69 protein-coding genes and 1 pseudogene (1 of these 70 running past the window's edge) are annotated in these 54,290 nt (G+C 54.2%); 14 read left to right on the plus strand and 56 right to left on the minus strand.

Annotation, left to right across the window (positions count from 1 at the left end; translation table 11 throughout):
• From C7459_RS13990 to C7459_RS24175, 30 genes and pseudogenes are all read right to left on the minus strand, one after another.
• The coding region (locus C7459_RS13990; protein WP_146201005.1) for a hypothetical protein at positions 1 to 371 on the minus strand (371 nt) is incomplete at its 3' end.
• Positions 368 to 742 carry a hypothetical protein gene (locus tag C7459_RS13995; protein WP_109689926.1) on the minus strand — a complete coding sequence of 125 codons (375 nt, stop codon included), beginning with the start codon at positions 740 to 742 and terminating at the stop codon, positions 368 to 370. The genes C7459_RS13990 and C7459_RS13995, both read right to left, overlap by 4 nt.
• A gap of 53 nt (positions 743 to 795) precedes the next feature.
• Positions 796 to 1,818 carry a phosphoadenosine phosphosulfate reductase domain-containing protein gene (locus tag C7459_RS14000; protein ID WP_109689927.1) on the minus strand — a complete coding sequence of 341 codons (1,023 nt, stop codon included), beginning with the start codon at positions 1,816 to 1,818 and terminating at the stop codon, positions 796 to 798.
• Positions 1,819 to 1,841: 23 nt separating this feature from the next.
• Positions 1,842 to 2,285 (minus strand): hypothetical protein, encoded by a 444-nt coding sequence (locus tag C7459_RS14005; protein ID WP_109689928.1) that lies wholly within the window; start codon positions 2,283 to 2,285, stop codon positions 1,842 to 1,844.
• A 16-nt stretch (positions 2,286 to 2,301) separates the two neighbouring features.
• Entirely contained in the window at positions 2,302 to 3,399 is a 1,098-nt protein-coding gene (locus C7459_RS14010; protein WP_109689929.1) for a radical SAM protein, read from the minus strand.
• A gap of 80 nt (positions 3,400 to 3,479) precedes the next feature.
• On the minus strand, positions 3,480 to 4,202 hold the full coding sequence (locus tag C7459_RS14015; protein ID WP_109689930.1) for a BRO family protein: 723 nt from the start codon (positions 4,200 to 4,202) through the stop codon (positions 3,480 to 3,482).
• 33 nt (positions 4,203 to 4,235) lie between these two features.
• Positions 4,236 to 4,685 carry a hypothetical protein gene (locus C7459_RS14020; RefSeq protein WP_109689931.1) on the minus strand — a complete coding sequence of 150 codons (450 nt, stop codon included), beginning with the start codon at positions 4,683 to 4,685 and terminating at the stop codon, positions 4,236 to 4,238.
• Positions 4,682 to 5,074, minus strand: coding sequence for a RusA family crossover junction endodeoxyribonuclease (locus C7459_RS14025; protein WP_109689932.1), 393 nt, complete (start codon positions 5,072 to 5,074; stop codon positions 4,682 to 4,684). The genes C7459_RS14020 and C7459_RS14025 overlap by 4 nt, the downstream gene beginning before the upstream one ends.
• On the minus strand, positions 5,071 to 5,283 hold the full coding sequence (locus C7459_RS14030) for a hypothetical protein (protein WP_109689933.1): 213 nt from the start codon (positions 5,281 to 5,283) through the stop codon (positions 5,071 to 5,073). The genes C7459_RS14025 and C7459_RS14030 overlap by 4 nt, the downstream gene beginning before the upstream one ends.
• Before the next feature lie 171 nt (positions 5,284 to 5,454).
• Positions 5,455 to 5,583, minus strand: coding sequence for a hypothetical protein (locus tag C7459_RS24020; RefSeq protein WP_281272777.1), 129 nt, complete (start codon positions 5,581 to 5,583; stop codon positions 5,455 to 5,457).
• Entirely contained in the window at positions 5,580 to 5,885 is a 306-nt protein-coding gene (locus tag C7459_RS14035; protein WP_109689934.1) for a hypothetical protein, read from the minus strand. The genes C7459_RS24020 and C7459_RS14035 overlap by 4 nt, the downstream gene beginning before the upstream one ends.
• The gene (locus C7459_RS14040; RefSeq protein WP_109689935.1) at positions 5,879 to 6,091 is read right to left on the minus strand and encodes a hypothetical protein; all 213 of its coding nucleotides are present in this window, start codon (positions 6,089 to 6,091) and stop codon (positions 5,879 to 5,881) included. Before C7459_RS14040 ends, C7459_RS14035 begins: the two co-directional genes overlap by 7 nt.
• Before the next feature lie 16 nt (positions 6,092 to 6,107).
• Complete coding sequence (gene dnaB, locus C7459_RS14045) at positions 6,108 to 7,472, minus strand: replicative DNA helicase (protein WP_109689936.1); 1,365 nt, start codon at positions 7,470 to 7,472, stop codon at positions 6,108 to 6,110.
• A gap of 2 nt (positions 7,473 to 7,474) precedes the next feature.
• Positions 7,475 to 8,398, minus strand: coding sequence for an AFG1/ZapE family ATPase (zapE, locus tag C7459_RS14050; RefSeq protein WP_109689937.1), 924 nt, complete (start codon positions 8,396 to 8,398; stop codon positions 7,475 to 7,477).
• A 15-nt stretch (positions 8,399 to 8,413) separates the two neighbouring features.
• Positions 8,414 to 8,782: a DnaD domain-containing protein gene (locus tag C7459_RS23880; RefSeq protein WP_245884552.1), complete on the minus strand. Its 369-nt coding sequence runs from the start codon at positions 8,780 to 8,782 to the stop codon at positions 8,414 to 8,416.
• Positions 8,783 to 9,130: 348 nt separating this feature from the next.
• Positions 9,131 to 9,406: pseudogene (locus C7459_RS24170) on the minus strand (replication protein); the annotation flags it as partial.
• A 315-nt stretch (positions 9,407 to 9,721) separates the two neighbouring features.
• Positions 9,722 to 9,994 carry a hypothetical protein gene (locus C7459_RS14060; RefSeq protein ID WP_109689939.1) on the minus strand — a complete coding sequence of 91 codons (273 nt, stop codon included), beginning with the start codon at positions 9,992 to 9,994 and terminating at the stop codon, positions 9,722 to 9,724.
• Between the two features lie 10 nt (positions 9,995 to 10,004).
• Positions 10,005 to 10,376 carry an HNH endonuclease gene (locus tag C7459_RS14065; RefSeq protein WP_109689940.1) on the minus strand — a complete coding sequence of 124 codons (372 nt, stop codon included), beginning with the start codon at positions 10,374 to 10,376 and terminating at the stop codon, positions 10,005 to 10,007.
• A 13-nt stretch (positions 10,377 to 10,389) separates the two neighbouring features.
• Positions 10,390 to 11,235, minus strand: coding sequence for a hypothetical protein (locus C7459_RS14070; RefSeq protein WP_109689941.1), 846 nt, complete (start codon positions 11,233 to 11,235; stop codon positions 10,390 to 10,392).
• Positions 11,235 to 11,804 carry a host-nuclease inhibitor Gam family protein gene (locus C7459_RS14075; RefSeq protein WP_170119465.1) on the minus strand — a complete coding sequence of 190 codons (570 nt, stop codon included), beginning with the start codon at positions 11,802 to 11,804 and terminating at the stop codon, positions 11,235 to 11,237. The genes C7459_RS14070 and C7459_RS14075 overlap by 1 nt, the downstream gene beginning before the upstream one ends.
• 38 nt (positions 11,805 to 11,842) lie before the next feature.
• Positions 11,843 to 12,073 (minus strand): hypothetical protein, encoded by a 231-nt coding sequence (locus C7459_RS14080; protein WP_109689943.1) that lies wholly within the window; start codon positions 12,071 to 12,073, stop codon positions 11,843 to 11,845.
• A gap of 14 nt (positions 12,074 to 12,087) precedes the next feature.
• Complete coding sequence (locus tag C7459_RS14085) at positions 12,088 to 12,438, minus strand: hypothetical protein (RefSeq protein WP_109689944.1); 351 nt, start codon at positions 12,436 to 12,438, stop codon at positions 12,088 to 12,090.
• Complete coding sequence (locus C7459_RS14090) at positions 12,425 to 12,868, minus strand: hypothetical protein (RefSeq protein ID WP_109689945.1); 444 nt, start codon at positions 12,866 to 12,868, stop codon at positions 12,425 to 12,427. The genes C7459_RS14085 and C7459_RS14090 overlap by 14 nt, the downstream gene beginning before the upstream one ends.
• On the minus strand, positions 12,861 to 13,058 hold the full coding sequence (locus tag C7459_RS14095) for a hypothetical protein (RefSeq protein WP_109689946.1): 198 nt from the start codon (positions 13,056 to 13,058) through the stop codon (positions 12,861 to 12,863). Before C7459_RS14095 ends, C7459_RS14090 begins: the two co-directional genes overlap by 8 nt.
• Positions 13,042 to 13,473 (minus strand): hypothetical protein, encoded by a 432-nt coding sequence (locus C7459_RS14100; protein ID WP_109689947.1) that lies wholly within the window; start codon positions 13,471 to 13,473, stop codon positions 13,042 to 13,044. The genes C7459_RS14095 and C7459_RS14100 overlap by 17 nt, the downstream gene beginning before the upstream one ends.
• 15 nt (positions 13,474 to 13,488) lie before the next feature.
• Positions 13,489 to 13,641: a hypothetical protein gene (locus C7459_RS23685; RefSeq protein ID WP_211320398.1), complete on the minus strand. Its 153-nt coding sequence runs from the start codon at positions 13,639 to 13,641 to the stop codon at positions 13,489 to 13,491.
• Between the two features lie 101 nt (positions 13,642 to 13,742).
• Positions 13,743 to 13,895 (minus strand): hypothetical protein, encoded by a 153-nt coding sequence (locus C7459_RS23375; RefSeq protein WP_170119466.1) that lies wholly within the window; start codon positions 13,893 to 13,895, stop codon positions 13,743 to 13,745.
• A gap of 75 nt (positions 13,896 to 13,970) precedes the next feature.
• Positions 13,971 to 14,231 carry a hypothetical protein gene (locus C7459_RS14105; protein ID WP_109689948.1) on the minus strand — a complete coding sequence of 87 codons (261 nt, stop codon included), beginning with the start codon at positions 14,229 to 14,231 and terminating at the stop codon, positions 13,971 to 13,973.
• On the minus strand, positions 14,228 to 14,359 hold the full coding sequence (locus C7459_RS24025) for a hypothetical protein (protein ID WP_281272778.1): 132 nt from the start codon (positions 14,357 to 14,359) through the stop codon (positions 14,228 to 14,230). The genes C7459_RS14105 and C7459_RS24025 overlap by 4 nt, the downstream gene beginning before the upstream one ends.
• Before the next feature lie 83 nt (positions 14,360 to 14,442).
• Complete coding sequence (locus C7459_RS24175; protein ID WP_425450727.1) at positions 14,443 to 14,676, minus strand: helix-turn-helix transcriptional regulator; 234 nt, start codon at positions 14,674 to 14,676, stop codon at positions 14,443 to 14,445.
• A 128-nt stretch (positions 14,677 to 14,804) separates the two neighbouring features.
• Here C7459_RS24175 and C7459_RS14115 point away from each other — a divergent pair, with 128 nt between their 5' ends.
• Together C7459_RS14115 and C7459_RS14120 are read left to right on the plus strand one after the other, a co-directional pair.
• Entirely contained in the window at positions 14,805 to 15,179 is a 375-nt protein-coding gene (locus tag C7459_RS14115; RefSeq protein ID WP_109689949.1) for a helix-turn-helix domain-containing protein, read from the plus strand.
• A 166-nt stretch (positions 15,180 to 15,345) separates the two neighbouring features.
• Positions 15,346 to 15,633, plus strand: a complete 288-nt coding sequence (locus C7459_RS14120) for a hypothetical protein (protein WP_109689950.1) — start codon at positions 15,346 to 15,348, stop codon at positions 15,631 to 15,633.
• 573 nt (positions 15,634 to 16,206) lie between these two features.
• Here the strand turns inward: C7459_RS14120 and C7459_RS23380 are convergent.
• A complete protein-coding gene (locus C7459_RS23380; protein WP_170119468.1) occupies positions 16,207 to 16,374 on the minus strand; it encodes a hypothetical protein in 168 nt (55 codons plus the stop codon).
• 17 nt (positions 16,375 to 16,391) lie between these two features.
• Entirely contained in the window at positions 16,392 to 17,600 is a 1,209-nt protein-coding gene (locus tag C7459_RS14125; protein ID WP_170119469.1) for a helix-turn-helix domain-containing protein, read from the minus strand.
• A 215-nt stretch (positions 17,601 to 17,815) separates the two neighbouring features.
• Between C7459_RS14125 and C7459_RS14130 the strand changes: the two genes are divergently transcribed.
• On the plus strand, positions 17,816 to 19,300 hold the full coding sequence (locus C7459_RS14130) for a recombinase family protein (protein ID WP_109689952.1): 1,485 nt from the start codon (positions 17,816 to 17,818) through the stop codon (positions 19,298 to 19,300).
• Positions 19,301 to 19,658: 358 nt separating this feature from the next.
• Positions 19,659 to 20,411 carry a tRNA threonylcarbamoyladenosine dehydratase gene (locus C7459_RS14135; protein WP_109689953.1) on the plus strand — a complete coding sequence of 251 codons (753 nt, stop codon included), beginning with the start codon at positions 19,659 to 19,661 and terminating at the stop codon, positions 20,409 to 20,411.
• Between the two features lie 173 nt (positions 20,412 to 20,584).
• Here the strand turns inward: C7459_RS14135 and C7459_RS14140 are convergent, their stop codons facing one another.
• The 9 genes from C7459_RS14140 to C7459_RS14180 all read right to left on the minus strand — a co-directional run bounded on the left by C7459_RS14140 (position 20,585) and on the right by C7459_RS14180 (position 33,722).
• The gene (locus tag C7459_RS14140; protein WP_211320399.1) at positions 20,585 to 21,034 is read right to left on the minus strand and encodes a hypothetical protein; all 450 of its coding nucleotides are present in this window, start codon (positions 21,032 to 21,034) and stop codon (positions 20,585 to 20,587) included.
• Between the two features lie 157 nt (positions 21,035 to 21,191).
• Positions 21,192 to 22,868: an S-layer homology domain-containing protein gene (locus C7459_RS14145; RefSeq protein ID WP_170119470.1), complete on the minus strand. Its 1,677-nt coding sequence runs from the start codon at positions 22,866 to 22,868 to the stop codon at positions 21,192 to 21,194.
• A gap of 24 nt (positions 22,869 to 22,892) precedes the next feature.
• Positions 22,893 to 28,778: an immunoglobulin-like domain-containing protein gene (locus tag C7459_RS14150; protein WP_109689955.1), complete on the minus strand. Its 5,886-nt coding sequence runs from the start codon at positions 28,776 to 28,778 to the stop codon at positions 22,893 to 22,895.
• Between the two features lie 66 nt (positions 28,779 to 28,844).
• Positions 28,845 to 29,165, minus strand: a complete 321-nt coding sequence (locus tag C7459_RS14155) for a hypothetical protein (protein ID WP_146201007.1) — start codon at positions 29,163 to 29,165, stop codon at positions 28,845 to 28,847.
• Between the two features lie 180 nt (positions 29,166 to 29,345).
• On the minus strand, positions 29,346 to 29,621 hold the full coding sequence (locus C7459_RS14160) for a hypothetical protein (RefSeq protein ID WP_109689957.1): 276 nt from the start codon (positions 29,619 to 29,621) through the stop codon (positions 29,346 to 29,348).
• An 86-nt stretch (positions 29,622 to 29,707) separates the two neighbouring features.
• Complete coding sequence (locus C7459_RS14165) at positions 29,708 to 31,024, minus strand: sensor domain-containing diguanylate cyclase (RefSeq protein WP_109689958.1); 1,317 nt, start codon at positions 31,022 to 31,024, stop codon at positions 29,708 to 29,710.
• A gap of 138 nt (positions 31,025 to 31,162) precedes the next feature.
• Positions 31,163 to 32,443, minus strand: a complete 1,281-nt coding sequence (locus C7459_RS14170) for an immunoglobulin-like domain-containing protein (RefSeq protein ID WP_109689959.1) — start codon at positions 32,441 to 32,443, stop codon at positions 31,163 to 31,165.
• Positions 32,444 to 32,451: 8 nt separating this feature from the next.
• A complete protein-coding gene (locus tag C7459_RS14175; RefSeq protein ID WP_109689960.1) occupies positions 32,452 to 32,697 on the minus strand; it encodes a hypothetical protein in 246 nt (81 codons plus the stop codon).
• 152 nt (positions 32,698 to 32,849) lie between these two features.
• Complete coding sequence (locus C7459_RS14180; protein WP_109689961.1) at positions 32,850 to 33,722, minus strand: tyrosine-type recombinase/integrase; 873 nt, start codon at positions 33,720 to 33,722, stop codon at positions 32,850 to 32,852.
• A 144-nt stretch (positions 33,723 to 33,866) separates the two neighbouring features.
• On the opposite strand from C7459_RS14180, the gene C7459_RS14185 reads away from it, so the two are divergent.
• The 4 genes from C7459_RS14185 (at position 33,867) to queC (ending at position 36,521) form a co-directional block, all read left to right on the plus strand.
• Positions 33,867 to 34,646, plus strand: a complete 780-nt coding sequence (locus tag C7459_RS14185; RefSeq protein WP_170119471.1) for a DUF2935 domain-containing protein — start codon at positions 33,867 to 33,869, stop codon at positions 34,644 to 34,646.
• A 97-nt stretch (positions 34,647 to 34,743) separates the two neighbouring features.
• A complete protein-coding gene (gene queD / locus C7459_RS14190) occupies positions 34,744 to 35,163 on the plus strand; it encodes a 6-carboxytetrahydropterin synthase QueD (RefSeq protein WP_109689963.1) in 420 nt (139 codons plus the stop codon).
• Positions 35,150 to 35,806 (plus strand): radical SAM protein, encoded by a 657-nt coding sequence (locus tag C7459_RS14195; protein WP_109689964.1) that lies wholly within the window; start codon positions 35,150 to 35,152, stop codon positions 35,804 to 35,806. Before queD ends, C7459_RS14195 begins: the two co-directional genes overlap by 14 nt.
• A 4-nt stretch (positions 35,807 to 35,810) precedes the next feature.
• Positions 35,811 to 36,521, plus strand: a complete 711-nt coding sequence (gene queC / locus C7459_RS14200) for a 7-cyano-7-deazaguanine synthase QueC (protein WP_109689965.1) — start codon at positions 35,811 to 35,813, stop codon at positions 36,519 to 36,521.
• A gap of 61 nt (positions 36,522 to 36,582) precedes the next feature.
• On the opposite strand, the gene yfmH is transcribed toward queC, so the two are convergent.
• The 8 genes from yfmH to C7459_RS14240 form a co-directional block, all read right to left on the minus strand.
• The gene (gene yfmH, locus C7459_RS14205) at positions 36,583 to 37,869 is read right to left on the minus strand and encodes an EF-P 5-aminopentanol modification-associated protein YfmH (RefSeq protein ID WP_109689966.1); all 1,287 of its coding nucleotides are present in this window, start codon (positions 37,867 to 37,869) and stop codon (positions 36,583 to 36,585) included.
• Entirely contained in the window at positions 37,862 to 39,154 is a 1,293-nt protein-coding gene (yfmF, locus tag C7459_RS14210) for an EF-P 5-aminopentanol modification-associated protein YfmF (protein ID WP_170119472.1), read from the minus strand. The genes yfmH and yfmF overlap by 8 nt, the downstream gene beginning before the upstream one ends.
• A 141-nt stretch (positions 39,155 to 39,295) precedes the next feature.
• The gene (locus C7459_RS14215) at positions 39,296 to 39,529 is read right to left on the minus strand and encodes a hypothetical protein (RefSeq protein WP_109689968.1); all 234 of its coding nucleotides are present in this window, start codon (positions 39,527 to 39,529) and stop codon (positions 39,296 to 39,298) included.
• A 188-nt stretch (positions 39,530 to 39,717) separates the two neighbouring features.
• Entirely contained in the window at positions 39,718 to 39,999 is a 282-nt protein-coding gene (locus C7459_RS14220) for a hypothetical protein (RefSeq protein ID WP_109689969.1), read from the minus strand.
• Between the two features lie 111 nt (positions 40,000 to 40,110).
• Positions 40,111 to 40,347 (minus strand): hypothetical protein, encoded by a 237-nt coding sequence (locus tag C7459_RS14225; protein ID WP_109689970.1) that lies wholly within the window; start codon positions 40,345 to 40,347, stop codon positions 40,111 to 40,113.
• A gap of 71 nt (positions 40,348 to 40,418) precedes the next feature.
• Positions 40,419 to 41,588: an NAD(P)/FAD-dependent oxidoreductase gene (locus C7459_RS14230; RefSeq protein WP_109689971.1), complete on the minus strand. Its 1,170-nt coding sequence runs from the start codon at positions 41,586 to 41,588 to the stop codon at positions 40,419 to 40,421.
• A gap of 271 nt (positions 41,589 to 41,859) precedes the next feature.
• Positions 41,860 to 42,462, minus strand: coding sequence for a CYTH domain-containing protein (locus tag C7459_RS14235; RefSeq protein WP_109689972.1), 603 nt, complete (start codon positions 42,460 to 42,462; stop codon positions 41,860 to 41,862).
• Positions 42,463 to 42,545: 83 nt separating this feature from the next.
• On the minus strand, positions 42,546 to 43,184 hold the full coding sequence (locus tag C7459_RS14240; RefSeq protein ID WP_245884554.1) for a CAP domain-containing protein: 639 nt from the start codon (positions 43,182 to 43,184) through the stop codon (positions 42,546 to 42,548).
• Between the two features lie 120 nt (positions 43,185 to 43,304).
• Between C7459_RS14240 and C7459_RS14245 the strand changes: the two genes are divergently transcribed.
• Together C7459_RS14245 and tatA are read left to right on the plus strand one after the other, a co-directional pair.
• Positions 43,305 to 44,201, plus strand: coding sequence for a LysR family transcriptional regulator (locus tag C7459_RS14245; protein ID WP_170119473.1), 897 nt, complete (start codon positions 43,305 to 43,307; stop codon positions 44,199 to 44,201).
• A gap of 39 nt (positions 44,202 to 44,240) precedes the next feature.
• Positions 44,241 to 44,411, plus strand: coding sequence for a twin-arginine translocase TatA/TatE family subunit (gene tatA, locus C7459_RS14250; protein WP_109689975.1), 171 nt, complete (start codon positions 44,241 to 44,243; stop codon positions 44,409 to 44,411).
• 27 nt (positions 44,412 to 44,438) lie between these two features.
• Here tatA and C7459_RS14255 read toward each other — a convergent pair whose 3' ends face one another.
• From C7459_RS14255 to C7459_RS14270, 4 genes are read right to left on the minus strand one after another with little or no spacing between them, the layout of a single operon-like run.
• Positions 44,439 to 44,669 carry a hypothetical protein gene (locus C7459_RS14255; protein ID WP_109689976.1) on the minus strand — a complete coding sequence of 77 codons (231 nt, stop codon included), beginning with the start codon at positions 44,667 to 44,669 and terminating at the stop codon, positions 44,439 to 44,441.
• Positions 44,666 to 45,829, minus strand: coding sequence for a Ger(x)C family spore germination protein (locus C7459_RS14260; protein ID WP_109689977.1), 1,164 nt, complete (start codon positions 45,827 to 45,829; stop codon positions 44,666 to 44,668). Before C7459_RS14260 ends, C7459_RS14255 begins: the two co-directional genes overlap by 4 nt.
• Positions 45,826 to 47,373, minus strand: a complete 1,548-nt coding sequence (locus C7459_RS14265) for a spore germination protein (protein ID WP_109689978.1) — start codon at positions 47,371 to 47,373, stop codon at positions 45,826 to 45,828. Before C7459_RS14265 ends, C7459_RS14260 begins: the two co-directional genes overlap by 4 nt.
• Complete coding sequence (locus tag C7459_RS14270; protein ID WP_109689979.1) at positions 47,351 to 48,460, minus strand: GerAB/ArcD/ProY family transporter; 1,110 nt, start codon at positions 48,458 to 48,460, stop codon at positions 47,351 to 47,353. The genes C7459_RS14265 and C7459_RS14270 overlap by 23 nt, the downstream gene beginning before the upstream one ends.
• Before the next feature lie 109 nt (positions 48,461 to 48,569).
• On the opposite strand from C7459_RS14270, the gene C7459_RS14275 reads away from it, so the two are divergent.
• Both C7459_RS14275 and C7459_RS14280 read left to right on the plus strand, forming a co-directional pair.
• Positions 48,570 to 49,721: a GerAB/ArcD/ProY family transporter gene (locus C7459_RS14275; RefSeq protein ID WP_109689980.1), complete on the plus strand. Its 1,152-nt coding sequence runs from the start codon at positions 48,570 to 48,572 to the stop codon at positions 49,719 to 49,721.
• Positions 49,708 to 49,902 carry a hypothetical protein gene (locus tag C7459_RS14280; protein WP_109689981.1) on the plus strand — a complete coding sequence of 65 codons (195 nt, stop codon included), beginning with the start codon at positions 49,708 to 49,710 and terminating at the stop codon, positions 49,900 to 49,902. Before C7459_RS14275 ends, C7459_RS14280 begins: the two co-directional genes overlap by 14 nt.
• A 45-nt stretch (positions 49,903 to 49,947) precedes the next feature.
• Here C7459_RS14280 and C7459_RS14285 read toward each other — a convergent pair whose 3' ends face one another.
• Both C7459_RS14285 and bcaP read right to left on the minus strand, forming a co-directional pair.
• Positions 49,948 to 50,655 (minus strand): YhcN/YlaJ family sporulation lipoprotein, encoded by a 708-nt coding sequence (locus tag C7459_RS14285; RefSeq protein WP_109689982.1) that lies wholly within the window; start codon positions 50,653 to 50,655, stop codon positions 49,948 to 49,950.
• Positions 50,656 to 50,731: 76 nt separating this feature from the next.
• Entirely contained in the window at positions 50,732 to 52,141 is a 1,410-nt protein-coding gene (gene bcaP / locus C7459_RS14290; protein ID WP_170119474.1) for a branched-chain amino acid transporter BcaP, read from the minus strand.
• Positions 52,142 to 52,563: 422 nt separating this feature from the next.
• Here bcaP and C7459_RS14295 point away from each other — a divergent pair, with 422 nt between their 5' ends.
• A complete protein-coding gene (locus tag C7459_RS14295) occupies positions 52,564 to 53,028 on the plus strand; it encodes a hypothetical protein (protein WP_109689984.1) in 465 nt (154 codons plus the stop codon).
• Here the strand turns inward: C7459_RS14295 and C7459_RS14300 are convergent.
• Positions 53,023 to 54,108 carry an HD-GYP domain-containing protein gene (locus tag C7459_RS14300; protein WP_109689985.1) on the minus strand — a complete coding sequence of 362 codons (1,086 nt, stop codon included), beginning with the start codon at positions 54,106 to 54,108 and terminating at the stop codon, positions 53,023 to 53,025. The genes C7459_RS14295 and C7459_RS14300 overlap by 6 nt on opposite strands.
• Before the next feature lie 132 nt (positions 54,109 to 54,240).
• Here C7459_RS14300 and C7459_RS14305 point away from each other — a divergent pair, with 132 nt between their 5' ends.
• Positions 54,241 to 54,290, plus strand: partial view of an ornithine cyclodeaminase, nickel-pincer nucleotide-dependent gene (locus tag C7459_RS14305; protein ID WP_170119475.1) — the beginning only. 1,138 nt of this gene lie beyond the right edge of the window; the window shows 50 of its 1,188 coding nt (coding positions 1-50); the start codon lies at positions 54,241 to 54,243; its stop codon lies off the right edge, out of view.

Genomic DNA, 54,290 nt, shown 5'->3' on the forward strand with positions numbered 1-54,290 from the left:
TCCCCGAAGATTTCGCCAACATCGCACCCCAGCAGACCTTGGATATTCCGATCTTCAAACACGTTGAACAGGTCATACGCGTCCAACCGCTTCGCTTCATAGAGCTCGATGTGAAGTGCGACGATCTGTTTCCCTGCGACGGACAGGACTTCTGACATTTGATGGAGGATCTTGTAGTGCGCCTGTTCTGCCTCAACCTGTCGGGCTTCCAGCTCAGATGCTAAGACGTTGAGGTCTGCTGCTACTCCCCCAAGTACCACGCCGTTGTCGTAGGTGAGTTCCTTGGCGACGCTGGTGGTGATCCGGGCGAGTTCTTGCAACTTCTCTGGCGACAGCTTTGCCACCGGGATCTTGATGGTCGGTTCGTTCATGCGGTCTCACCCTCTCTTTTCATGAGTTCGCCGTACAAGAATTCAGCTTCAGCTTGTGATTTCGGTTTGTTAGAGAGCGTCATTGCCAGAATCAGACCAATCCGCATCGTGTCCGCCCGATCGCTCCACCCGACTTTCTCCCGAATGCTCTGAACGATCTTCTTAACTTGGTAGACCGATACGCCAAACTCGGCTGCTATTTTTTTCTGACCGACAAAAGTTGCTACGCGGACGATAACCGATGTCTGCGTTTCGTCCAGTCCCTTTTCAGCCGCCCATGCCCGGACATCTTTCAGGTACTGCTCTTTCGTGCGCTCTGATTGCGGTTCGTGCTTCGGTTCTTCGAACATCGTCGTTTGTTCAAAGAGCATCGGGCGATTCTCCTCTCTCTACCGGACGGCCATCAGCCGCCGGCTACCAAATCTCAGGGCGAACCTCCGTCTGCGCCGCGCATCGCACCAGCGGGCCATACGAACCCGCTCAGGTCTTCGAGTTGCAGCGCATCTTCGGACAGTGCCCAATGTTTCCACTTTTCGAAATCTGGATGGTCGAGCGGGAGGCGGTGGAGTCTGCCCTTGTTCGCTTTCTCTTCCAGTGTCAACTTGTTGTCGATGGTGAACTGAATCTTTCGTTCGATGTATGCTAGGCGAGCGAAGCGTTCCGGCGCGATCTCTCGCATCATCGCCCATAGGTCGGCGGTGTTGAAAATGCAACCGAAGCACGAGCACCGGGAGAAGCCAAGCAGGTAGGCCGGATGCGGCAGGAGATTGAACCGTTCGAAGATCGCCCACACCTCGCGTTCTGTCCAGTCGATGACCATTCTCCACTGGTCGACGCGACGGCGCTGGCTGTTGGACTTGTGAGGAAGGACCTCATCGTACTTCGCACGAGCCGACGACTCCTCACGTCGTTCGCCTGTCACTAAGAGGATTTCGAGACCGGGCCGGGCAAGTTCGGGGTGGTTGTTCAGCACGCGGGTGGAGACATCGATCTTCAACGACGAGCTGCACCACCGCGTCTGGAGGCTTGCGGACATTGCTGGCCAGCGTCTTCGGGTTGCGACTTTCGCGCCCTGCCCAGCTGCAAGAGCGACCACCGCGCCATTGTGTTCGAACATGATAGGCGCTGACACCGCGTTCGTCTTCATGAGCTCAGACAGGAAGCCGCCTTTTCGCCACTGGAACTCCAACTTCAACCCGAACTTCTGTGCGAACAGTTCGAGGTACCGCCGCGTACACGGCCAGTCCATGAATTGCCTGTCTCGTCCGTCAACTTCTTGATGCCAGAGCCTGATTTTCTCAGGCGAGATGCCTCGTTCTAGGAGGTGAAGCACGCATGCCACACTGTCCTTGCCGCCAGAGATTTGGACGATGATGACGTCGTATTCTGACAGCGTGAGCAGTTCGTGCTCTTTATCTTCGAATCGCTCTGCTTGAACAGCCTGCATAGGTGCTTCTCTCCCTTCCCTTCTTACACAGCGCCTTTCGGATTGCGGATAGATACCTTGATCTCATTTACCGCTTCTCTGAGTTTTCTAACACTCTCTTTTGAAACATGCCGCAACTCCGGTAGATATATCGAATTAAGATCGTTTATAGCAACTCGTATCGCCTGTTGCATATCTAGCACGTCTTTGTTGGTCATGACATAGGAATTCACAAACTCTATTGCGATCTGGTTATAGTCGGTAACATCCGTTTTACGAACGACTCTCTCTTCGATCTCGGGGTGCATCATTTGTACCCTGCAGCTGTTCGTGGTGACCTGGATGTTGAGTAATACAGATCCAGCCCACATATCAAACATTTGGTTATCCGGGAAGTCCCACTCCAATTTGAATTGGCACCCAAGTTCGTTCCAGTTCGAGATGGCAGCTTGCCACTCTTGAGGGAAAATACTCAATTTTTCAATCACGTTTTTATCTCCTCTTCTATACCGCGAACAGGTCGAGTGCCGTCTGCGCTGCCTGTTCGCGCTGGTCTTTTTCCCGCCGTTCAATCTCATCCATGTACGGGCGGAACTCCTCGAACGAACAGGCTTTGAATCCGCGCCCGTTTACCCACTTTTTCAGGTGACGAACGTGCGGGAGTTGCGGGTTCCCTTTGCCGTCGACGCCGTTCTTACCGTTCAGATCCCGGAACTGCATCGCGTAGACCTCGCACCCCAACTCACGGAGTGTGCGGAAGCGGTGCATGTCCTCCTCCAGCGTCGTGTCGAACCCGATCAGCATGTAGAACGTCAGGTGGTGAGGAGGAATGCCGTGAGCTTTCAGTCGGGCGATCTGTTCCGGGACGGTCTTGCTCATGACATACTCGACACGCTGGCCGGTCGCGGGGTCGATCTTCCGTTTGATCATCTGGTCCCATGAAAAGTGGAGCATGCGGCTGGTCTTGGCGAAGTTGTAATATTTCACCGATGCCAGCGCCTCTGCGTGGCGGTCAGTGACGAGCGTGATGTCGTTCGCCTGGTTCCAGTTCACCGTCAGGCCGCGCTCGCGGATCTCCTCCACGTCCTCGAAGAATCCGATGTCCGCGAGGCTGTTGTTGTTTAGCAGCACAAGGTGGTTACTTCGCGGGTTCACCAGCTCGCCGACAGTGGCGACTCGGTACTCCCGAAGACCTTCCTTACGCGGGACCACACAGAACGAGCAACCGACGTGGCAACCGCGAATCGTGAAGCCAATCCCGTAGTCGATGTCGTACAGGTCGTATGTCCATTGATGCCCGATATTTTCCATTTCGGGGGGGAGTTTACTTCTCCAATCCGCGCCCGTCCCGCCGACCACTACCTCGTCTGCTCGGCTCTTGAAGTAGGGCATCTGCCGTTCCAGCGCCTGCCTTGACCAAGAGAAGATCGTCGAGATGTAGAGCTTGTCCACCCGCTCACCTTTCCACGGATACACGATCTCGTCGCCGCGCTCCATGTGGTATCCGAAGATTTTCCCGCAAGCGAGGTTTGGGAACTTCTCGTGCTTGCCGTGGCCCATTTTCTCTTTTTTCGTGTCGATGTCGAGGATGCCGATACGCATCGTCTTCCCCCTCCCTCCACCGAAATCGGCGGTCGTTTATCGGCGGTAGTAGACTATCCAGTCTCCCTCACCGTCAGGTGCTATGCATTGAGCGGCACAGCCGGGCTCCAAGCGCGGATGAACTCCACGGCCACCTCGAAGTCCTTGGGCTTGATGTCTCGGTAGGACTCCACTCCGAAGTGTTGGTAGATGTCGGCGTAGATTTGTGTGAAGAGTGGCTTGCGCCTCGGGTTCCGCTTTTTCTTACCGTCGTCCCCGATGATGTCCGGCTCCAGTGTTCCGATCCGCTTGTCGATTGCGTGTTTCACCTTGGTCTGCGCGTGATTGTTGATCGTGAGCGCATTGTCCAGCTCGTAGGATAGTCGGTCGAACTTCACTTCGCTTGCTTGCAGAGCTTCTTGCGTTGTCGCGGCCAGTCGAGATACTGCTGCGAGGATTTCGGTGGCCTGCACGACCAGCGCGTCTGTTGCACCCGCCGTCGTATAACTTCCCGTCCGACGGATTGTCGGCAGAACCTCCTCCACGACCCAATCGCTGAATCGCTCGGCTTCGGCCTTGCGACTTGTGAAGATGAGTTTGTAGAGCCCGGCTTCATTCACGACAGACATCAGTTGGTTGCCGCCAAGGGTACCCACGGAATGGGACCCCTTTTGTTTTCCGCTAAGGCGAGCGAGCGCGGTGTCATGCTTAGCCAACCCAAGCACTTCACAAACGTCCTTCGCCACAAACCAAGGGGCCCCATTGATGATAACGGTCCGCACTTCTCGCCCCTCGTACTTGAACACGTTCTGTAACTCTTGCATCGTGCTTGCTCCTTCCGTTATGAGGTACCCTTGCTACTCGCTTTTCTTCTTGCGAGGCTTCGACTTCCGCTTGGACAGGCGCACCTTCACGACCGTCTCGGTCTGCGTGTGCTTGGAGATCATGTCCGGGGTGAGCTTGCCTTGCGAGGTGAGGATCGAATAGTCGAACGGTGTTTTCAGCTCGTCTTTGGCGACCAGCATCTCGTTGGCCAGAGAGTCCTTGTCGAACACGTCCTTCACGTAGGCTTTCTTGGCCAGCACCGCGTACTCGCCGTTCGGCAGCGGCAGTACCAGGTCGTCCTCGACATCCTCCAAGCCTTCGAAGAACGCTTCGATCTCCTCGAACAGGAGTTTGTTTTCTTCCTTGCGCTCTTTCTCGATTTCTTTGTTCTGGAAGTAGCGCAGGATCTTGTCCTCCAGTTCCAGCTTCTTACGCTCGTTGGCCTCGACGGCCGGCGCGGTGGTTTCAGTTGCGGTGGTCATGCGGGTTGCTCCTCTCTCTGCTCCAGCGGGTAGAACACGATCTCGATACGCGGGTTGTTCTTGTCGTGGTGGAAGTCCATGTAGCGCGGCAGGAGCCATTGGTCATCGTCGAACACGATGCCTTCGAGCGAATCCCAGAGGAGCTTGCCGATGTTCTCTACATCGCGCTTGCGCTTGCTCGGCCAGTACACCGTGACCTCTGCGACGACTTTCTCATCCTTGGTCATTTTCCAACCGGCTTTTTGCATAGCGGAGCAGGCAAAGATCTGAACAGCGTCCTTCCACATCTTTCCGTCCGGCGTGACGACTCGGCGGCTGATCGAGACGTTGCGGTACACGTGGTTCATGGACGGCGGGTTGCCGGGGATCGTCAGGTTCAACTTTCTCATCGCGCCAACCTCACAATGCTGGTCGGGATGACAAGTTTCGGTTTGATCAATCCGGGCATGTTCTGGATGATTTCGCAGACTGTCTCGTCGTCGGAGCAGATCAACTTCAAGCTACGAACCTCCGCTTCGCCACTGCGCTTTGCGAGTGCTGCACGAATGGCTTTCTCGTTACGAGCGTCGATTGACGGGCGCTTGCCTCGTTTCCCCATAGATCCCCTCTCCCTTCTCAGGCTCTTGCTCTGTACAGCACAACCCAACCGTCAGGTGTCTCCTTGGGCTCCTGTGTTTCGTACCCAAGGTTTTGAAGGTCGTTTCGATACCGATCCGCCAGCTCTGGCTTCGGTAACGGGATGGTTCGATTCCAGCCCCGTGAACTGAAATTAATCGCGGTCTGTATCATCGCTCCACATCCCAGCGGCAACGTGCAACTTCCCGGTGCGTTGCAGGGTTCCAATCCCTGCGAGCGCCATCACCAGCGCGGTCAGGCCGATCCAGTCGAGCGGGTTCATGCAGCACCTTCCTTGTAGCCCTCGGCCTCGTTCAGCCAGCGGCGGATGGTGGCGATGGCTTCGGAGTCAGTTTTGCAAATCATCGGTTCATATTTGCTCTTCACACCACAAATCACGATTCCCCACACGCCGCCATTGGTTGCCATTGCAATGTTAGCTTCGAGAGTGTCGAATTCCAGAAACCCTCCGTAATACGGATCAGGCGCTCGACGCCATCTCACTCGCCACCCCAAATCTTCCGCCGCGTCGATCAGCGACCGCCACTTACTTGAAAACGTGGCGCGTTGTTCAGGTGTCAGCATGCTGTTGGCTCCTCTCCAAGACGGTACGCCAGCACCTTACGTGCCTCGTCCGCCGTCAACTTCATGATCGGTTTCACTTCACCGATCGCTTGGCAGATATCCCACTCGATCTCTGCATACGTCAGTCCCTTCATGGCCGCGATGACTCTGATGTGCAAATCACCAAGCTCGCCGCGAGTGGATCGAACGATGCTGTAAGGCTTCATGTTGGGTGGCCTCCTCTTATGCGCCCGGAGCGCGCTCCAAGCTGACAAACTTGTTGAAATTTTTGATGTAGATCAGTTCCACCGTCCCGGTCGCGCCGCCGCGCTGCTTGCCGATGATGAACTCGACGATGTTTTTCCGCTCGGTCTCCGGGTTGTAGTAATCATCTCGGTACAGGAAGCTCACGATGTCCGCGTCTTGCTCGATACTTCCGGACTCTCGCAAGTCGGAAAGCATCGGGCGTTTGTCCTGTCTCTGCTCTACAGAGCGCGAAAGCTGGGACAGCGCGATCACCGTGATGTCGAGTTCGCGGGCGATCAGCTTCAACGTCCGCGAGATTTCCGCGACCTCTTGTTGGCGGTTGTCTGACCGTCTCCCGCGAGGACCTGCGATGAGCTGAAGATAGTCGATGAGGACGACATCCAGACCGTGCTTCTCCTTGAGCTTCTGGCACTTCGTGCGGATTTCTTGGACTGTGATACCTGGGGTGTCGTCGATGAAGATTTTAGCTTCCGACATGGCCCCGACCGCCATTGTCATCTTCGGCCAGTCATCTTCGATGAACATTCCGGTCCGGTACCGCCCTGCATCGATGTTGCCCTCCGCGCAGATCATACGGCCGACCAGTTGTTCCTTGGCCATCTCCAGCGAGAAAATTCCGACCGTGCCGTCTTCACGCACCGCCACGTTCGTCGCAAGGTTCAGGGCAAATGCTGTTTTGCCGACCGCCGGACGCGCCGCGAGTATGATCAAATCAGATCGGCGAAGACCTGCTAGCATCTTGTCGGCATCCGGGTAACCGGTAGAGATTCCTCCGCTTGGCACGTTCGACTGCGCTTGGTTGAATGCGAACTCTGATCGGTCGAACTCCGACATGAGGATGTCTTTGATCGGCGTCATAGCACCCTTCTGACGTCCCTCTCGTGCCTTCTGCGTCCGGCGCTCGACCTCGATCATGACCTCCTCGATATCCTCACCAGACTGAAGCGCTGCTGCCGATTCCCGTTGTGCGGCGATCAGTTCGCGGGCCCGCCACTTCTCGAACACGGTGTTGGCGTAGAAGTCCACGTTCGCGGCAGTTGGTACACTGTTGCTCAACTGAGCGAGGTACGCGACTCCGCCAATCGATTCGATCTTTCCGGCGTCTGCAAGGTGCTTGGAGAGCGTCACGATGTCAACGGGATCTCCTGCGTCGATCATTTCCAACATCGATCCGTAGATCGTGCGGTGCTTCGGCTCATGGAACATATCCGCCGTCGGGAGGATTTCTATCACGTCTCCGGACACTTGCAGCTCGATCAGGATCGCACCCAGCGTCGCCTGCTCGGATTCAAGGTGGTGAGGTAGCTCTTGCTTCGATGTCACTTCGTGCTGTTCGCTCATCCCTACACCTCCTCGTCCGGGCCCATCATCAGGTCGTAGCTGTTTAGTCGCCAATCCTCACCGGCCATGCGCGCCGGAATCGCGAGTAGTGCTACACGCGACCGAAGTGCGTCGATCTGTTCGGGGTACTTCTCGTAGCTCCGCTCGTAGGCCATGTCCGGTCGGAAGTTGCTCGTGAACCATGTTGGCAGTCCAGTTGCGGCACGGGCGTTAAGGATCTTGATCATGGACTCCAAACCGTAGTCGGTGAGCCTCTCTTGTGCAAACTCGTCTATACCTAGCACCGGTGCTGTCATGTAACGCTCCTGCACCGCGTCTACATCGCCATTGAAGCGGATCGCGTCGCGTAGCTGATCGATCATCCGATCGGCTCGCACGTAGACCGCGAGGGTGCCGCGCTCATTCAGACGATTCATTACCGCGAGCATGAGGTGCGTTTTGGCGATCCCCGGCGGACCCCAGAGGTACAGGCCGCTTTTGCTTTGACCGTTCAGGAAGCCTTCTGCATGTTGCAGGATGTCGCCGTGGCGCTTGCGTTGTTGCTCGGGGAAGTTCTCAAAAGTGAATCCACGCTCTTTTGCTGTCATGCCCGATGCGATAAGCATCCGTTCTTGGGACTCTCGGTTCAGTTGCTCTCGGTAAGGTTTGCAATGAACACCACGCTGAAGTTTGATCTCGCCATCCTTGACGGTGAGAATCGTCACATGCCCTTTAGCTTCGTCGTCACGCCAGCACCCCGCGAAGTCCGTGCACCTTCTGCAATTCTCGCGGCAGTTCGCTGCATCAAGAATGTCGCCACCACGCTTTCGAATCACTCCGTCATCGATATCCGCCAGCTCCGGCAAGAGTTCGCGGAGGATTTGGATTGTTCGAGCGAGGGCGAAGTTACCGCTCGTCGGCATCGCAATTTCGCCGATGTGTTCCATTCGTTGTCACTCCGTTCACTTCAGGTTTCGCTCAAACTTGCTGTGCGCTCCAGTGCTGTAAGTTTGAGCGCCTGGCATCTGTAGAACTTTTGCGCGTTCTCTTTGCTGTTGGTACGGACGATCCGTTCGTTTTAGATGCTCCTGTGCTTTGCCGGCTTCGACAGCCTCAGGGGTTGTCCACTTCTTGTCCCACCACGCGACGAGGATGTTGTTTACATACTTCATGTGCCGCGCTTGGTTCAGGACCGCTTCACGCAAAGCCCTCACGATGAGTTCACGCGGGTACACAGGCAACCAATAGTCCCGAATTTCCTCGAACTCCATCGGTGAGAGCGGACGACCAAATTCTTTCTCGAAGGCGTTGTATACATCACCGTCCGACAACTCCTGCGCAGGCGCTTGTGGGAGGGGGTGAGGAAGAAGAGGAAGAGATATAAAAGATCTTCTTTTTATGGACACCCTGCGAGGCGTTGGTACGTCTACGTTTTCGGGTTGTTGAGTTCCCCTCTGAGGGGAAGAGTTCCCTTCCCGTTGGAGGGGATGTTCTCCCTTCGGAGGGGAAGAGTTCCCGCCAGAGGGGATGTTCTCCCTTCGGAGGGGAAGAGTTCCCGCCAGAGGGGAACTTTCTGTTTGTCTCAAATCAGGTGTCGAGAGGCGGATATTCTCCGAAACCAGCTCATCGAATCTCTTGGAATCCCAGCCTTTATTGGGAGAAACTTGCCAGAGATCGAAGTCTTTTTGTATCTGGTAGAAAGGGTCATCTGCGATCAGAACCTTCGCCTCGACTAGCTGCCTGATGTAGGTTGATACGTGTCCTTGGGCGACTCCGCATAGCGTGAAGTCCTTGCTTTGGGGAATGTGGGCCGATGGGCTACCGCAACCCCACGAGAGGCGGAGGATAAGGTTCAAGATGTTCTGGTGCGGCTTGCTAAAATCTCTGCGAATGATCTCTCGCATGATTTGATGCGAGATTCGTAAATGTGCGTCTGTCGGTTGCGGGTTTGCCACCGAAGCCCCTCCTTCCCGCCTACTTGCCCGCTGGTGCCGCGTTTGCGACCTTGGGGTATATCTGTGTCGTTACGAAGGATGCGCGCTTCCATACGCCACCAATGCGGACGGCTGCGGCTATCACTCGCATGGTGCCTCTTGGCGGTTGATGCCCAATTCGTCGGCATCGTTACCTTGAATGCTATGTCCGCAGGATTTGCATTCAACTTTGATCTCTTCGCTTGGTACGACAACGTGAATTTGGACCTCTTGAGAGCCACAGGAACAAGTGAGGGTGAAACCCTTCATATTCGGTCACTCCTTTCGTAGATTGTTTTAAAACGGGCCGTCTACAGCGTCGCCGTCGTAGTAGATCGGCTCCAGTGTGTCTGGGTTAACGAATCTTGCACCCTCGTTGACACAGGCGATGTGCTCGAATGCATCGAAGGGCTTCATACCATCTGGAAGGGTATATTCCGGCTCCGGGAACTGCGTCGGGAACGCCTCGTGGGTCACGTCCCAGTTCGGTAGATCGGCGCGATCAGGGACGTAGACGAACACTCTGTCCCCGATCATCACCGCCTGGTGGGTCTTTTCATCCTGCAGCATGGCTTCCTCCTTACTCCGGCCAGTCTGCCGGATCGTATTTGGCTTTGAGCTTTGCGATCAACTTCTCAACCTCATCCCGGTATGTCTTGCGCCGGGAGTCGATCTTCCAGTGACAAGTTCCGCTGTTGGTGCTGGGGCCGCAGAGGGCGGCGATGTTCCAAGGTTGGTCGCCGCGCCCGCATTGCCCTTTCTGGTCGAGGTGCGCGAGTTCACCTCTGTAGGCGTAGTTTGAAGGGCGATCGCGTCCGCACATCTCACACCGCCCATCGGCGCGCTCGATGACTTCTTTGGCGACCTCCGGGGTAATGGCCCCCCTATCCTTCGCTTTGGGCTTGTTGCGCCCGTGGCGAGGCTTCGGGGCGGGTCTCGGTGCTGAGAGCATCGTGTGCCTCCTCCTAGAACGGGAGATCGTCGTCGTCGATGTTGATCGGCTTGCCGTCGCCGTCCGACTGTTGTTCGCCATCGCCTTTGATGCGGTTCATATAGTCGAGGACCGTTTTCCACTCGTCATCTTTCACATCAGTGACTACTTTTTTGATCTCGCGACCAAGTGCTGCAGATGCGATCCCTGAAAGGTCATTCCAGTTGAGGCCCATCGGTTTCATGTTGTTGATGACTTGTTGCTTTTCCCCGGGCGCTTTGTTGCCGCTGTTGTTGGAGTTATTTCCGTTGCCACTGTAGTTCCCGCGAGATCCGCCGCCATTTGACTGCCCGCCGCTTTGGAAGTTACTCGGGTCCATGTCTTCGATATCCTGTGTGAAGAGGCCAGAGGCACCGGTCGCTTGCAAGGTAGCGCCGACCAGTGCGCGCTTAATCGCCATCTTCTGAAATGTGTTGACCTGCTCGTATGGATCGCGAAGGTCACCGTTTTTCTTTTTGTAGTACTTCGGCTCGCGAGAGTTCGCGGAGCCGACGCACTCAGATAGCGTGATCTTCGTACCGTCAGGGAACTGTTTGTGAACAGTCACTTTGTACTCGAAGTAGAAGAATCCGTTTTCCCAATCCTCTGTGGAGGAGACTTTTTCAACTGTATGACCTAGCGAGTAAAAGCGGAGAAGGTTCTCGGCTCCCGGCTTGTAGAGAGACGGCTTCGGAGTACCTGGGATGATGCCGTAATCGGTGCCTTCAACCAATACTTGCTTGGTGATCTGGCGGAGCGCCTGATACGCATGGAGTGCCTGCTCGGGTGAGATGGCCACTTGCGATACATAATTTTGCGTGGAGACGAGTTCCAGCGTCACTATTCAGCCACCTCCACTTTGAAGGCGATAGTTCCGGGCTCGACGCCGACACCGGAGACGGGAACTCCGTTTTGGTCGATGACGAGCATGTCACCCGCCACCTCCTCCACCCGCAGCGTTTTTTTGTAGTCGCCCCACTTCGCGGATTCCTTGACCTCGATGAACTCGTTGTCGCCGCTCTCCTTTAAGTGCTGGAGCAGGGCCAAGTCGTCGATCTTCTTTGGCGTTGCCTTTGTCGCGCGAGACACGAGCTTGCCGTATGGCGTGGAGATCGTCTTTGCTTTCGGATCGGCGTTGAGTTGGTCCGCATGGAACTTGTTCAGGTGGTAGGTGCAGAAGTTCGTAGATGCGGCGAGGTCTGCCATCTCTTTGTCGCGCCACTCCGTAATGCGCGCCAACTCGGCGGTTGCGACAGCGTTGATTTCAGCTTGCTTGGCGTTGATCGCTTGAAGCTTGCGCAGACACCAGTTCGCGGAGTTGAGGTCCGTGACAGCGAAGCCGACACGTTGCTCCTCGGTCATTTCTTGCAACTCGGTCAGGTCGTTCACTTGCAGGGCATTGAGATTCATGTTCACACGCTCCATTTGCTCGTTTTTTTCGTTCCGTGTTACAATTGCTGTAGACATATTTCCAACTGCTCCACCAGCGGGCTCGACGTTACAGCGTCGGGTCCGTTTTCTTTTGCCACGATGCCGCGGCGCGGGTCGTAGGGGCTCATCAACGCTCGTCTTGCGCGGCGGTTCAGGCGTTCCCTGTGGAGGATGCCGTTCAGCAAATCTCCGACCGCTTGGCCCGTCTCGTCGTGATGTTCCAACACCGCTCGGTAGCGTTCCGTCATATCAGATCACCTCCTTAAGGGTTAGGTGGATGATCATCGGTTGGTGCAGACAGCAGTAGAACAACTTGTCCCTGATCGTCATCTGCATCTTCGTCCACCTCCCAAGGGATCGGGATGTCGTTCAGGATCGCTTGGCAATTTTCGAGGTTCCCAGCGGCCTTCGCATCTTCAATCCGGCGGTACAGGCCATGGAGTTCATGTGCCATGTGCTCAGCTTGATCCCTGAGCCAATCGCGAGATAAACGTGCGCTATCGAGTGCTACAGAAGCTTCGAACAGGTGCTCGGCGGTCTGTTGGTGAGTGTATGCCCCGTTCCACCAGTTGCCAGAGACGACGCGAAGGACTGTGGTGTTAACGTTTTTCATCTGATAGACCTCCTTGAAGGTGTGCTCGGCATTGCTCGCGGTATTTCGCGAAGGATTTTGCCATTTCGAAGGGATCACATGTCTCGTCGTTGGCTATTTTCGAAATCAGTGCCAGCGCTCGCAAGGTCATATTGGTTCTCCCCGCCACATCCTTGTTGTAGGCGTTCATCCAATAGGTCACCCGCTCGCCTTCTTTGCGAAGGTCTTCGTGGAGGCGTTTGTTCTCAGCATCCAACCAGCGGTTCCGCTCGGCGCGGATGCGGATGTCCTCGCGGTCGCATTGCGCGATTTTGTCGCTGAGGTTGATGTCGGCGCGGAGGCGGTCGAGTTCGTCAGCGGCGCTGATAACCTTCCTGCATGCATCGTTGGTGTGGGTGTTCAACAGGTATGCGCCCAGTTCACGCAAGACGTTCGTGTCGATCTTAGGCATTCGTCTCACCTCCAGCGCGGTTGATCCGCTTGGTCTCGTCCAGCTTTGTAGCTTGGCGGTACGCCTCGGTCGGGCACGTTACGCAAGCTCGGCGACCTTCTTCGTCCTCGTACTTGCGACAGGCGTTGCAGTCCGCTTCGTACTGAGCGAGTGCCCAATCGGTCGGGCTCGGGTTAGCGGCGGTGGTCATGGCGAGTGCCTCCAGGGTTGAACATGATGACGTTGCCACCGTTCTTCGCGAGAAGGTCGAAGGTGTGACCCATCGCGATCTGTGCGGCCTGCGTTTGGAGGTGCGGATTCCCTCGGAGCGTTTCAGCTACGCCTTGCTCATAGCCGCCAGCAAATCCAGTTTCATTACCCGCGCCAAACCCGCGGGCGTGGTGCTTGTCTGCCGTTACCTTGCGGTCGAGCAGCAGGAGTGCATGGTCGAGATTGCTCAGCATCGTAAGCAAGAGGCCCTTGGTTGCGTAGAGACCGTCATCGATACCTTCGCGGGTGAACTCTGCCACGTAGCGGTTGATCGTCAGGCTGCCGCCTGCGAGACCTTCCAGCGCCCGTTCGAACGAGATCTTGTCTTCCGGTAGGACTTGCGTAAGGTGTTTCATGGGTTAGACCACCTTCTATTCGATTTCAAAAACTTCGCCGGTGTATTTCATCTCTTCTTTGCTTCCGCACTCAGAGCAGCACGGCATCGTTTCGGGAGACTTCGAATTCCATTCCACGTAGGTGGCACCACCTCCGCACTCGCAAAGGTATTTGTAGATAGTCTTCATTTTTCTCACCACCTTTCAATCGAGATCGGCGTAGGCCGTTACTTTTGAGTTACGCCACTCACAGGTGGCTCTAAAGTTCTTTGCGCTAGTTGTGACACACCTTACTTAGCGGAACTTGCTTCGCTAATTTTTTGAACAAAGCGATCATGGATTCGTTTTGCTCCCGCGGCTTTCTCGTCATTGCCCATTTTCAATTGCCGATGATGCAATTCACTTGCCTTTGCGGCGACCTTGCGATAAAGTCCGATATTCATATATCTCTCACCACCTTTCAATCGAGATCGGCGCATGCCGTTACTTTGTCCGGGAGCGACTTTACGGGCTCTTGCTCATGCCCTGCGCATTCTTGCTCTCGCCTCACACCTTGCGTGATTGGCGGCTATGATCTTGTCGACGTCACCCTTCGGGATGGCCCTGTTGGTCGGCGTCAGCTTCTTGAACTTCTCCTCGTCCGGCTCTTTATAGAAGATGTACAGCGCCCCACTCTCATCGATGCACCAGATCTTGTCTGGTGTGTCTTTGTGGTAGGCTGCGACGATCAACTCCAGCTCAACAACAGAGAGGTACGTGCGGACGATGCGGCCGATCATGCGACCTGCCCTTGCTGAGAGGGTACGTTGCTGATCTGCGCGAACTGTTCTTCGGTCATACGTGGCAACGCGACGTTCATGAAGAACTTGCACAAGTTTCGTAGGGCTTCTTGACTCGGTTGTTTCATGTTTTCACCTCCGGGTTGTTCACAAAATCTATCAAATTCTGATAGAATAAAAGTTGGAACAAGGTTCCAAGTTTATGCCCCATCTAACTGTTGGGTTGTTGGCCAAAAAAAATTTCTCTTGCGTCCACGCTAAAGAGTTCCGCTATCGATATACCTAGCTGAAGGTTCGGAGTACGAACACCTTGCTCTATCATTCCATAATAACTTTCGCTGATCTCCAACCCGAATTGTTGCTTGAGTTCATCGACAACATCGCCTTGCTTCCAACTTCTTTGCTGTCTTTTGTTGATGAGAGCCTCACGTCTCAAATCCACCACCCCCAACTACTTGTTGTTTTCATAATACCCAACCACTTGTTGTTTGTCAACAATGAAAACAACAATCAGTAGTTTGTGTTCGCAAATCCAACTCTTAGTTGTATAATGACCCTTGGAGGTGATCTGCCTTGAATCTTTGTGATAAATTACGAAATGAACGGAAGAAACACAAACTAACCCAACAGCAAGTGGCTGATCTTATAGGGATAACTGAAAGCGGCTACGGATTCTACGAACAAGGGAAACGAAAACCACCATATGACCACCTTCAAGCGCTCGCACAACACTATGGAGTAACAACTGATTATTTATTGGGCGTTTCAGATGTACCGCACATGACCGAAGCTCAATCTCGCAGTTTGCGTTCGATCATACAAATCAGAGAAGATTTAGCCAATGACCTAATTCTTGACGTTGATGACAAACCATTTACTCCTGATGGCAAGGAAGAGGCGCTACAGGAATTGGATAGACTTATCAAACTCCGTCAGTTGCAGAAATAATACATCGCCGCTTGCCGGCATAACATAAGCCCCGTCGCCGGGGCTTATTTCATGACCTGGTTTTCATCAGATTGGAGAGTACGTAGAAAAAAGACCCCCTCGTCACAGGGAGTCTTGGGGCCACCACGTCAGGCAGCATGATCCCCCACTGAAGGGGGTGAGAAAAATGAGGAAATTAAGCGCTTGGGAGTTCAACATAATCACTGATTCCATCGCTTCGCAATCAAAAGGCGAGTTCCTAGAAAAAATCAGCGAGGCGATTGCTAAGGTTGAAAACGGAGAAGTGTCAAACAAAGATGAAGTCCTCTTCAAAACTTTGCCGCTGGAGTTGTTGAATCACGCGGATAGAGTTACTAAAGAGACAATCCGCAAGGTCCTTGAGAACCTTGACTTAGTTGAGTACGACGAAGATCAATGGACACTCGTATCTCATCGAGCAAAGACTTCAGAGTGATAATCGAGTTATGCGAAACCGCCGCGTCACCGGCGGTTTTTTCTTTTGCCTCCCCGGATCGCACGGGGATTGTCGGCTCATTCAACGACGGGCAAATTGCCGCTCGCATCGGCGGAGGCGGGCACTGGTCCTTCAAGGCGCATGTCATCTGTGCCAGTGACATGCAGACCACGGCGAAGTTCGGATCGGTCAAATCGACGTCATGGGCCTGCTCCGCGATACGGGAGGCAAGAGCTTCTACTGCGTGTTGGATGATCATGCGGTTTGGATCTCCTTGAACTTGCGCGTATAGAAAATGCGTTCCAATTCCACCTTGTCATCTGAGGTTAGGTTATCATCTTCGATTCGTTCAAGGATATTTATCTGTATGTTAGCGGAGAAATTTTGAAACATCTTTTATAACCTCGCCATCTATACTGAAATTAGTACTCTCATAGTACACCACAGACGACCACCAATAAATAGAAAATAATAAACTAGATACAAGATTCCAAATTACCAACTTAATGGTTTGGGATAAAAAATAAAGACCCCGTAAATCGAGGTCTTTTTGATAGTATTTCGGAATCGTGATTAAGCTGTTTGGTTCGTTGTCATCCGGAAAGGTCCCGGTGGTACTTCGTAAGCGATGCTACTTTTAGTAACTTGCGGTCCCGGCGGTACTTCATACGCGATCTTTTCAACAACCGATCCACCCGCAAGCAGTGTTACAATCCCCAATAATACAAGTAACTTTTTCATATTCCCCTTAATCCCCCTCATCTGTCCTTCAATAGCAAATTTACTCTCATAAGATATTCGATGGCATCATCGAAAAACCCTAGTTTTCTCGCTAAATTTGAAGCTTTCTCGTATTGGTCCACTAAGTGGTGGGGTGGTGCATCGTTTTCTAACTCTAAAAGTAATGTTTCTTTGAGATCATCGTAATTATTCTCATGGTAATTCAAGAAGAAACGAATCATCAATCGCTCATAGTTTCTCCCGAATTTATTCGCCTCTGAAAGTGCTTCAGTTAGGGCTGCTACCCCATTTTTCGCATCGCCTCCAGCGAAAAAGACTTCCCCCAATACCTTTAGTCCGTAAATAAGTGAAAGTTTGTCCTGTGCTCCTTTGGCTAAATCGATCGCTTTGAGAGTGGTTTCTATTGATTCCTCAAATTTTTCTAATCTAGAAAGTACGGACCCAAGGCTTTGCAAACACTGCGCCTTTATTACATTGTACTGCGGTCCATCTGGTATTATTTCCAATGCCTCATTCAGTTTCTTTTCGGCTCGATCTAGTCGGTTGCGCTTTGCATACAAAGAACCCAACATCAACAAAGACCTAGCTTTATTTTCTTCACTTATAGCCTCTTTGTATGTTTGGAGCATAAATATTTCAGCTCTCTCATACCTACCACCAGCCATCAACGCTGTTGATAGATTGTAACGTACCTTTTGAATTAAGACCTCATCCGATGATTTTGTAGCGTAGTCGTAAGCGTCCTCGAAAAAATCAAGCGATCTTGATACTCTCCATTTCGAGTACTCAATTAATCCTCGTGATAAATTTGCGATGGCTCTCTCTCTCGGTCCTCTATTTTCTACCATACCCAAAAGTTCATTCGCCTCTATAATTGCCTCTTCTGGAATTGGCCATTTTTTGACCGCACTTTCGAGGGAATCGAGTCTTTTCTGCAAGTCAAAATCACTTTCCGTCAGTGCATCAGGTGCAACTTTCAGAGCTTGAGCCAGCATTCTAATAAAGTCTGCATTAAACTTCTTCTCGTAGCTACTGTGAGCCATCGTGCAATTTTCGATACGAGATATATTACTTTTGGCGATTCCGCTAAGCGCTTCTAGATCATCCTGACTTAGCTTTCTTTCGTTTCGGAAGAAAATCAAATTTGTCGCCAAAGTTGCATTGAATTTTGTAATTTCCAATTTCTGTTCAGCTGTTTTGCCTTTTCGCACCTTGGGCTCAGACATCAACATCCTCCTCCGAACAAACTTTCTCTATTTATTATACACGATTAGCAAATTTCTGAGAAATAGCCCAACAAAAGAAAAAGACCGCCGTCACCGGCGACCCTCTGCTCTTCTTACCAATCTCCATCAGAAGACTCAACTCTATTCTATCACAAGAGACTCCATGCTAGAATTGGTTTACCAATCAAATCATCTAATGGAGGCCACTGCAAAATATGAGTACATCAGTCAATGTCGCCATCTACATTCGAGTCTCAACTGAGGAGCAGGCCAAAGAGGGCTTTTCATTAGCGGCACAGAAGGAACGTCTATCCCAGTTCGCCAACGGTCTTGGTTGGACAATCTTTGACTTCTACCTTGATGAAGGGATCTCAGCTAAAGATACGAATCGCCCTGAGCTACAAAGGATGCTCAAAGACATGAAGGGTTTCCGTAAGCAGAACCCCGAAAGTGAATTTGTAGTCCTGGTATTCAGACTTGATCGACTTACTCGCTCGATCCTTGACCTCTTCAAGTTACTCGAGTTGTTCGAGCAACACAAGGTTGGTTTCAAATCCGCTACCGAAATATTCGACACAACAACTGCAATTGGACGACTATTCATCACGATCATCGGTGCCCTTGCACAATGGGAGCGCGAAAATCTAGCGGAGCGTGTGCGCGTTGGAATGGAGCAAATGGTTATAGAAGGGAAGTTTCACGGCGGGGTAGCTCCCTTTGGGTATGGCATGGGAAAGGACGGGAAACTGGAGATTAAAGAAGAAGAGGCCTCTACGGTCAAAATCATATTCGATAGATACCTGAAGGGGATGGGTGACGATAATCTCTGTAGGTGGCTTAACCAGATGGGCTATAAGACAAAGAAGTCGGGGTCCATTTGGCACGGATCGACTGTTCGTCAAATCCTACAAAACCCGATCTACATTGGGTCTTTGCGTTGGAATATGACAACAAACGCCCAATACTTCGAAGTAGAAAATGCAGCACCAGCGATTATCTCTACAGAAATCTTTGAGCAAGCTCAAGAACTTCGCAGTTCCCGTACTGGGGATCACCCCCGAACAGTAAATAGTGATTACCTCTTTACAGGTCGACTGATTTGCAACAGGTGCGGATCGCCGTTGTCAGGGACGTCCTCGTCCTTCAAAGGAAAGAAATTCAAATATTATAAGTGTCGAGGTAGCTTGAACGGCACCTGCGACCTGCCTACCCTAAATGAAGACATTATGGAAAATTGCTTCTTGGAATACGTGAGGAGTCTCGACATAACCAGTGCTGCTTCTGAGGTTGCGGCAAGCAAAGATGCAGTCGAGATTGATAAGAATCAAGAGGAACTTCAAAAATTGAAGTCTGAGTTGGAGAAAGTCAAATCGAGGAAACGAAAGTGGCAAGAGTTGTATATGGATGAACTGATTACAAAAGACGATCTCAGAAAGAACACACAACAGGAACTCGATAAGGAACAGGAACTCCTCCGACAAATATCTGACCTAGAAGGCGTTACAAATCAATCAAGAAAATCACCTGAAGAGATCGCGGTGGCATTACAGAACTTCGAAATGATGTGGCATTTGCTTGCTCCCGCTGAAAAGAAGTCCGCTCTTGGGTTACTCATTGACAAGATGCACGTCGATACCCCAATCACACAACATAAGAAGATGCGTAGACAAATCGACATTCTCAATGTGTCTTTCCGCTAAATTTGCGTGTATTGGACATATGGCGTTGCCCATAAACGGCCCGAGGATCAGTTGCTCGTCACGGTATAGATAGAAGCCCGACCAATTGATGCTCTCCATCTGCATGTACAGCAAACTCGCCGCGTTGGCGAGGTTGGCGATCCAGTCCGTTTCGCCTTCGAGCAAGTGGTGCAGTTGGGTGTTTACTTCTTGGTAAAAGGCGGCTTTGTCGCCTTGGATTTTCGTCATTTCAAACACAAGAAATCGGCTCCTCTCAGCTGGCTTTTAACTGCCACCCATTTTAGCACAAGTACTATGAATTATGTTATGATGACTGGAGAATCTAGAGATATTATGAACTAAAGGGGTTTCGAACCATATGGCTTTGCATCGGTATTCTCGAACGGAATTGGTCATCGGGCCGGAGGGCTTGGAGAAGTTGAAAGGCAGTACCGTCGTCGTGCTCGGCATGGGCGGCGTGGGCTCCTACACCGTGGAATCATTGGCGCGTTGTGGTGTCGGTCGTCTCGTGCTCGTGGACAAGGATGACGTCGACATCACCAACATCAACCGCCAGATTCCGGCTCTGACACACACTGTCGGCATGGACAAGGTCGAACTGATGGCCGAGCGCGTCAAGCAGATCAACCCGGAGATCGACGTCGTCCCGTTGAAGATCTTCTATCTGCCGGAGACGAAGGATTCGATTTTTGCATACAACCCGGACTATGTCGTCGACGCGATCGACACGATCTCCGCGAAGATCCTCGCCGTCGTCGAATGTCACAAGCGCGGCATCCCCGTCGTCTCCTCGATGGGCGCCGCCAACAAGATCGACCCGACGATGTTCCGCGTCATGGACATCTCCAAGACCAGCATCGACCCGATCGCCAAGATCATGCGTCGCAAACTGAAGGACTACGGCATCTACAAGGGTGTCAAAGTCGTCTGCTCGCTGGAAAACCCGCGCAAACCGCGTGAGGACATCACCGAACAGATCGTCCCGCAAGCGGTGAAAGAAGGCGAAGCTCCGCGCAAAGCGAAGAACCCGCCCGCTTCCATCGCGTTCGTTCCTTCTGTTGCAGGCTTGATCCTCTCCAGCGTGGTCGTTCGCGACTTGGTTGGCATCTAACATCCTAACGATTAGAAAAGGAACACACCCGCACGCGGTGGCGTTCCTTTTTTGTGTTTCCTTTACCTGTGAATAACAATGTTTATGCACAGGGTTTATCCACATTATCCACAGCGGTTACCCACAATATCCACAAAAAAGGGAGCAGACTCACGTCGCTCCCTTGAACTTCCTTATTCATAGCGTTTGCCGTGATACAGCACATAGCCCACCGGATGATGCGTGAAGTGCAACACCGCGTCCCCTGGGTTGTCGGGGCTGGGATAGGCATGGTTTTTGTCGATGTACTCACCTTGCAGTTCGATCGGTTGCCCTGGTTCGAGACCTTCGATATGCTTTTTGAGACCCAGCTTGTCCCCAAATCGCACGGCGCAGAAAGCTTCTGGCAGTACCAGCGACTTGTCCGCCCCTTTGATGGTGAGCACTTCGATGTGATCAATCACGAAATGCATGTGACCAACCCCTTTTTCTAGCTTGTCCGGGTCGACGTGCTTGACTACCGCTCTAACGTGTACGAGAGGCCCTTTCAACGAAAGCGCGTACTGATGGTGCGGCAATTCGCAATTCGCAAGCGTGTGTCCAAAGATCGGGTGGCGCAGTACCTGCTCTTGCTCTTGGGACATCGGGAACACCTCCAGGGAAATGGTCACGGCTACATCTCTAGTATAAAACAGAACAACATAAATAGTAATAGTTTTCAGATAAATCAGATATAATACTTTCCGACATGATTTGTCAAAAAAAACGCCCCCTCCTCTCGGAACGGGGCGTTTTTACCGTTTACTCGTTGATAAAATGCAGGGATTGCATCATCTTGTCCAAAACGACGGCGCTCTGGGCACGATCTGCTGTGCCTTGGGGGGCGAAAGTTTGGTCTTCCATCCCATGCACGATGCCAGCGCGAACCGCGATGGCTACCGCTTCTGCAGCCCAGCCTTCGATCGAGCTTGCATCCGGGAACAGACGCAGGGTTGTGTCGACTTCAGCCGCGCTGAGCTTTTGCTTCGGGTCGACGCTGCGCAGACCATTCACCATCATCTGAACCATTTCTTGGCGCGAGATTTCGAGGTTCGGCCGGAAGGTTTTGTCCTCGAAGCCTTTGACAAGCCCGGCTTGTACGGCCGCTTGGATCGAACCCGCGTACCATTCGTCTGCCGAGACGTCGCGGAATTGCGCATTGCCCGTCAGCTCAGAAGCAGGCAGGATGCCCAGCGAGCGTACCAACAAGGTCACGAACTCGGCGCGGGTGACGTGGCCCGCAGGACGGAAGGAACTGTCCTCATAGCCGTTGATCACCAGTTTGTTCGCGAGGCGTTCGATGCTGGTCTTCGCATAGTGATCAGAAGTCACATCTGCAAAGGATTTGTGATTGGTCGCCAATGCGTAGACCGAGTTCCCTTTGCGCAGGATGCTTCCTTGCTTTTGACCCCCAGCGACGGTGAACAGCGTCGGCATCGGGTAGACGAAGTTACGGCTGGCGTCGACATACAGACCTGCGAGGTTGTTGTTGTCAACTTGTCCCACTGCTGCTGACAGGTTCAGCGTATGGGAGACATACGCAGCCAGATCCTGCACATCGACTGTTTGGCCGTCTGCAAGCACGGCTTGAACGAGGAAGTCGACCGGAGTGCTCGCTTGCTCGCCACCGTGGTTGTGGATCGTCTGCTTGACAAGATCTTCCTCGCTTGGCAGAACTTTTGTCAGCGTGACCTGCACCTTGTTCTCAACGGGAAGTTGCAATCCGTCGAGCGCTTTTCTGAGCGCATTGGTCGGCAGGCTGATCGTACCGAGCGATGTCGTCACTTGGAACGTGGACTCCGGCGCTTTGTTGTCCAGCTTGTGGACCGCGTCGACCGTCAAATTCATGTGTACGACGTCCCCAGCTTCTGCAACTTTGATATTGATGACTTTTTTCCCAGAACCATCAGCATCAATCAAATCAGATAGCTTGCTATCGACCAGCGTGATATCGAGGACTTTCTGCTTGTCGCTGTTGGTCGTGGTCTTGACCTGCATCATGTCGGTCGGAATGTCCAGGATGTCGGAAGGTGGCTTGTTGCCACCGCCACCACCTGGAATTCCACCGCCTCCGCCTCCACCGCCACCTTGGGTGGGGTCAGGCGTGACCTCGAAGTCGTCAACCGCTACATCGTTGTTTTGACCCGTCACGATGTGGTAAACACCTGTTGCTGCATCCACAGGGAGTGCAAACGTAAGGGAGTAGTTGCCACCCGTTGGTTTCGTTTGGTCAAAGTAGAGGAGCGTCCCATCCGGTTTCACGACTTTCATCAGCAAGACCGAGTAACTGCTCGTTCCCGTAATCGTAATGTTTTCACCCGGATGTTTCACCAGCACATCGTGTAAGGTGACATGCGTACCGTTCGTCGCCGCGTACACGCCGCCCGCAGGTGCGAGCAGCGCGATAGCAGAGAGGATCGCTAGCCATTTCGTTTTCATTGTCAATCCCATCTCCCTCTCCCGTTATGGCTGGATAGCCGGAGCCACTGTGAGAGTGACCGCGTCCGCCAAACTGTTCCCGATATTCGTGAAGGTGCCGTCCATGCTGTCGACGATGTAGACTTTGACGGTGTAGTCAGAGCCGGTGACGCTGAACAGCATCGACATGTCGACTGCACTCTGACCGTTGTAGAGCACGGTGGAGATGCTGACCGGTGTGATCCCCTTCATCAGTTCAAACAGGACATATTTGGAGCCCCCAACCGGGAGCGCACCTAGCGTCGGAGCGACTGTAACGGTTGCTTTCAATCCACCGCTCACCTTCATCAGTGTCCCGTTGGTAATCATGTACGGGCTCGCGATATCGGATGCGTAGACTTTGGCGACGCGGTTGCTCTCCAGCAGGCCGGAGCTGGTAATGGTTACATAGACAGTCCCTGCCGCCGATCCCAGTTCCGCGATCGTGACGACCGCTGTGGAACCCGTTGCTGTCGTTTGACCCAGCAACACACCACCAGTCGCAGCCGAGTAGACTTTGATCACATCGCCCGCTTGGACATTGGTGACCTGTACGGAGTCAGGAGTACCGTTCGGGTGGTTGAAGACGCTGATCTGCGACGGATTGAGCGCCGTTTGTTGTTGTTGGAGGACGATGACCGTGAACGTCTTGGTGTCGGTCGTGCCGTTCTTGGTAATGGTCGCAGTTAGCGTGATCGTCGCATCGCCAGCGCCTGGCAACGGACGAGTGACAACGCCCATCGAACTGACGACCGCCGGGTTGCTGGAGGACCAAGCCACATCGGTTCCATCGACACCTACAGCCGACAGGGTGATATTTTGCGTAACCATCGTTGCCGAATCGTTCATCGCAAAGCCCGGCTCGAGCACCGCTTTTGCACTTGCGACAGCCTGAGCATCTGTCTCAATGTTCTTCAGAACTTTCAGGACAAACTGCTTGGTCACGGAATTCCCGCCGCGTTGAATCGTCGCGGTCAGAACGACCACCTCGTCCTCTGCATTGTACGCCGGGCGAGTGACCGCTCCAGTCGTTGCGTCGATCACCGCAGGCTTGTCAGACGACCAACTGATGTTGGTGGTGTCAAGTCCTGTGCTCGGGAGCGTCAGCATCTGCGTAACCCCAACGGCTGTGTCGCCTGCTGTGTATCCGAGGTCCAGCGCCATCTTCGCGTTCAGGACAGCTTCTCCATCCGTTTCTGCCAGTCGAACCACGCGCATCAGGAAGGTCTTGGTCACCGTAGTGCCATTTTTGTCGATCGTCGCGGTCAGTTCAACCAGTTGATCTCCCGAGAGATACGCGGGTCGATGGACCAGACCAGCCGCATCGACAAGTGCTGCGTCAGAGGAAGACCAAGTGACCGTGGTGCCATGTGCACCTGTAGTCGGCAACGTCAAGCTCTGTGTCACACCCATCGCACTGTCGCCTGATGCATAGTTCACATCCAGCAAGCCTTGTGCATCGGCAAGTGCGTCGCTCTCCGTGATCGCTTCCACAGTAACCGCGAACGTTTGGGTATCCGTGACCCCATTTTTGCTGATCGTCGCGGTCAAGACCACGTTGGCATTGCCAGAACTCCAATCCGGGCGGTTGATCGTGCCGTTCGCCATGACGACGACCGGATCAGAAGACATCCATGAAACCATCGTGCCGTCGACGCTGGTCGTCGGCAGGGTGAGATCATACATCACGCTACCGGCTGTGTCACCACGGTGATAGCCGACTGCGAGCACTGCTTTGGCAGATGCGACAGCTTCCGCATCCGTCTCCGCTTGTTTGACGACGGTGACGGTGAATGACTGTGTGTCGGTGGCTCCACCGCGTGAAATCGTTGCGGTCAGCGTGACCGTTTGGTCACCGGTCAGGTAGACTGGGCGAGTGACGGTACCATCTGCTGCCACAACCGCAGGGTTGGAACTCGACCATGCGACAGTCGTGCCATCCAAGCCACTGGTGTTGAGGGTCACGTTCTGCGTAATTGCCGCGGAGGTATCAGCCCCCGAGTAGCCCACTGCCACAGCCGCTTTGGCGACAGAAACGGCTTCCGCATCTGTTTCAGCCAATTTGGTGACGGTGACGGTAAATGTTTTGGTGTCGGTGACACCGTTTTTGTCGATCGTCGCCGTGAGGGTGACGGTCACATCGCCCGTCAAGTAGGCCGGGCTGTTTACCGTACCATCGGCAGCCACAACGGCCGGGTTGGAGGACGACCAGCTGACGGTTGTTCCATCAAGACCCGATGTCGGGAGTCCCAGAGCTTGGGTGACACCTGTGGCAGAATCTGCGCCCGTGTACACAACGTTCAGTGCTGCCTTCGCGAGCGAAACGGCTTCTGCATCCGTTTCTGTGTTGGCTGGCAGGGTGAGGGTGTACACTTGCGTATCGCTCGCTCCACCGCGCGTAATCGTCGCGGTCAATGTGACGACTTGGGGTCCTTGCACATAGGTCGGGTTGGTCACTGTACCATCATTGGCAACAAACATCGTGTCCGAAGACGACCAGGAGATGCTCGTGCCGTCTGAGCCAGTGGTTGGCAGCGTGAGACCTTGGGTTACGTTTGCTGCTGAATCCCCTGCTCCGTACCCGACGGTCAGGGCTGCTTTGGCGACGGATACGGCTTCAGCATCCGTCTCCCCGAGTGCGGTGATCGTGACCGTGAAGGTCTTGGTGTCGGTACTACCGCCTTTTGTGATGGTCGCAGTCAGCGTAATGGTCTGATCCCCAACCAGATAGGCCGGTCGAGTAACATCACCATTCGTTGCGAGATAGGTTAGGTCAGAACTGCTCCACGTCACAGTCGTACCGTCCGCACCTGTAGAAATCAGGGACAGGTTTTGCGTGACGGACGAGGACGAATCGCTACCTGCATAGCCAACGGCCAGGGCGGTCTTCGCCACGGATACGGCTTCGGTGTCTGTCTCCGTCTGTGTTTTGACGGTCAGCGTGAACGATTTGGTGTCGGAGGTTCCGTTTTTGCTGATTGTAGCTGTCAGCGTGACGGTTTTGTCACCGCTCAGATAAGCCGGGCGGATCACGGTCCCGTCTGTTGCGATAACGCCCGGCATATCAGATGCCCAGGTGACGGTGGTACCGTCAGCACCGGTTGGTGACAGGGTGACATTTTGCGTAACACCCGTTGCCGAGTCGCCACCGCCATACGTAACGTCCAGCGCAGCCTTCGCCACACTTACCGCTTCCGCATCTGTTTCCGCCGATTTCATCACGGTCACCGTGAATGTTTTGGTATCGGACGCGCCGTTTTTGACGATCGTTGCCGTCAAGGTCACCGTTTGATCGCCCGTCAGGTAGGCCGGAGGCGTTACGGTCCCATCAACTGCAACAACAGCGAGGTTATTCGAAGACCATGTGATGGTCGTACCATCTGTACCCGTCGTGTCCAGCGTAAGGCTACTGGTGACGCTTGCAGAAGTATCAGCGCCTGCATAGCCAATGGCCAAGGCCGCTTTGGCAGATGCCACTGCCTCAGCATCGGTCTGTGCCAGAGCCGGCAGGGTCAAGTTGAAGGTCTGGGTATCCGTTGCACCCCCACGCGTGATCGTCGCTGTGAGCGTGATCGATTGGGGCCCTTGTACATACGTTGGGCGGGTTACCGTACCATCAGTAGCGACATAAGCCGTGTCAGTGGAAGACCAGGAAACCGTCGTGCCATCGGCACCAGTCGTAGCCAACGTGAGGTTTTGGGTAACGCTGGCGTTCGTGTCCACGCCACCGTAGCCAACTGTCAGGGCAGCTTTTGCAACAGAAACCGCTTCTGCGTCCGTTTCTGGAAGCTTGGTTACGACCAGATTGTAGGTTTGAGTATCGATTGCAACACCGCGTGTGATCGTAGCGGTCAACGTGACAGGTTGGTCGCCCGCCAGGTAAGGCGGTCGGATGACGACACCTGTAGTGGCATTCACGGACAGGTCAGTAGATGCCCAACTGATCGTCGTCCCGTCTACACCGCTCGTCGGAAGCGTCAGATTCGCTGTAACCGAGGAAGAATTGTCACCGCCTGCATAGCCGACTTGTAGCGCTGCTTTCGCATTGGCAACCGCCTCGGTGTCTTGCTCATGCAGGACTTTGACGACAAACGTTTTGGTCGCGCTGCCGGCATTGTAAGTGACCGTCGCGGTCAACGTGACAAATACATCGGACATGGAATCGCCCGGTCGAGTTACATTGCCGTTGTTAGCCACCGTCGCTGGAGTGTCGGACGACCAAGTGACCGTCGAACCATTCGGACCGGTGGTAGGAAGAATCAACCCGTTGCGCACGGTTGCGGCAGAATCGCCTGGGGAGTAGGTAAGCGAGAGTGCGTTCGCATCAGCGGTTGCCGTGTCCGCATCCGTTGCCGTCTGCTTTAACACTTGGACGAGGAACGACTTCGTTGTCGAAGAGCCGCCCTTGGAGATCGTCGCCGTCAGCGTGACGATCGCATCCCCTGAAGCAAATGCCGGTCGGTTTACCGCACCATTCGACGCGACCAGTCCCGGATTGGAGGACGACCACGAAACGGCAGTCCCATCGGCACCCGTCGTGCTGAGCGTAAGGTTCTGGGTGACAGCGGTCTGCGAATCAGCCCCTTGGTAGCCGATGTCCAGCGCTGTTTTGGCATTGTTGACCGCCTCTGCTGCGGTTTGCGGAGCCTTGAGGACATCGATCACGAACACCTTGGTGTCGGTGCTGCCGTTCTTCGTGATCGTCGCGGTCAAGTGAATCGGTTTGTCACCGTCTGAAAAAGCAGGTCGGTTGACAGTGCCGTCCGCTGCAACGATTGCGAGATCGGAGGATGTCCACGAGACGGTCGTGCCATCGGCTCCACTGGTTGCCAGCATCAGATTGCTGGTTACCCCCGTCGCAGATTCTCCACCTGCATACGTGATCTCAAGCAACTGCTTCGCGTTGGTGACAGCTTCGGCGTCGGTCTCCGGCATTTTCGTGACCACCACCACAAATTGTTTGGTTTCGGTCGCGCCGTTCTTGGTGATCGTCGCCGTCAGTGTTACCGTCTGGTTACCGGACAGGTACGCCGGACGAGCCACTGTCCCGTCTGCTGCGAGCACGGCCGGGTTCGAGGAAGACCAAGAGACGGTCGTGCTGTCCAAGCCCGTACCTGGCAACGTCAGATTCGAGATGATCCCCGATGCCGAATCCCCTGCTGCAAAGCCGAGGCTCAGGTTGCTTTTCGCGTTGCTGACCGCTTCTGCATCGGTCTCCGCTTGCTTGATGACTTTGACCAAAAACGTTTTGCTCGAAGTCACTGGGCTGTCGGTCACGGTCGCCGTCAATTGCACCGTCACATCACCCGTGAGGTACGCCGGGCGGTTCACGTTGCCCATCGCATCGAGGATGCCCGGTTGATCGGAACTCCAAGAGACCGTCGAACCATTCGGGCCGGTGACAGGGAGGCTGACATTTGTTGTAACGCTAGTCAGCGAGTCGCTACCCGCGTAGCCGATCGTCAGTGCTGCCAGGTCGTTCAGCACCGCATGAGCTTTCGTGACGGCAGTATCAAGCGCTGCTTGTACATCGCCTGCGGTTGCGTAGCCACCACCTGGGCGCGCGCTCAACACAGAGGATGCGACTTGCGTTTTGTAGCTGTCTGCCAGGCCACTATAGAGCGTCAGGTCCAGACCAAGACTTACATTTTCAAGCGCTGCACGCAGGTCGGCAGCAGTGGCTGCTGCGTTTACAGCATCCAATTCCGGTGTAGAGGCTGCTTGAACGCTCTGCGCCTCCACGTTAGGTGCCAGCGTCGCGCTCGTTTCTGGCGAGTTCGACGGTGTTGTGGTTTCTGCGGATACAACCGGCACCATGCCGACCGTCGTGGTGACAGCTAAAGTGGCGGAAAGCACTTGCGCCAGGCCCTTGCGATGTCTCTTCTTCCCCATTTCGCAATCCCTCACATTCACTTATTTAGATTCAAATACCGGTTGCACAGGGTTTCTGCTCAAGCCTTATACGCGCAAGGTCTGAAACACTTGCCAAGCTTCATCACCGACGCGCACCATGCTGATGCGGTACGCTTCCATGCGCTCACCTGTCTCTACAACTTGCAAGAAGGCATCGACATTCGCCTGACGCACGACCTGTTCGCTCTCGTTCACGACGATTTCACTGTGTACCTGAAACCCTCGCGACCACGTGGACGGATACGTGCGGTGGCTCCATAGATGCTCCTCCAGATAGCGGTCCACTGTGGCGATCATCTGCAGCTGTTCCACTCGTGAAAGCCGTTCGGCGGGGAGCCAATCCTCAGACGGAATATTCGTAGACAAACTATCACCTTCTTCACAATTTAACACAATACATTTTATGAATTTCGTAGTATTAACCCAGTTCTACAATCAGATTTTATGTTATCATAAACTTCGCTAGATTCACAAGCTTTACTCCATAAAAAAACGCCCCGCTACCTTACGGCGCGGGGCGTATTTCACACATCTTTTGCTCATACTCTATTGAACTTTAACTTTCACACGTTTGGAGAGAGCGAGTGTCCAGACGGTTAATCCGAGGAACAGAATCGTCTGGACCTCGTGCAGTTCCTCACGGTAGACGAGGTTTGAAGTAAGGTCAGTGATCGCTAGCGAGAGAAACAGAACTCCTCCCCAAAAGTAGGCGGACCGCATCCCGTCCTCCCGTCGTTTGTAAAATGCGAATTTGACTAACACCATCAATGCAGAGAATACAAATACGCCAATCATTACCCCGTTAAACAGGTTCATGGACATCGGTTCTCACACCTCTTTCAAGAGACTTGTACTAGATTAGACGAATGAAACGCCAAATGGTTTCACAGTCTTCCTCTATTTCTAAACTATTTCGAATAGATTGAGAGTTTTATGTCCGTTTTATGAACTTCTACCGTGTTGCGCCCATTGGCTTTTGCTTGGTACAGCGCAGCGTCTGCTTTTTCAAACAGTTGGGCGGCGCTGTCACCTGGTTCGTAGACTGCGACTCCCAGCGAGGCGGTGATGTGATAGGGCTCGAGAATCTCCCGTTCGATCATCGCCCGCAAGCGTTCAGCGTCATGGTAACAAGTTGGCGCTTCGACATCTAGCAACAGGATCGCAAATTCCTCACCGCCATAGCGAGCCAACACGTCGCGTGGACCGATGTGACCCGTGAGCACAGCGGCAACATGGCGAAGGACCGCATCTCCCTCGAGATGACCATACGTATCATTGAAGCGTTTGAAATGATCGATGTCGAGCAGAATCAATGAAAATGAGCCACACCCGTGCGCAGCGGTGGCCACCCACTCCTCCACCGCCCGGTCATACGCCCGGCGATTGGGTACCCCGGTCAGCCCGTCAAGCTCGGCGAGTCGTTGCGTCTGTAAAAAGCGCTCCTTGAGCTCCTGACGCATCCGGTCCACACCCTTGATCAATTGGCTGAGTTCGTCGGCGCGGTCTCTGTGTGGCACCGCCACATCAAAGTCGCGGTTGGCATAGTTGCGCACACACTGCTCCAATTCGGTGATCGGTGTGACGATGTGGCGAAACTTGCGATTCATCATCCACATCGTCGCAAGTACGATCACGATCGATAACATCGAGATCGCCAGCAAGACAAAGTCCACCGCACGCTCCAGCGCCGAGCTGACGGATGTTTTCAAGGCATTGATGTCATCGACGGCAACTTGCGCCGCCTCGCGAAAGGTATCAAACGCTTGCTTCCCTTCCTTGAATCGCTCGATGGTCACAGCTTGCTTGTGCTTTTTGGACCAAACTTCTGGCTCACCGTAGCTGTCGTGCCAGAGTTGTCCGGCTTTGATCATTCGATCGATCGGTGCTCGCAGAGCTGGAAAGTCTTGCAAGGATTGCTGCAAGTCGATTGTCCGGTAGTTGAACTGCACGGTCCCCTTGTCGTAAGGCTCAAGAAACGATACGTCATCGGTCAGCGCATATCCACGCTGACCGGTCTCTTGGTCGATCATCGCTTCCTTGATCAGTTCGACATCTTCATTTAGACGATCCAGATCTTGCACGGTTTTGTAGGAGGCGATAAAATGCTGCTCGACAAACAGATAACAACTGGTGGTGAAGACAGCGAACACGATCCCGATGATGATCAAGTTGTATGTCAGTTCGCTGCCTAGTCGATGTTGTCGCTTGAAAAATCTTCGGATCATGCCACACCTCCGCTTTGTATTGATTGGATTAAATTTTATTCGACAAATACATCTAAACCCCTTCAAGAAGAAAAAAGAACCATACGCATGTGGGCGTATGGTTCTTTTTTGATGAAGTGTCCGCTCGGAAGCGGTGACTTAGTTGTTGTCGTCTATGTCTTGCTTGTCATCAGCCTTCTGCTCGTGGTACTTGCCGTTATCAGCTGGGAAGCGCTTCGCGACGCTGTGTTCAACGTAGCCAGCACGGGTGTTGGACACGTAGATCGTACCGCCTTTGTGACCGAGTTCTGCCAATGAAATCGTCGTGATCGAACCGGTGGAGGTCACTTGTGCCAACAGTGTTGCGCCGTCTGTTGCATAGACGTTGATCAAGTCACCCGCTTGGGTGTTTTGCACAGTCACGCTGTCTTGTGCTTGCTTTTTGTTGTTGACGACCGTGATCCAAGCCTCGTCGAGCGGCGTGTACTCCAGCGCTTTGACGGTGAGCGTGAACGCACGGTCTACGCTGACACTGTTGCGTGTAACGTGAGCGGTCAGCGTGATCGTTTGGTCGCCAATGGTCGGATGCTGGCGGTGGACCATGCCGTCGGTGCTGATGACGTCTGCGTTCGAGGAACTCCACGTCACGGTGCTACCATAGAGACCTTGGGTCGGGAGCGTCAGGTTTTGCTTGACCTGCTGCTCGCTGTCACCCGTAGCGTATAGCAACTCCAGTTTGCTCGATGTAGTAGCCACCGCTTGTTGGTCAGTCGCTTCCAATGGCAAAATGGTGAGCTCGTAGGTCTTCGCATACGTGGTGAAACCGAAATCCAAGGTCGCCGTCAGCTGGATCGTTGCAGGGCTCTGGTCGAACGCCGGGCGGTGCAGAACGCGCTCCGAGGTGTCGAAGATTTCCGGATGATCAGAGGACCATTGCACGAATCCGGTCCCGCGCTGGGTGAAGGAGCTGATGTCGAGGCTCATAACCTGCGTCAGGTCACCTCCATAGGAGAGGTTGATCGAATTGATGCTCTGGATGTAATTGACGCACTTCGTCAAGAAACTTTGGATCTCTTGCGTCGACACAAACCCTGTAGCGGGGCGGAACTTCAGGAGCGTCACCGTCGCATCCGTTTTCTCCTGATCGCTCAGGCCGTTAAATCCGACCAAGTTCAGGCCAAGCGCGGTATCCACCAGCGCATTGCGCATCTCCACAGCAGTCGTCGCTTTGTTGACCGTCTGCACCGGGATCGGAAGTTCTTGTGCGATGACGGTGACTTCGAACGTTTTGGTGCGGCCGTCCGTGAGCGTAGCCGTCAGGGTCACTTTGACATCCGGGCTCCCCGCTGCCGGGCGCGTCACGGTCGCTGAATAGTTGCCGTTGAGTTTGAGAATCTCCGGGTGATTGGTCGTCCAGGTGACAGAGCCTGCATAGGGCACATAGCTCGTCAGCCAAATGTTTTTTCCCCAAGGTCGATCGGAAGCTGATCAAATCCCGCACGGAATTCAGCAGCCGTCTGCGCCGCGTTGCAGAGATCCAGTGGGCTTTGCAAGCCGTCTTCAAAATTCGGATCAGAAGCTGTAATCACCGTAGTCGCCCCCGCGACTGTAGGCACTGCGGACATCCCCGAGGTGACCGCCAGTGTAGCTGCCATCACCAAACTCAATCCCTTGTGTAAACGTGCTTTCCCCATGTTCAGTAACCCCTTTCCACATTCGTATAAAAAACGGAAAATTTTCCATATAAAGTACATCTTGTATATTATCATAAGGAAACTTGAATAATCAATATGTATAAATAAAAGGAACGACCTGCCGCGGCGGGTCGTTCCTTTTTCTCAATACCTTACAAATCCAATGCCGAGATAAATTTCTGGTACTCGTTCTGCCGGACACCGCCAGCCGGAACCAAGACCTCCAGCGAGGTGGTGTTTTTCAACCCGAGCATCTGGGCAACATGCCCGATGTCGATGCCCTGCTCGATCATATGCGCGGCCAGAGAGCGGCGCAACGAGGAGAGCGCGATATGTCCTTCAATTTTGGCATCCTTGGCCGTTTCGATGAACAGGACTTGCAAGCGACCCACGCGCATCGCGGTCGTCTTGTCTTCCACAAAGACATTCGGGAGCTTGCTTTTGTGCGAACGAATGTATTTTTTCAAGAGATCCTTGAGTTTGCGTGAGAAAAAGACCAGTCTGTCACGTTCTCCCTCTTTGTTTTTGACTACCATGAACAGGTCATCCCAGGAGATGTCCTCCTGCATGAGGCGGCTCAGTTCGTCCGGACGCAGCCCAGCTTCGTACATCGTGGTGAAAATCGCCCGCCGCTTCACATCGCCACAAGCGATGACAAACCGCTTCATCTCGTCAATCGTCAGCGGCCGCGGCAGTGACATTATGTAGGAGCGGCTCTCGCTGATCACTTCATCCAGATCGGCCGATTCCCCAAGTTCGGCCAACCGTTTGTAGAACGATTTGATCGCTTTGTACTTCCGGTGGATCAACTTCTCCGACTTGCCGCCTTCACGCAGCTCTTTGCCGAACTCGTTGACATCCACTTCCGTCAGCTCATTGAAGGGCTTGTCGCGTCGAGCCAGAAAGTCGGCGAACTGCCCGAGATCGAGCAGCACTCCTTGTACCGTGCCCGGCGACTTTTTTCTCTCCTCAAGGTACGTTCCGAACGCCTGGATCTGAGCTTCGTGTTCAGTTTTACCTGTCATTGGTTCCCCTCCACTTTCATCTTCACACCGTAGTATTGTGAACCAAATCAGCCAGAGAATGCAAGCCCCGCACGCAAAAGCCTATGGCGTCATATGGTGGGTGGGAACCCACTCCCACTCTCTAAATATAAGGAGCGATCCCCGTTGGCAGAACAAGATTTGGCTTCGGAGCACCAGTTTTGGTTGACTGTACTCCGTGATCACACGGAATTTATCAAGCTCGGATTGGCGGCGACAGAGCCGTCTGACATCAAGCAAACCGTAGCCTTGCAGCAGGAAGTTTTGCAGTTGCTCGGGCAGTTGGAGCACATCAAAAACCACCACGATCAACTGCGCCTCTTCACACGGCAAGCGGCCGATTTCACGAAGCGCCTCCTCGTGTTCAAGCAATCGATCCTCGACCGCCAACTCGCTTGCAAGATCGACATCAACCTGCCGCCTTCCCTGATCGACCACATGATCCGCGAGGGCGAGGAGTACGTAAAAGTCATGGCGTTGCTCCTGCAAGGTCGCTTTTTGGAAGGCGCGATGCTGGCGATACACGAAGCGAGTCTCTGGTTGCCAGATTCCTCCGGGCACGCGGCGGTGATTCGCAGCAACATCGACCCGCAGGAGAACGACATTTTCGAATCGGCGCACGATTGGAAACTGCAATTCGACAAATTGACCCTCTCGCTGGAGGAGATGAAAACCAAAGTGCGCAGCGAGGTGCGCTGGGTGCCCTCCCTCGAGCGCTTGATGGCGATGACCGCCGAGCACATCTCCGTGTTCCACACCTATCTGCTGCACTTGCGCGAGACGTTGGAGGAATGTCGAGCGCTTGGCACGCTCAAACCGCTGTTGATGGACCATATGTCGCGCGAAGCCGCGTACTTCCTCGACAAGCTCGAACAGGCACAGGCACACGAGCAGAACAAGCGGTAAAAAAAGGAGTCGGACCGTTTTTGCGGTCGACTCTTTTTTTCTGCGCGGAACTTTGCTATATTGGAGTTTAGACTACAACGGGAAAGAGGCGACCAAGATGACCCAAGTCCCTTACCATACTAAGGAAGTCGCAGTGACGAAGATTTTCACTTTTGACTCTGCACATCGTTTGGATGATTACATCGGCAAGTGCGCGAACTTGCACGGCCATACCTATAAGCTGGAAGTCACAATCAAAGGCCTGACCGACCATCGCGGGATCGTCGTCGATTTTGGCGATATCAAGTCGATTGTCAATGATCAGATTATCGGCAAGTATGACCACCGTTTTTTGAACGACCTCATGGATTTCAACACGACGGCGGAGAATATGGTCGTACACTTTTTTGAAATCATCGATTCCTACTTGCAACAGCTCGACAACGCCACCCCGGTGCGCCTGATGAAGTGCCGTCTGTGGGAGACGCCATCCTGCTACGCGGAGATCAACCGGGAGGACTTCTATGCGGCTCAATGAATTGTTCCTCTCCATCCAAGGTGAGACCGCATCGGCGGGCTTGCCGACGATTTTCGTCCGCTTTACCGGCTGCAACTTGCGTTGCACCTACTGTGATACCAAGTACTCCTACTTCGAGGGCGACACGATCACGCCTGCTGACGTGATGGACAAGATTCGCGAGTTGAAGGTCAAGCGCGTCTGTCTGACCGGTGGCGAACCGTTGATTCAACCGCGCCAAGAGATGCAACTGCTGTTGGATCTGTTGGGGGCAGAAGGCTATGAAGTCTCGATTGAGACGGATGGTTCGATCGACATCTCGAAATTCGCGCTGCACGACAAGCAACGCTTCATCGTGGATATGAAAGTTCCGTCCTCTGGCATGAGTGAAAACATGCACTTGGAAAACCTGCGTCACATCCGCCCAACGCGCGACGAAGTGAAATTCGTCGTCGGCAACCGGGCGGACTACGAGTGGTGTGTAGACTTGATCCGCGAACATGACATCCATCCGTCCAAAGGCTACCAGTTGTTGTTCTCGCCTGTGTTCCGCGAGATCGACTTGGAAGAGATGGTGAATTGGATTCTGGCGGACGAGCTCGATGCTCGCTTCCAAGTCCAACTGCACAAGATCGTCTGGGACCCGGACAAACGAGGAGTGTAACCCCATGACCACAGCGAAAAAGGCCGTCATCATCCTCTCGGGCGGACTGGACTCCACCACCTGTATGGCGGTGGCGAAACAGGAAGGCTATGACCTCTACCCGCTCTCGTTCTTCTACGGGCAGAAGGCTGCAATTGAACTGGACTCGGCCAAAAAGGTCAGCGACTTCTATGGCGTCGCTGACCGTCACTTCATCGCCGACCTCAACGGCATGATCCGTGGTTCGGCGCTGACCGATGCGGACAAAGCGATCCCGACGAATCGCGATGAGGCGACGATGGAGCAGGAGATTCCGGCGACCTATGTCCCGGCGCGCAACATCATCTTCCTCTCCATCGCGCTGTCCTACGCCGAATCGATCGGCGCGGAGGCGATGTACATCGGCGTCAACGCGCTCGATTACTCCGGCTACCCGGATTGTCGTCACGAGTTCATCGAAGCTTTCCAACAGGTGATCAACGTCGGCACTGCGGCAGGAGCACACGGTGCAGGCATCCAGATCAAGACCCCGTTACAGTTTCTGAGCAAGGCCGGCATCGTCCAACTCGGCTCCGAACTCGGCGCTCCGCTACAGTTCAGCCACTCCTGTTACTTCGGCACCGACCCGTCCTGCGGCGTCTGTGACTCTTGCCTCCTGCGCATCAAGGGCTTCCAAGAGGCGGGCGTGCCAGACCCGATTCCGTATGCGGTTCCGATCGACTGGAACGTCAAGTAAGCCATGAGTTAGAGAAAAAAGCCCTTCGACTGAGGTCGAGGGCTTTTTCTCATGAGTAGGCTTACTTCGGCAACACCAGCGAGACGGCGAGGGTATCCGGCACCAGATGTTCGCGCAGTCGTTGGTTCACATCCTCGAGCGTGATCGCTTCCAGCACAGGCAACACGTCGAAGTAATCGGCGTCCTTGAATTGGTAGCCGCAGAAGTTGCGGCAGATTCCGCGCGGGGAGTCGAGTTCCGCCACACTGCGTCCGATCAATTTGGCTTGCGCACGCTTGAAGTCTGCTTCGGGGATGCCGTTTTGCAACACTTCGGCGAACCCTTGTTGGATCTCGTGCAAGAGCCGCTCTGGGTCCTTGCTGTCCCCGCCAAAAATCGAGTGTGCAAAATTCAGACCGACGTCATACGACCATCCAAAGTTCTTGTCGATCAACACCGCTTCATACAGACGGTTGAACAGCGGAGAACTTTTGCCGATCACCGCTTCCAACCCCACCGCTGTCGTATACTCGTTGACCAACAACTCACGCCCGCTCAAGCCCGTGCTCTGGTCCTTGTACCCGAACTGCACCTTCGGAATCGAGACGGTCATGTGTTGCTCGAAACGCTTCCGAGCGACTTGCGCCGACTCCTCGGGGAAAATCCGCTCGATCTTCGGCTGGCGGGTGAAGTCCTTCGCCGCTTGGTTGTCGCGCACGAGGGCCATCATCTGCTCGGTGTCGACATCCCCGACAAGCACGAGGTTCATGTTGCTCGGGTGATAGAACGTGTTGTAGCAGGTGTACAGGGAGTCCTTGGTGATGTGTGCGATCGTCTCCACCGTTCCTGCGATGTCGATGTTGATCGGGTGCTTCTCGTACATCGAGGCCAGTAGGTTGAAGTACACACGCCAGCCTGGATCGTCATCATACATGCGAATCTCTTGGCCGATGATCCCCTTTTCCTTCTCAACGGTCTGCTCCGTGAAGTACGGCGCTTGGACGAAGTCGAGCAGGGTGTTCAGATTCTCCGAGACGTTGTCGGTACACGAGAACAGGTACGCCGTCATATCAAATGAGGTGAAGGCATTCGCCGATGCTCCGTAGCGAGCAAACGTGTTGAACACATCCTCACCGTCCTCTTGCTCAAACATCTTGTGCTCAAGGAAGTGGGCGATCCCGTCTGGCACGACTGTCGACCGCTCATCGCCTGGCACGATGAACTCGCGGTCGATCGAGCCGTACTGGGTCGAGAACATCGCATACGTCTGCTGGAAGCCGACGCGCGGAATCACATACACATTCAAACCGTTCGCCAACTGCTCGTGATAGACGCTGATCTCAAGTTGTTCATGGCGCATCTCACGCATGGGAATCTCCCTCCTTGTCTCTCAGCATATACACCGTATCGAGTTTTACAGCTTGTGCGACGCGCACGACGTCCTCGACGGTGACTTTATGCAACAGTTCAATCATCTCCTCCGTGCTGCGAACCTTGCCTCCGATCAGCCCGTTCAGGTGGATGTCAGCGAGCGTCGTCGGCTGGTCGAGCGAAGTCTTGTAGGAGTTGACATACCCGTTGATCGTAAACTCCATCTCCTGCTCGGTGATGTTCCCGCGCTTCATCTCCTCCAACTGCTCCTCGATAATCGCCAACGCTTTCTCAAAGTTCTCAAACTCCACGCCAGCTTGGACGTAGATCAGCCCCTTGAGCGAATCATTGCGCGAAGAAGCGTAGTAGGCGAGCGAGTTTTTCTCCCGAACGTTGATGAACAGCTTGGAGTGCGGGAACGCGCCAAAAATCCCGTTGAACACGCTCAGTGCGGCGTAATCATCTGACGCGTAGCTGACATTGCTCCAATACCCAACGTTTAACTTGCCCTGGTTGACATCCAGGCGGTCAACGATGCGCTTGACTTCACGCGGCGTATGTTCCACCTGCACCGGCTGGAAATCCTCGCGCACAGCACGCGCTGCACCCTCTGAGCGGAACACGCGGAACAACTGCTCGGCGGTCTGTTCTGCATCGACGTCACCGATCACATAGACATGCATCGGAGCGGTTCTCAGCACCTCTTGGTAGAGGTTGTAGAGTTCCTGTGGCGTGATCGTCGCCAACTGCTCCTCTCGCCCGAGGCGCGGAATGGCAAATGGCTCGCCCTGCGTCATCTCCTCCAGACATCTCTCGCGCGCATACGAGGTCTTGTCGTCGAGAATCGCCGCCATGCGCTTTCTCTGCTGTTCCTTCTCCGCATCAACATACCCTGGCAGGAAGCCGCCATTTTCGGTAAGCGGGGCGGTCATCACACCTGCGAGGATGTCCAACGCATTTTGAAACAGGTTGACCTCCGTAGACAGGAACTTTTCATTGGGAACGCTCATCGTGAAATCGAGCACGTGGCGCTCGCCTTTTTTAACGATCGTGCTGTGCAACGAAGCTCCATAGAGATCGTCGAGCGCGAGTTGCAACTTCTCGGTCGTCGGGTAGTGTTGCGAACCACGCATCAGGATGTACGGGATCAGCGCCAGGCCGGTCGCCGTCTCCTCCTTCAACTCTTGGATCAGGTTTACAACGATGTTGGTCATCTTGTATTTCTTGGTCGGGAGGACATGGACGTACAGACCTTGCTCCTCGCGAGTGATAAATTGACTCATCGCGTTCATCCTTTCTGGACTGTGCCATTTCCGAGGCTCTGGCATAGTATATTCCTAATTCATAGCATAACCACCTGTAATATGCAAAAAACCCCCTGCTTACGGCGACAGAGGGATCACAATTCTGAACTTGTGTTGAGTCTAGCTGCGCTTGACCAACGTGCGGGCAGCAGCCTGAGCTACATCAAAGTCTACCTTCGAGATGATCGAGGACTCCTTGATCCACTTCTGGACATCTCGGCTCATCGTCGGAGAAACGTACTTCGGAGCACCATAGTGGTTGATTAGTTCCTTTTTTGTCATCCCGTGATGAGACAGACAGTGAAAGTTCGTGAGGATCTCCATGAGCTCTCCACAACCTGGGCACTGAAACATGGATACCAACCTCCTGTAGTCAGGATTCGATCATTCGCAGACCGGAAGTACTTCCTACCACGCCGTTTTCAGAAAAGATATTCTATTTTACTTTCAAGTTTACATGGCTTGGCTCAATTTCTCATGGGTCTTCAGTCCCATTCTTTGTAAAAAAACGCCCCCTCCAGTTGGAGAGAGCGTTTTCAGGGTTAGAACATCTTCTTTTTCAGCGAGCAGAGGTTGTGCAGAACGAGGCCGAGGCCCGCCAGGTAGTAGGCGATCAGCACAATCCAGCCCGTCGGGTCCAGCGCCATCAGGTACGCCAGAATCAGCATCGGCAGTACCGTGGTCATCATGGAACCGAGCACGTCTGTCAACGTGGACCACGTGAAGGTCTTGCCGACCAACGCGCGGTACATGTCAACCAGCCAGTTCAACCCGATCAGTCCGAGAACTCCCCACATGGTGTACAACATCCAACCGGTAAGCATAATAGCTTCCCCTCCATACAGGATTGGTGAAATCATCTTGTACAGTACAATATGTGGGGAATGCTGTCTCCGGGAATGGGCATGCGCGGATTTGTCGGGAGAATCCGGAATTTAGGCTTTTTTGAAGATGTCGAGCAATTCCTTGATGTCCTCGCGGCCTTTGAAGCGATGTTCCGCCCAGCGGACCATCTCTTGACGAGAGGTGAAGTCATAGGTGTGCTCGCCTTCGGTCGAGGAGATTTCTGAGACGACGAAGCGGCGACCGTGTGCATGAATGTTCATCTGGTTCCAGTTGTCTTCCTTGTACACGTTCACGCGTTTGCCATCGTTGTTGTTGTTATGGGCCATCGTATGTACACCTCCTGTAGTTGGAAAAAAAGTCCTTCCACGCACGCGGGGAAGGACTTTTTGAGTTGTGCTTACTTCTTGAACAGAGCACCGATCGAGGACAGGTAACGCATCTTGGATGCATCCTTGATGCGGTACGCGACCCAACCCTTCGGCTTGAACTTCGGGCTGAGGTTGGCGACTGCTTCCTTGCGCCCCAGCGAAGCGACTGCACCGTAGAGATGCGGTTCGAATTTCTCGAGTTTCATGTGCTTGATCGTCGAGTAGATGTTGACCGCAGCGTTTTCGCCCATCTGCGTGGAGATCTGACCGGTCGGCGGGTACGGACGGCCTTCCGGAGAGAGCACGAAGCATGCGTCACCGATGATCCAAACATCGTGGTGACCCAGTGCGCGCATGTGCTCGTCAACTTTTGCGCGACCGCGCGGTTCGGTTTCGAACCCAGCGTCGATGACTTGTTGTACGCCGCGAACACCACCGGTCCAGATCATGGTGTCGGTTTCGATCACATCACCCGACTTGAGGTGAACTTTGCCCGGCTCGACTTGCACGACCGGGGTGCCGATCGAGAACTTGACGCCGCGATCTTCGAGCGACTTTTTCGCGAACTCGACCAGTTCTGGATCGAAGCCCGGCATGATCGACGGAGCAGCCTCGACCGAGTAGATCTTGACCTTGTCCTTCGGCACGTTGTACTTGGCGGTGAGCTCCGGCAGTTTGTCTGCCAGTTCGCCGACGAGTTCAACACCGGAGAAGCCTGCGCCACCCACGACAAAGGTCAGCATCGAATCGCGCTTTTCCTTCGCGTAGTTCTCGAAGCACTTCTCGATGTGCTCGCGGATGCGGGTCGCTTGGTTGACCGACTTCATCGTGAAGGAGTACTCCTTCAGACCTGGGATGCCAAAAAACTCCGTCTCCGAACCCAGCGCTACGACGAGGTAGTCGTAGGAAAGCGTGGTGTTGCCAAGTTCCACAGTCTTCGCTTCCTTGTTGATGGAGACGACGATGTCCTTGACGAACTTGATCGGCTTGGCCCCGAGGACCGCATTCAGCGAAACCGTGATGTCCTCCGGGTTCTTCGCACCGACAGCCGGTTCGTGCAATTGGGTGATCAGTTGGTGATAGTCATGTTTATTAACAAGGATAATTTCAGCGTCTTGCGAGGTGGCAAGCTTATTCAGTTCCAACGCGCAATACAAGCCAGCATAGCCGGCGCCTAGAATCACAACTTTTTTCGCCATAATTCCCCACCCTAATTGTGTCGAATTTCACATACTCCCCTAATTCTATCAAAAAAGTGACGAACGTCAATCAAAAATGTTACTTTTTTATGAATCTATTGTCTGAAAACTTGCTGACAGACTTTCCGGTGTGCTAAAATAGTCGAGGCTCATTGACGCGGATTTTTAGTTGTCAAACATTGTCGAAGGATACGATGAGGACGGATGCTGGTTACCAGCTCCGTCTTTTTTTGTGCCTCAGTACCTGTATCTTTTGCAGATTGGGCCTTGATTAGTCGCAGTTTACGAGGTTCAGGGCATAGACAAGTTTTGGGATGGAACTCTCCTCGACAGACGTCCCATAGCGGTTTTTGAAGGCGTGAACGAGGTGGTAGAGTCGCTCCTCACTGCCGGAGAGCAATTCGAATTCAATTTCGTAGAGTTTGTGCTCCCGACACCTGCCGACGATGGAAACATCATCGAAACAGACTTCCGCCCGCACCCCCTGCTCCTCGATTTCGAAGATGAAACGCTCGGTGCGCAACATCACCAGCGGCGCGATGTCGTCATAGGCGATGCCCACTTCCTGCATCAGCGCTTGCAGAGCCGGGCTGTCCGGCGGCAAGGAGTCTGGCCCATCTGCGTAGGTCTCCTCGATCTCCACGCGCTTGTGCGCTTGCTCTGTGGAGCGTTTGATCGCGAGGATCGAGCGATCCTCCAACACGCGCAAGCGCAGCCCGACCTCCAACGCGCCGAGGCGACGGTCTGAGGTGTCGTAGTATTGGTTGGTCTGACGCTCTACGTGGTGCAGAGTCTGCTCGCGGTCGTAATCGGCCTTGATCGCAGCCCAAACGTCCGCATCCATGCGAAATTTCACTTCCATCTCGATCGCCATCGTGCTCTAACTCCTTTTTTACACCCTTATTAACACCTATTGTACCAAAAAAGCCGCCGAATGCATCCGGCGGCTTTCCTGTCCTATTGGCGGATGAACTCCTGTGTCCAGTAGTAGCCGTATTGACCGCCAACCGCCACCCCACAGCCGATCTGCGTATACTGTGCCTTCAAGATGTTCGCACGATGGCCAGGTGACTTCATCCACGACGCGACGACCGATTCAGGCGTCTGCTGCCCGGCTGCGATGTTTTCACCCGCATAGGAGTAGTTGATGCCAAACGACTTCATCATGTCGAACGGCGAGCCGTAGGACGGACTCTGGTGGTCGAAGTAGTTGCGGTTGCGCATGTCCTCAGACTTCACGCGAGCCATGCGTTGCAACTCCCAGTTCATCTTCAGCGGGGCGAGGCCGTTTTTGGCACGCTCGGCGTTGGTCAGTTGGACGACGCGATTTTGGAAACTGGTCACTTTCGGATCGAGTTGCGGGATGATCAGTTTCTGCCCTGGATAGATCATGCTCGGGTTTTTGAGGTTGTTCGCTTGCACGATCTCGCTGACGCCGATCTGGTACTTCGTGGCGATTTTCCAGACGCTATCTCCGCGCTGTACGGTGTAGGAAGTGGCTGACTCCGCATGGGCCGGGGTCGAGGTGACAGATGGAAGCAGGACGGTCGTCGCGAGCACCAAGGTGGCGAGGCTTTTCATCAAACGTGTGCGCATAGTGGAATCCCCTTTCTTCAAACATCGTTCGTAGTTTGTCTCCTCCGCAGAACTCTACTGCAAGGAAGTTCTGGTACAATAGGGGTACGACTGCCAACAGACACAGGAGGTGCTGTGCTCGTGATCACCGCTCATCTGCTCGTGTTCGTTACTGTCGCGGAGAAAAAAAACTTCTCTCGCGCAGCAGAGGCACTGTCCCTGACCCAACCGGCGATCTCCCAACAGATCCAATCGCTCGAAGACTACTACAGCACCAAACTGTTTGAGCGCACCAGCAAACGCGTCGAATTAACCCGCGCTGGCGAATTGCTGCTCCCTTATGCCAAGGAAATCCTCAACCTCTCTGCTGTCGCCAAAGGCGCTCTCGATGACCTCGTCGGCAAAGTGACCGGAAAACTTACGATCGGTGCGACGTTCACAATCGGAGAATACATCCTGCCGCTGGTGCTCGCCCAGTACACCAGAACCTACCCGGACGTCGAAGTCAGCGTGCTGATCGCCAACACGGAAGAGATCGGCGAGAAAGCGCTCAACCACTCGATCGATATCGGGTTGGTCGAAGGACGGCTCGTACACCGCAATTTGACGCTGACCCCGCTGATGGAGGACGAGATGGTGTTGTTCGCCCCGGCCGACCACCCGCTCGTCGGACAGTCGGTCACGGCTGATGTGTTGAGCCAGGAACGCTACATCCTGCGCGAACCTGGCTCTGGCACGCGCATGATCGCCGAGGAAGTGCTGGCCGAACTTGGTGTCCACCCGACAAAGGTGTTCAGCATGGGGAGCACGCAGTCGATCAAAGAAGCGGTGGAGGCTGGAATGGGCCTCGCGATCCTCTCCAAATGGTGCATTCGCAAAGAGTTGCAATATGGCACGCTCGCCCAACTCTCGCCAGCGGGGTTTCGCTTCCCGCGCCCGCTCTCGGTCTTGGTGCGCAGCGGACATTTTCAAACCAAAGCGGTTGAGGAATTTGCGGCATTGGTTCGCGCATTTCCTGCCGCGTACAACGCATCCTAAACAGATCGTAGCGCAGAACCCCCCAGGAGGTGGAAGCACATGTTTTCCAATATCGGCTTGCCCGGTCTGATCCTGATCCTCGTGCTCGCCCTCGTGATTTTCGGCCCGAGCAAACTGCCTGAGTTGGGCCGATCGCTTGGCAAGGGACTCAAGGAATTCAAGGAATCCGTGAAGGACATCACCAACGACGATGACGACCCGAAAAAATGACCGCTCGCACTTGCGAAGCGGTCTTTTTTATTCTCCACGGAAGTAAGACAACGATGGAATCAATTTCTCAATCGGATCGGTCGGGCTAGGCAATCGCACCCCGAGCAGAAACAACAGGCCGACGATCGTGACGGTGCCGAGCACGCCCAAGTAGACCATCAGTTCGCGCTTGCCTTTGGCTTGGCGAACTTTTTTGCCGTCCCACCACGCGATCAAACTCATGCAGACGAGGAAGAACAGCGCGGGCATGATCTTCACTTGATCACCTCCGACGACGGAATTTCCAACTGTGGCCCCAGCATGCCGACTTGGCGGACTTGGGCATCGGCGGTGACGGTAAATTGCTGCTGGGCAAACTGGTTGGGCCAGTCGTCCTTGAGTTTGTCCCACTCGTCGGGGTGGTGGCGATACAGTTCGGTGCCTGCTCCGACACCATCGCTTTTGAGCTTCTGTAGTTGTCCGATCGCCGCTTGGACATCCTCACAGACTTTTTTCGCCAGTGCCGCGTTGAGTTCTTCGATGTACTTGGGGTTGATCAGATCGAGTTTGCTGGTATTCTGCATGACGATGCCTTGGATCGCGACGTGATAGGAGAAATGCGGCTTGCCGTTTTGAATCTCGACGTGCGGTTTGCATTTGATTTCCTTGCTTTGCACGTTGATGTAGTGATCGCCGCCAGATGGAATTTTTAACGTGAACACGGAGTCTTTGAGTTTTTCCTTGACGATCAAGGCGCCTTGGACGCCCGGCCCCTCGAGATAGCCCACCAATTTCAAGTCGTGAAACACGGCAACGCCGTCAATCTTGAAGATGTGGGGCTGTTGCTTGGTCAAGGTATAGGTCGTGACGATCGGTTGCATGCCTGGCATCGTGGACTCGATTAAAAAATCGCGCAGGGTACTGCCCGTACCCAGCCCGAGCTTCTCCATCTCACGGATCCCTTCGGAAGGGTAGGCTTCAATCGGATATTCAATGCTCAACAGCTCGCTCGCCTTGCGCCCACGAGCGACGATCAGATAGGTGCGCAAGCGGTTCTGCGGATTGCGGCTGAATTCATCGAGGACGTCGTGCAGGCCGAACTTCGCCATCGATTCCCCGATCACCAACACGCGACGGTGCGAGGTGTTCAGCTTGCGGCTCATTTGGGTCTGCAGGTCAGCACGCAGATGGTCGAATTCCTTGCCTTGCGAGATGACCGTCATGACCGGTGTATGTCCTTCGTTGCTCATGCCGCGTGTGGATTGCGAAAGCGCAGTCGGCACGGCGACTTGTACCGCCACTTGGAAGGTTCCTTTTGAGTCACGATCGATCGCCGTCGCCAACGCGAATCCCACATCGTTGATCTCCCGGCGATCCCAACATCCGGTGAGCAACGCAGCCGACAACAGCGCGGTCAGCAAAAGGCTTTGCTTGGTCATGTGTCGGTTCCTCCCTTGGCATCGCTCTGCGGGGTTTGTATCGGTGGTTCAGGGTTCTGCCCAGCGGGCACGCGCAAGGGACTAGGTGACTGCAACAAGAAGGGCCGCCTGTTTTTCGCCCAGTGCGGCACGCGGACCACCGCGTCCTTCAGCCCTTGCCACGAGAAGGGGGACACCGGGTAGAGATACGGGACACCGAGTGAGCGCAGGCTGCTCAAATGAATCATCAAGATCATGATCGCGATCACGATTCCGAACAAACCCAGCGTCCCGGCGAGCAGGATGATCGGAAACCGCAGAAGTCGCATCGCGATCCCGAAGTTGTAGCGCGGGATCGTAAAGGACGCGATCCCGGTGATCGAGACGACGATCACCATCGGCGCAGAGATGATGCCCGCTTCGACAGCCGCTTGCCCGATGACCAGCGCCCCGACGATGGAGACGGCTTGGCCGACTGGACGAGGCAGCCGCACGCCCGCCTCGCGTAGCGCCTCGAACGTGACTTCCATCATCAGCGCTTCAACGAGCGCAGGAAATGGAGACCCTTCCCTCGCCGACGCGACCGAGAGCAACAGGTTGGTCGGCAGCATCTCTTGGTGGTACGTGGTGATCGCCACATAGATCGAGGGGAACAACAACGCGATAAACAAGAACACAAACCGAATCCAGCGCAGCGCCGTCGCAACCGTGAAGTGGCTGTAATAGTCCTCCGAAGATTGCAAGGCGCCCCAAAACGTCAACGGGGCGACCAGTGCGAACGGGGTACTGTCGACCAACAGCGCGACCCGGCCCTCCAGCAGAGCTGCTGAGATCACATCAGGGCGCTCGGTATTCTGAATCGTGGGAAACAGTCCGAACGGGCTGTCCTCGATGAATTCCTCGATGTAGTTGGATTCCATGATGCCGTCGATCCTGATCGTTTCGAGCCTTTGTCGCATCTCGTTCACTAGTTTGGATGATGTGATACCTTCGATGGAGAGCAGTTGAACTTTGGTGCGACTGACTTCTCCGATGTTGAATTCCTCGACGCGCAAGCTTGGCGTTTTGAGTCGGCGCCTGACCAGCGCGAGGTTCACATCGATGCTCTCCGTGAAGCCATCCCGCGGACCGCGAATGACCGACTCGGTCTGCGGCTCTTCGATCGCGCGATGCTCTGTATTGCCGATGCGAATCGCGAATGCTTCCTCCGCGTTTTGCTGAAAAATCAAGACAGAGCCTTCCAACAACTCCTGCACAGCGCGCCCTTGGTCTTGGACGCGAAACAGTTCGACGGCGGCGAGCTTGTCGAGGCGCAGGCCGTCTTGGAGAGTGGCCAGCACCGACTCCTCCATGCGTTTCAGGTCGACGATCGTCTTGATGCAGAGCACCATCCCGCCAGGAAACGGTCGGGTGATCAAGTCGGGGGAGTGACCAAACAGGTCTTTGAGGCTGTCGAGGTTGTCCTGCAAGGAGGAGGTGAGGCGCTGTTGCTTGAGCTTCTCCGTGTTGAGCAGTTCGGCATGCTGCTTGCTCTGGTGCTTTCTAGCGGTTTTTCGCTTCCACATGTCCTCTCTCCCCTCTCGTGCGGAACATCCCGATCCCTAGCACGAGGATCGGCAGGATGATAAATAACGGCACCCAGAGCACCCACGGCACCCAGTTAAGTCCGATGAAGACATGCTCAGGGAGACTTTTTGACATGAATGTCGACAACAGCAGGACGGCGACCGAGAGCGGTATGAGCACCGTTCGGTACTCCTGCAAGCGAAACAGACTGGACGCTCCGACCGCTGCGGAGTACATAAACACGGTGATCTTGAAAAACGCCGCGATCCCGATGTAGATGACGATCAGCGCATCCAAACTCTCCACAAAGTCGGCCACCGACACTTGCTGGACCGCCGTAATCATCGGATAGATATTGCGCGCATACAACTCGGGCCCGAGAATCGCCACCGCCAAGAGGTTGAGCGACATCAGCACCAGCCCGGCTCCGACCACGGAGAACATCAGCAGGAACTTGACCATGTCTTGCCTTCGCACTTGGTTGTAAAACATCAGGAAGGCGATCGTCTCGCCAAACGGAACGGTGATGCCCAACGGGATCAGACTCTGCACAATCGCTTTTTTGTCATGTGCGATAGGCAGTAGGAACTCGAAATTCGCCAAGCCAGATCCCGTCAGGAAGATGGTCTGTGTCAGCAAGAAAAACAAGAACAGAAATAACATAAACTCCGCGACCCGTCCCACTACCTCAATCCCAGCGTTCAGTCCGTAGTAACAGACGAACACCAAGCAGAACAGCACGACGAGGATCGGGGTCCTCGGCAAGATGAACGTCGTGACCAACTCGCCAAAGTCGCGCAAGACCCGACCCGCTACGTAGGTGAATGCGATGAGGTAACAGGCACCAAGCAACCCGCCCAACCCGCTGCCAAATGTTCGTCGCAAGATCTCTACATAATTCAAACCTGGGTAAAGTGCATAGATCGCATAGTAGATCAACGTCAGGAACAAGCCGCTGACCATGCTGAGCAACGCAACAAGCCAAGCGTCCTGCTTAGCGGACGACGCGAAGCCAAAGATCACGTAACTCCCAACCTGAAACAAGATCAGCAATGCGACGAATTGAATCGAGCCTAATTTCTCCATACTATCTATTGGAATCCTTTCCCCACAAAGTGTGTGAACGGTTCACGCAAGGTTAGAATTCCTGATTCTGACATGCACTATGCAATCGAGGGAACGGAGTTGAGTTTCAATGAGCCACAATCAGATCTCCCCCGGCGGATTTACGGCGATCCTGTCGTTGACGTTGGAATCGACTACGATCTCCATCGGAATCTCCCCGCTGTTCCAACAGGCACATGAGGATGCATGGATGGTACCACCGTTGGCGATGGTCGCCGCGCTGCTCGTGCTGTTCCCACTGTATCGCCTCTTCGCACGACTGGGGACTGCTCTGTTCAACCACGAGCGAACGCTTTCGATCTGGGAGTCGCTGTTGCTCGTGCCCTTGTGTCTGGTGCTCCTGTACTGGATGGTTTTTAACACGCGCGTGTTCAGCGATGTAATCCTGATGAGTTTCCTGCCCGGCACCCCGAACTGGGTGGTCTACGGCGGTTTCCTCGCGGTCTGTGCGTTTGCTTCGTTTCATGGGATTGAGGTATTGGCGCGTGTTGCGTTGCTTGTCGTGTTCATCAAATCGATCTTGGTCGGGGTCACCCCGGTCTTCGTTTTGGAGGAAGTGGACGTGAACAATTTCCTCCCGCTGCTGGCACGTGGGCCAAGTCCCGTGTTGTGGGGCGTGTTGGAGAGCTTTTCATGGTTTGCCGAAGGGGCGATGCTCGCCTTTTTGTTTCCCTTGGTCCAAAAGGGTCGCTTCCGGCACGTGATCTATGGGTATTTGCTGTCGATGGAAACGTACTACGTGTACTTCATCAGTTCCGTTCTGATCTTTACAGCCCCACTTGTCTCGCGCATGGTCTACCCGGCCTTGTTGTTGGTGCAGATGATGGCGGTCGGGGACTTTTTTGACCGCATCGATCCGATCTTGGTGTCGGTATGGGCATTTGCGATGTTTGTGAAGGTCGGGGTGTATCTGTTGATCCTCTCCGCGTTGCTATCTCGTCTGCTGCGGGTGAAGATTCGTACCCGACTCTCTTGGTTGCTGGCCCTGCTGGGGGTGTTTCTCACCGACAGCATCGTACACAACGTTGGACATGAGATTCAGGTCTACCGCGAGTATTGGCCGTGGGTCTCGGTGGTCGTGTTGGTGGACCTCTACTTGTTGGGGTGGGCGTTACACAGACGATCAGGCACGTTGCCGTTGCATGCTCCGCCTGTGCCGGGGGAAGATAAAAACGAATCGTGGAATGTGATCGAGGGGAGGGTTACGGATGGATCAACGTGAGCTGCAACAGAACATCGAAGTCTACGTGATGCAACAGCGTGAAGCCGGTGTTGAGATCCAATCGGTGATGGATGTCGCACGTCAACTCGACGTGCCCGTCACGATGGTCGACCGCGCGATGCGCAACCTGTCCAAACAAGGTGTGCAAGGGTTGCCGTATACGCTCGCAACGGAATTCTAGAGCCTGTTCGGGCATGAAAAAAAGCGGCTGCTAGGGCCGCTTTTTTTATTTCCAAATGTCTTCGATGTGTTCGGCGAGCGCTTGCGTGTTCATCGTCGCTGCCCCGCCATTGGTGATCGAGAGGGCGTAGCGCTGGAAACTGGCCGCATGTGCCGGGTTGTCGGTAATGTACACCGTGTCCACCAGCGGGTCGAGTTCGCGGAGCTTCTTGGAGATTCGTCCTTGTAGCTTCGACGAGATATCACCCTCTGTTTTGACCTTCAACTTTTCGTTGGTTTCCTTGGGCGCATCACGGTCGTACTTTTGCTTCTCGCCGGTGTAGATCGCCACATAGGCGTTGTGTTCCTCATCGAGCAGGATCGTACTGCTGACGATGCCCTCAAGCTGCGAGACTTCGGACGACATCGTCTGGCTGTACATCAGGTGCGGATTTTTGTCATCCGTTTTCTCCTGCAGGATCGTCAGCGGATCGTTTTTCGGACGCGGAGTGGCTTTGGTGTTGGCTTTGGACTCGGTTTTTTTCTTGTCCTCGTCCTTTTGGTCTGCTCCACCGCCCTTGCCCCCGCTCTGTTCTTTGTTCTCGCCTCCGCTGGCTTGTCCTGCTCCTTCACCTTCTTGTTTTTTCTTGACTTGCCCGCCGTTCTCGGCAATTTTGGCTTTCTCATACGGGGTGCGCAGGACCGTGCAACCACTGGTCAGGCCCGCGAGTAGCACCGCCGTCAGAGTAAGCTTCCACCATCGACTCCTGTTCATATCAGGGACACCTCCGATGCTAGTATCCCCCCAAAAAAACCTTCGCCATGTGCGGCGAAGGTTTCTTTTCCATGCGTTATTGTTGGTTGAGCTTGGAGCGTGAACGCGAGTAGCCGAAGTAGATGACCAGTCCGATCACCAACCAGATGAAGAACGCCATCCATGTCTGCCACTTCAATTGCACCATCAGGAAGACGCAGAAGACGACTGCTAGGATCGGGATCAGCGGCACGAACGGCACGCGGAACGCGCGCTTGAGATCCGGTTGTTTCTTGCGCAGGACGAGGACTGCGATCGACACGAGCGTGAACGCGGCGAGCGTCCCGATGTTGGTCAGCTCCGCCAGCGTGTCGAGCGGAACCAACCCGCCGATCAGACCGCAGATGATCCCGACCAACCATGTCGAGCCATATGGCGTCTGGTACTTCGGATGAACGGAAGAGAACAGCTTGGGCAACAGACCGTCGCGGGACATCGCGAACGAGATCCGGGTCTGGCCATAGGTCATGACGAGCAGTACGGTGGTGATCCCAAGGATCGCACCGAGGTCGATAAAGCCTGCGACCCAGTTCTGGCCGGCAACTTGCAACGCCAGCGAGATCGGGTGATCCACGCCATGGAACTGCGGGAACGGCACGATGCCGGTCATGATCAAAGTGACGATGATGTAGAGAGCGGTACAGATCGCCAGCGAGAAGATAATCCCGCGCGGCAGGTCACGAGACGGGTTCTTGGCTTCCTCAGCTGCGGAGGAAACTGCGTCAAACCCGATATAGGCAAAAAACACCAGTGCTGCTGCTTGGAACACGCCGGAGAACCCATACGGCATAAACGGCTGCCAGTTGTCCGGTTTGACGTAGCCAACACCGACAAAGATGAACAGCAAGACAACTGCGATCTTGATGAGGACCATCACGTTGTTGATGCGCGTCGATTCCTTGATCCCGCGTGAGAGCAAGAACGCGATGAGCATGACAATCAAGAAGGCGGGAAGGTTGAAGTACGCGCCCTCCGCAGCGCCAGGCGCGGCGGTCAAGGCTTTGGGCAATTCCCAACCGGTGATGCCCTTCAAAAGCGACTGGGCGTACCCTGACCATCCGACGGAGACAGTGGAGGTGGCGAGGGCGTATTCGAGGATCAAGTCCCACCCGATAATCCAAGCGACAAATTCCCCGAGCGTTGCGTAGCTGTAGGTGTAGACAGATCCCGCAACCGGCACGATCGACGCAAACTCTGCGTAACAAAGCGCTGCGAATGCACAAGCCAGACCTGCGAGGATGAAGGACAAGACGAGAGCCGGACCTGCGGTCACAGCGCCCTTGCCAGTCAAAACAAAAATCCCCGTGCCGACGATGGCTCCGATTCCGAGCATCGTCAAGTCGAACGTCCCCAGGGATTTCTTCAGTGTTTGACCGGACTGGGATGTCCGTATCAGTTGATCAATACTTTTCGTTCGGAATAAACTCATCCGTAGTTCCCCTTTCATCTGCTGCAAAATAAGTGTGAGTATTGTTGCCTGTGGATGAAGTCCTATGGTCATTCTAGAGAGTAGTTTGAATTTTGTCAAATCATCGATATTTTTAAATCTATATGAATTTTTATGCAACTCCTTTCTTTTAAAATAGTGATGGAATCCCATTCCTCCCAGATTTCGCCACTATACTTATTCAACCAAACGGTTTTTTAGAAATCACGTCGTACCCGACGGACGATCTCGTTGCGATTCAGTTCTAGGTACTAGTGTGCGAAGGCGAGCGACTGGGCATTCTCGTTGCTTTGTGTTTTCTACGAGCAGGACACGGCCTCAGTTAACCGGAGGCGCTGTGAGCTGATCGTGGAGGGCTCGGGCATTCGAACACGGTATGGTACACTGGGCGGAAGGACATATAGGAGAGGGAGTATGTAGAGATGAGCACACAGATGCTATCCGATATTGCACAGATTTTTGTGGATCAAGTGGCGGCCGATTGGGGGCTGGATTACGCAGAGGAGAGTTTGAAACAAGTCGATCGTCTGTTGAACTTCGTGTCAGAACCCGGCCAGGCGCCAGACCCGACGTTGGTGCTCTCGGTGGGGGCTTACCTCGGCGAGACGACCGTTCGCTTGCTAGAGGGCACATGGAAGCTGGATGAGCAGGACATCGCCGACTCCAGCGTTGTGGTCAACGACTGTGAGATGTGGCCGTTCCGCCGTGCCCGGCAGCGGCTGTACTACGGAACAGAGCGCCCGCTGTACGCTTGGTATGAGATGGCGAAAAGCGCCAAGACGGAGGAAATACAAAAGCTCCTGCATGGGCAGGAGCAAGCGACGATGATTCGCCCGACAGGACATGATCCATTGGTGATCAAAGTCAAGCGAACCAAAAAATTATAGGATCTCCTCACACCCGGTGATCATCAGGTTCAAATGTTGCGAGAGATCGATTTCACGCGGTTGCACGTTGTTGCCCTGCGCGTCTTGGAGGATGCGCAGGATCGGACGATGCGGAAACTTGCTGTTGATGTCGACGACCACGGCACGCTCGCCCGTGCTGAGTTCGACGGTGAGACCGATCGGGTAGAGTGCGACGTTGTCGCGGAACTTGCGGATCAGCTCCATATCGAACTGGCCGGTGGAGGTGAACAGCATCTCCAAGGCTTCATGCGGCAGATAGGCTTTGCGATAGACGCGGTTCGACGTCAAGGCATCGTACACATCCGCCACGCCGACGATCTGGCCATAGAGGTGGATCTCCCCCTCCTTGATTCCGCGCGGATACCCCGTGCCATCCAAGCGTTCATGATGCTGGAGGGCACAGTGCGCGGAGATCAGAGGAATATCCGAGTGTTCGCGGAGCAAATTATAACCGATGGTGGAATGTTCCTTCATGATCCCGTACTCCTCATCGGTCAGTTTGCCGGGCTTCATGAGGATCTCCTGCGGAATCTGTGTCTTGCCGATGTCATGCAGCAACGCCCCGATGCCGAGGTCGAGCAGTTGGTCGCGCTTGAGTCCCATCGCCATCCCCAGCGCCGCCGCGTAGATCCCGACGTTGACGGAATGGCTGTACAGATATTGATCGGTGGTGTAGATCTGGGTCAAGTTGATCATCACGTTGCGGTGCGCCTGCAGGTCGTGCAGGATGTCCTCAAATGCCTTGCGGAACTCACGGCCGAGGCGTGGGTTGGCCAGCGTCCGATGCCATTTGCGCGCTTCGATCATCTCGTTGAACGTGTTGTAAACCACACGAACAACACGGTTGCGCGTCTCCTCGCTAACCGCTTCTTGGAGTTGTAAGTCGTCGGTGCGCGGGTCTTGGATGTAGACCTGAGTGATCCCGAGGTTGAGCAGTCGCTGAATCATCGATTGACTAAGTTCTTTACCTTCAGCCAGCAGCACGTTGCCGTTGCTCATGTAGATGTTCTTGGCGAGTTTTACGCCAGGCTGCAAAGTCTGCGTTGACGAGATATGCATCTATGACATCACCCTCACTGGATACTGGGACTGTGATTTATGTTTTATAGGAATGTTCCTTCGATGAATTTCGACACCGATCTCGATTTCCCTGTTTCAAAAAATGAATATTTTTTACAGGAGGGACGAAGCTTGCACATACAGGAACTTTTCGAACTGGATGCACACCTCCCGATCTTGGA

Source organism: Tumebacillus permanentifrigoris, assembly GCF_003148565.1.
GTDB classification, from domain to species: Bacteria; Bacillota; Bacilli; order Tumebacillales; family Tumebacillaceae; genus Tumebacillus; species Tumebacillus permanentifrigoris.

Coding starts and splice junctions, on each gene's coding strand:
- C7459_RS13995 (WP_109689926.1), bottom strand. CDS start 742: ATGCTCTTTGAACAAACGACGATGTTCGAAGAACCGAAGCACGAACCG.
- C7459_RS14000 (WP_109689927.1), bottom strand. CDS start 1,818: ATGCAGGCTGTTCAAGCAGAGCGATTCGAAGATAAAGAGCACGAACTG.
- C7459_RS14010 (WP_109689929.1), bottom strand. CDS start 3,399: ATGCGTATCGGCATCCTCGACATCGACACGAAAAAAGAGAAAATGGGC.
- C7459_RS14015 (WP_109689930.1), bottom strand. CDS start 4,202: ATGCAAGAGTTACAGAACGTGTTCAAGTACGAGGGGCGAGAAGTGCGG.
- C7459_RS14020 (WP_109689931.1), bottom strand. CDS start 4,685: ATGACCACCGCAACTGAAACCACCGCGCCGGCCGTCGAGGCCAACGAG.
- C7459_RS14025 (WP_109689932.1), bottom strand. CDS start 5,074: ATGAGAAAGTTGAACCTGACGATCCCCGGCAACCCGCCGTCCATGAAC.
- C7459_RS14030 (WP_109689933.1), bottom strand. CDS start 5,283: ATGGGGAAACGAGGCAAGCGCCCGTCAATCGACGCTCGTAACGAGAAA.
- C7459_RS24020 (WP_281272777.1), bottom strand. CDS start 5,583: ATGAACCCGCTCGACTGGATCGGCCTGACCGCGCTGGTGATGGCGCTC.
- C7459_RS14035 (WP_109689934.1), bottom strand. CDS start 5,885: ATGCTGACACCTGAACAACGCGCCACGTTTTCAAGTAAGTGGCGGTCG.
- C7459_RS14040 (WP_109689935.1), bottom strand. CDS start 6,091: ATGAAGCCTTACAGCATCGTTCGATCCACTCGCGGCGAGCTTGGTGAT.
- dnaB (WP_109689936.1), bottom strand. CDS start 7,472: ATGAGCGAACAGCACGAAGTGACATCGAAGCAAGAGCTACCTCACCAC.
- zapE (WP_109689937.1), bottom strand. CDS start 8,398: ATGGAACACATCGGCGAAATTGCGATGCCGACGAGCGGTAACTTCGCC.
- C7459_RS14060 (WP_109689939.1), bottom strand. CDS start 9,994: ATGCTGCAGGATGAAAAGACCCACCAGGCGGTGATGATCGGGGACAGA.
- C7459_RS14065 (WP_109689940.1), bottom strand. CDS start 10,376: ATGCTCTCAGCACCGAGACCCGCCCCGAAGCCTCGCCACGGGCGCAAC.
- C7459_RS14075 (WP_170119465.1), bottom strand. CDS start 11,804: ATGAATCTCAATGCCCTGCAAGTGAACGACCTGACCGAGTTGCAAGAA.
- C7459_RS14080 (WP_109689943.1), bottom strand. CDS start 12,073: ATGACGGAACGCTACCGAGCGGTGTTGGAACATCACGACGAGACGGGC.
- C7459_RS14085 (WP_109689944.1), bottom strand. CDS start 12,438: ATGAAAAACGTTAACACCACAGTCCTTCGCGTCGTCTCTGGCAACTGG.
- C7459_RS14090 (WP_109689945.1), bottom strand. CDS start 12,868: ATGCCTAAGATCGACACGAACGTCTTGCGTGAACTGGGCGCATACCTG.
- C7459_RS14095 (WP_109689946.1), bottom strand. CDS start 13,058: ATGACCACCGCCGCTAACCCGAGCCCGACCGATTGGGCACTCGCTCAG.
- C7459_RS14100 (WP_109689947.1), bottom strand. CDS start 13,473: ATGAAACACCTTACGCAAGTCCTACCGGAAGACAAGATCTCGTTCGAA.
- C7459_RS23685 (WP_211320398.1), bottom strand. CDS start 13,641: ATGAAGACTATCTACAAATACCTTTGCGAGTGCGGAGGTGGTGCCACC.
- C7459_RS23375 (WP_170119466.1), bottom strand. CDS start 13,895: ATGAATATCGGACTTTATCGCAAGGTCGCCGCAAAGGCAAGTGAATTG.
- C7459_RS14105 (WP_109689948.1), bottom strand. CDS start 14,231: ATGATCGGCCGCATCGTCCGCACGTACCTCTCTGTTGTTGAGCTGGAG.
- C7459_RS24025 (WP_281272778.1), bottom strand. CDS start 14,359: ATGAAACAACCGAGTCAAGAAGCCCTACGAAACTTGTGCAAGTTCTTC.
- C7459_RS14120 (WP_109689950.1), top strand. CDS start 15,346: ATGAGGAAATTAAGCGCTTGGGAGTTCAACATAATCACTGATTCCATC.
- C7459_RS23380 (WP_170119468.1), bottom strand. CDS start 16,374: ATGAAAAAGTTACTTGTATTATTGGGGATTGTAACACTGCTTGCGGGT.
- C7459_RS14125 (WP_170119469.1), bottom strand. CDS start 17,600: ATGTCTGAGCCCAAGGTGCGAAAAGGCAAAACAGCTGAACAGAAATTG.
- C7459_RS14130 (WP_109689952.1), top strand. CDS start 17,816: ATGAGTACATCAGTCAATGTCGCCATCTACATTCGAGTCTCAACTGAG.
- C7459_RS14135 (WP_109689953.1), top strand. CDS start 19,659: ATGGCTTTGCATCGGTATTCTCGAACGGAATTGGTCATCGGGCCGGAG.
- C7459_RS14140 (WP_211320399.1), bottom strand. CDS start 21,034: ATGTCCCAAGAGCAAGAGCAGGTACTGCGCCACCCGATCTTTGGACAC.
- C7459_RS14145 (WP_170119470.1), bottom strand. CDS start 22,868: ATGAAAACGAAATGGCTAGCGATCCTCTCTGCTATCGCGCTGCTCGCA.
- C7459_RS14150 (WP_109689955.1), bottom strand. CDS start 28,778: ATGGGGAAGAAGAGACATCGCAAGGGCCTGGCGCAAGTGCTTTCCGCC.
- C7459_RS14160 (WP_109689957.1), bottom strand. CDS start 29,621: ATGTCCATGAACCTGTTTAACGGGGTAATGATTGGCGTATTTGTATTC.
- C7459_RS14165 (WP_109689958.1), bottom strand. CDS start 31,024: ATGATCCGAAGATTTTTCAAGCGACAACATCGACTAGGCAGCGAACTG.
- C7459_RS14175 (WP_109689960.1), bottom strand. CDS start 32,697: ATGGGGAAAGCACGTTTACACAAGGGATTGAGTTTGGTGATGGCAGCT.
- C7459_RS14180 (WP_109689961.1), bottom strand. CDS start 33,722: ATGACAGGTAAAACTGAACACGAAGCTCAGATCCAGGCGTTCGGAACG.
- queD (WP_109689963.1), top strand. CDS start 34,744: ATGACCCAAGTCCCTTACCATACTAAGGAAGTCGCAGTGACGAAGATT.
- C7459_RS14195 (WP_109689964.1), top strand. CDS start 35,150: ATGCGGCTCAATGAATTGTTCCTCTCCATCCAAGGTGAGACCGCATCG.
- queC (WP_109689965.1), top strand. CDS start 35,811: ATGACCACAGCGAAAAAGGCCGTCATCATCCTCTCGGGCGGACTGGAC.
- yfmH (WP_109689966.1), bottom strand. CDS start 37,869: ATGCGTGAGATGCGCCATGAACAACTTGAGATCAGCGTCTATCACGAG.
- yfmF (WP_170119472.1), bottom strand. CDS start 39,154: ATGAGTCAATTTATCACTCGCGAGGAGCAAGGTCTGTACGTCCATGTC.
- C7459_RS14215 (WP_109689968.1), bottom strand. CDS start 39,529: ATGTTTCAGTGCCCAGGTTGTGGAGAGCTCATGGAGATCCTCACGAAC.
- C7459_RS14220 (WP_109689969.1), bottom strand. CDS start 39,999: ATGCTTACCGGTTGGATGTTGTACACCATGTGGGGAGTTCTCGGACTG.
- C7459_RS14225 (WP_109689970.1), bottom strand. CDS start 40,347: ATGGCCCATAACAACAACAACGATGGCAAACGCGTGAACGTGTACAAG.
- C7459_RS14230 (WP_109689971.1), bottom strand. CDS start 41,588: ATGGCGAAAAAAGTTGTGATTCTAGGCGCCGGCTATGCTGGCTTGTAT.
- C7459_RS14235 (WP_109689972.1), bottom strand. CDS start 42,462: ATGGCGATCGAGATGGAAGTGAAATTTCGCATGGATGCGGACGTTTGG.
- C7459_RS14240 (WP_245884554.1), bottom strand. CDS start 43,184: ATGCGCACACGTTTGATGAAAAGCCTCGCCACCTTGGTGCTCGCGACG.
- tatA (WP_109689975.1), top strand. CDS start 44,241: ATGTTTTCCAATATCGGCTTGCCCGGTCTGATCCTGATCCTCGTGCTC.
- C7459_RS14260 (WP_109689977.1), bottom strand. CDS start 45,829: ATGACCAAGCAAAGCCTTTTGCTGACCGCGCTGTTGTCGGCTGCGTTG.
- C7459_RS14265 (WP_109689978.1), bottom strand. CDS start 47,373: ATGTGGAAGCGAAAAACCGCTAGAAAGCACCAGAGCAAGCAGCATGCC.
- C7459_RS14270 (WP_109689979.1), bottom strand. CDS start 48,460: ATGGAGAAATTAGGCTCGATTCAATTCGTCGCATTGCTGATCTTGTTT.
- C7459_RS14275 (WP_109689980.1), top strand. CDS start 48,570: ATGAGCCACAATCAGATCTCCCCCGGCGGATTTACGGCGATCCTGTCG.
- C7459_RS14280 (WP_109689981.1), top strand. CDS start 49,708: ATGGATCAACGTGAGCTGCAACAGAACATCGAAGTCTACGTGATGCAA.
- C7459_RS14285 (WP_109689982.1), bottom strand. CDS start 50,655: ATGAACAGGAGTCGATGGTGGAAGCTTACTCTGACGGCGGTGCTACTC.
- bcaP (WP_170119474.1), bottom strand. CDS start 52,141: ATGAAAGGGGAACTACGGATGAGTTTATTCCGAACGAAAAGTATTGAT.
- C7459_RS14295 (WP_109689984.1), top strand. CDS start 52,564: ATGAGCACACAGATGCTATCCGATATTGCACAGATTTTTGTGGATCAA.
- C7459_RS14300 (WP_109689985.1), bottom strand. CDS start 54,108: ATGCATATCTCGTCAACGCAGACTTTGCAGCCTGGCGTAAAACTCGCC.